37 protein-coding genes and 1 riboswitch are annotated in these 46,994 nt (G+C 39.2%); of the genes, 26 read left to right on the top strand and 11 right to left on the bottom strand.

What is annotated here, in order from left to right; all coding sequences use genetic code 11:
- From ACFQIC_RS08990 to ACFQIC_RS09020, 7 genes are all read left to right on the top strand, one after another.
- On the top strand, positions 1–239 hold a 239-nt coding region (locus ACFQIC_RS08990), incomplete at its 5' end, for a transposase (RefSeq protein WP_390217045.1).
- A gap of 566 nt (positions 240–805) precedes the next feature.
- Positions 806–1,699: a beta-keto acid cleavage family enzyme gene (locus tag ACFQIC_RS08995; protein WP_204709031.1), complete on the top strand. Its 894-nt coding sequence runs from the start codon at positions 806–808 to the stop codon at positions 1,697–1,699.
- Between the two features lie 2 nt (positions 1,700–1,701).
- Positions 1,702–2,658: an L-carnitine dehydrogenase gene (locus ACFQIC_RS09000; RefSeq protein WP_204709029.1), complete on the top strand. Its 957-nt coding sequence runs from the start codon at positions 1,702–1,704 to the stop codon at positions 2,656–2,658.
- An 18-nt stretch (positions 2,659–2,676) separates the two neighbouring features.
- Positions 2,677–3,147: a thioesterase family protein gene (locus ACFQIC_RS09005; RefSeq protein ID WP_204709027.1), complete on the top strand. Its 471-nt coding sequence runs from the start codon at positions 2,677–2,679 to the stop codon at positions 3,145–3,147.
- 36 nt (positions 3,148–3,183) lie between these two features.
- Complete coding sequence (locus ACFQIC_RS09010; RefSeq protein ID WP_204709024.1) at positions 3,184–4,383, top strand: quaternary amine ABC transporter ATP-binding protein; 1,200 nt, start codon at positions 3,184–3,186, stop codon at positions 4,381–4,383.
- Positions 4,380–5,210, top strand: a complete 831-nt coding sequence (locus ACFQIC_RS09015; protein ID WP_204709022.1) for an ABC transporter permease — start codon at positions 4,380–4,382, stop codon at positions 5,208–5,210. Before ACFQIC_RS09010 ends, ACFQIC_RS09015 begins: the two co-directional genes overlap by 4 nt.
- Positions 5,211–5,230: 20 nt before the next feature.
- Entirely contained in the window at positions 5,231–6,106 is an 876-nt protein-coding gene (locus tag ACFQIC_RS09020) for a glycine betaine ABC transporter substrate-binding protein (RefSeq protein ID WP_204709020.1), read from the top strand.
- A 908-nt stretch (positions 6,107–7,014) separates the two neighbouring features.
- Here ACFQIC_RS09020 and ACFQIC_RS09025 read toward each other — a convergent pair.
- From ACFQIC_RS09025 to ACFQIC_RS09040, 4 genes are all read right to left on the bottom strand, one after another.
- Positions 7,015–7,149, bottom strand: a complete 135-nt coding sequence (locus tag ACFQIC_RS09025) for a hypothetical protein (protein WP_390217046.1) — start codon at positions 7,147–7,149, stop codon at positions 7,015–7,017.
- A 17-nt stretch (positions 7,150–7,166) separates the two neighbouring features.
- Positions 7,167–8,186, bottom strand: a complete 1,020-nt coding sequence (locus ACFQIC_RS09030) for an AimR family lysis-lysogeny pheromone receptor (protein ID WP_204709018.1) — start codon at positions 8,184–8,186, stop codon at positions 7,167–7,169.
- 179 nt (positions 8,187–8,365) lie between these two features.
- A complete protein-coding gene (locus tag ACFQIC_RS09035) occupies positions 8,366–10,057 on the bottom strand; it encodes a M4 family metallopeptidase (protein WP_204709010.1) in 1,692 nt (563 codons plus the stop codon).
- 356 nt (positions 10,058–10,413) lie between these two features.
- The gene (locus ACFQIC_RS09040) at positions 10,414–12,594 is read right to left on the bottom strand and encodes an FUSC family protein (RefSeq protein WP_204709008.1); all 2,181 of its coding nucleotides are present in this window, start codon (positions 12,592–12,594) and stop codon (positions 10,414–10,416) included.
- A gap of 165 nt (positions 12,595–12,759) precedes the next feature.
- On the opposite strand from ACFQIC_RS09040, the gene ACFQIC_RS09045 reads away from it, so the two are divergent.
- From ACFQIC_RS09045 to ACFQIC_RS09055, 3 genes are all read left to right on the top strand, one after another.
- The gene (locus ACFQIC_RS09045; RefSeq protein ID WP_390217047.1) at positions 12,760–13,395 is read left to right on the top strand and encodes a DMT family transporter; all 636 of its coding nucleotides are present in this window, start codon (positions 12,760–12,762) and stop codon (positions 13,393–13,395) included.
- A gap of 15 nt (positions 13,396–13,410) precedes the next feature.
- Positions 13,411–13,674: an EamA family transporter gene (locus tag ACFQIC_RS09050; RefSeq protein WP_390217048.1), complete on the top strand. Its 264-nt coding sequence runs from the start codon at positions 13,411–13,413 to the stop codon at positions 13,672–13,674.
- A 1,385-nt stretch (positions 13,675–15,059) separates the two neighbouring features.
- Positions 15,060–16,490 carry an EAL domain-containing protein gene (locus tag ACFQIC_RS09055; RefSeq protein ID WP_204709006.1) on the top strand — a complete coding sequence of 477 codons (1,431 nt, stop codon included), beginning with the start codon at positions 15,060–15,062 and terminating at the stop codon, positions 16,488–16,490.
- Positions 16,491–16,687: 197 nt separating this feature from the next.
- Here the strand turns inward: ACFQIC_RS09055 and ACFQIC_RS09060 are convergent, their stop codons facing one another.
- The 3 genes from ACFQIC_RS09060 to ACFQIC_RS09070 form a co-directional block, all read right to left on the bottom strand.
- A complete protein-coding gene (locus ACFQIC_RS09060) occupies positions 16,688–18,109 on the bottom strand; it encodes a hypothetical protein (protein ID WP_204709004.1) in 1,422 nt (473 codons plus the stop codon).
- A gap of 127 nt (positions 18,110–18,236) precedes the next feature.
- Positions 18,237–20,018, bottom strand: a complete 1,782-nt coding sequence (gene ade / locus ACFQIC_RS09065; RefSeq protein ID WP_204709003.1) for an adenine deaminase — start codon at positions 20,016–20,018, stop codon at positions 18,237–18,239.
- Positions 20,019–20,803: 785 nt separating this feature from the next.
- A riboswitch (purine riboswitch) is annotated at positions 20,804–20,907 on the bottom strand.
- Between the two features lie 83 nt (positions 20,908–20,990).
- The gene (locus ACFQIC_RS09070; protein ID WP_204709001.1) at positions 20,991–21,605 is read right to left on the bottom strand and encodes a class I SAM-dependent methyltransferase; all 615 of its coding nucleotides are present in this window, start codon (positions 21,603–21,605) and stop codon (positions 20,991–20,993) included.
- A 224-nt stretch (positions 21,606–21,829) separates the two neighbouring features.
- Here ACFQIC_RS09070 and ACFQIC_RS09075 point away from each other — a divergent pair, with 224 nt between their 5' ends.
- The 5 genes from ACFQIC_RS09075 to ACFQIC_RS09095 all read left to right on the top strand — a co-directional run bounded on the left by ACFQIC_RS09075 (position 21,830) and on the right by ACFQIC_RS09095 (position 28,031).
- Positions 21,830–22,021 carry a hypothetical protein gene (locus ACFQIC_RS09075; RefSeq protein WP_204708999.1) on the top strand — a complete coding sequence of 64 codons (192 nt, stop codon included), beginning with the start codon at positions 21,830–21,832 and terminating at the stop codon, positions 22,019–22,021.
- A gap of 81 nt (positions 22,022–22,102) precedes the next feature.
- The gene (locus ACFQIC_RS09080; RefSeq protein ID WP_204708997.1) at positions 22,103–23,092 is read left to right on the top strand and encodes a LacI family DNA-binding transcriptional regulator; all 990 of its coding nucleotides are present in this window, start codon (positions 22,103–22,105) and stop codon (positions 23,090–23,092) included.
- Between the two features lie 195 nt (positions 23,093–23,287).
- Positions 23,288–24,688, top strand: a complete 1,401-nt coding sequence (locus ACFQIC_RS09085; RefSeq protein ID WP_204708995.1) for a sucrose-specific PTS transporter subunit IIBC — start codon at positions 23,288–23,290, stop codon at positions 24,686–24,688.
- A gap of 1,037 nt (positions 24,689–25,725) precedes the next feature.
- Positions 25,726–27,150, top strand: a complete 1,425-nt coding sequence (locus ACFQIC_RS09090; RefSeq protein ID WP_204708993.1) for a sucrose-6-phosphate hydrolase — start codon at positions 25,726–25,728, stop codon at positions 27,148–27,150.
- Between the two features lie 17 nt (positions 27,151–27,167).
- On the top strand, positions 27,168–28,031 hold the full coding sequence (locus tag ACFQIC_RS09095) for an ROK family protein (RefSeq protein ID WP_204708991.1): 864 nt from the start codon (positions 27,168–27,170) through the stop codon (positions 28,029–28,031).
- A 122-nt stretch (positions 28,032–28,153) separates the two neighbouring features.
- Here ACFQIC_RS09095 and manA read toward each other — a convergent pair whose 3' ends face one another.
- The gene (gene manA, locus ACFQIC_RS09100) at positions 28,154–29,110 is read right to left on the bottom strand and encodes a mannose-6-phosphate isomerase, class I (RefSeq protein ID WP_204708989.1); all 957 of its coding nucleotides are present in this window, start codon (positions 29,108–29,110) and stop codon (positions 28,154–28,156) included.
- Positions 29,111–29,289: 179 nt separating this feature from the next.
- Here manA and ACFQIC_RS09105 point away from each other — a divergent pair, with 179 nt between their 5' ends.
- Positions 29,290–30,114: an MBL fold metallo-hydrolase gene (locus tag ACFQIC_RS09105; protein ID WP_390217049.1), complete on the top strand. Its 825-nt coding sequence runs from the start codon at positions 29,290–29,292 to the stop codon at positions 30,112–30,114.
- 88 nt (positions 30,115–30,202) lie between these two features.
- On the opposite strand, the gene gntK is transcribed toward ACFQIC_RS09105, so the two are convergent.
- The 3 genes from gntK to ACFQIC_RS09120 form a co-directional block, all read right to left on the bottom strand.
- A complete protein-coding gene (gene gntK / locus ACFQIC_RS09110; protein ID WP_204708988.1) occupies positions 30,203–31,747 on the bottom strand; it encodes a gluconokinase in 1,545 nt (514 codons plus the stop codon).
- 2,160 nt (positions 31,748–33,907) lie between these two features.
- Complete coding sequence (locus tag ACFQIC_RS09115; protein WP_204708987.1) at positions 33,908–34,990, bottom strand: hypothetical protein; 1,083 nt, start codon at positions 34,988–34,990, stop codon at positions 33,908–33,910.
- Between the two features lie 579 nt (positions 34,991–35,569).
- A complete protein-coding gene (locus tag ACFQIC_RS09120) occupies positions 35,570–36,328 on the bottom strand; it encodes a sugar phosphate isomerase/epimerase family protein (protein ID WP_204708986.1) in 759 nt (252 codons plus the stop codon).
- A gap of 515 nt (positions 36,329–36,843) precedes the next feature.
- Between ACFQIC_RS09120 and ACFQIC_RS09125 the strand changes: the two genes are divergently transcribed.
- From ACFQIC_RS09125 to ACFQIC_RS09170, 10 genes are all read left to right on the top strand, one after another.
- The gene (locus ACFQIC_RS09125; protein ID WP_204708985.1) at positions 36,844–38,145 is read left to right on the top strand and encodes an ABC transporter substrate-binding protein; all 1,302 of its coding nucleotides are present in this window, start codon (positions 36,844–36,846) and stop codon (positions 38,143–38,145) included.
- Between the two features lie 193 nt (positions 38,146–38,338).
- The gene (locus ACFQIC_RS09130; protein WP_204708984.1) at positions 38,339–39,199 is read left to right on the top strand and encodes a carbohydrate ABC transporter permease; all 861 of its coding nucleotides are present in this window, start codon (positions 38,339–38,341) and stop codon (positions 39,197–39,199) included.
- A complete protein-coding gene (locus ACFQIC_RS09135; protein WP_204708983.1) occupies positions 39,199–40,023 on the top strand; it encodes a carbohydrate ABC transporter permease in 825 nt (274 codons plus the stop codon). The genes ACFQIC_RS09130 and ACFQIC_RS09135 overlap by 1 nt, the downstream gene beginning before the upstream one ends.
- 27 nt (positions 40,024–40,050) lie before the next feature.
- On the top strand, positions 40,051–41,073 hold the full coding sequence (locus ACFQIC_RS09140) for a LacI family DNA-binding transcriptional regulator (RefSeq protein ID WP_204708982.1): 1,023 nt from the start codon (positions 40,051–40,053) through the stop codon (positions 41,071–41,073).
- A 53-nt stretch (positions 41,074–41,126) separates the two neighbouring features.
- The gene (locus ACFQIC_RS09145) at positions 41,127–41,846 is read left to right on the top strand and encodes a ThuA domain-containing protein (RefSeq protein ID WP_204708981.1); all 720 of its coding nucleotides are present in this window, start codon (positions 41,127–41,129) and stop codon (positions 41,844–41,846) included.
- 21 nt (positions 41,847–41,867) lie between these two features.
- On the top strand, positions 41,868–42,899 hold the full coding sequence (locus tag ACFQIC_RS09150; RefSeq protein ID WP_204708980.1) for a Gfo/Idh/MocA family protein: 1,032 nt from the start codon (positions 41,868–41,870) through the stop codon (positions 42,897–42,899).
- Positions 42,900–42,905: 6 nt separating this feature from the next.
- Positions 42,906–43,946 carry a Gfo/Idh/MocA family protein gene (locus tag ACFQIC_RS09155; RefSeq protein WP_204708979.1) on the top strand — a complete coding sequence of 347 codons (1,041 nt, stop codon included), beginning with the start codon at positions 42,906–42,908 and terminating at the stop codon, positions 43,944–43,946.
- Between the two features lie 21 nt (positions 43,947–43,967).
- Positions 43,968–44,936, top strand: a complete 969-nt coding sequence (locus ACFQIC_RS09160) for a sugar phosphate isomerase/epimerase family protein (RefSeq protein WP_204708978.1) — start codon at positions 43,968–43,970, stop codon at positions 44,934–44,936.
- Positions 44,937–44,963: 27 nt separating this feature from the next.
- The gene (locus ACFQIC_RS09165; RefSeq protein ID WP_204708977.1) at positions 44,964–45,656 is read left to right on the top strand and encodes a YesL family protein; all 693 of its coding nucleotides are present in this window, start codon (positions 44,964–44,966) and stop codon (positions 45,654–45,656) included.
- A gap of 123 nt (positions 45,657–45,779) precedes the next feature.
- A complete protein-coding gene (locus ACFQIC_RS09170) occupies positions 45,780–46,538 on the top strand; it encodes a putative hydro-lyase (RefSeq protein ID WP_204708976.1) in 759 nt (252 codons plus the stop codon).
- The last annotated feature ends 456 nt before the right edge of the window (positions 46,539–46,994 follow it).

Below are 46,994 nucleotides of genomic sequence, written 5' to 3' on the forward strand. Positions count from 1 at the left end.
TCATACGCCGAATGATTTATACAACGAACACTATTGAAAGAGCTATTAAAGAAGTGAAAAAGCGTACCCGTAAAATGAACAGTTTGCCAAGTGAAAAAGCCCTAGAAAAAATTGTTTACTTAGTGACCCAGGACTTCAATGATATGTGGAGTAAAAGGGGGATAACCGAATTCGTTTCTGTTTCCGGCGAGTTAGATGAAATGTTTGATAAAAGGTACGGTCCCCCAGCCAACAACTAAAAAACTTAATGTTTAACATAGGAGAACCTTCCTTGATTTACACAGACTTCTTGACACTACCACGAAGTCCAAGGAGGCTCACCGTACTCCCACGGAAAGCGAGTTATTTCCCCGACCACCTTCTCCTCCTACCGATGACGGAACAGCCGCACAATCTCTAAATCGAGTCTTCAACAATACGCCCGGTTTCTTTAAGACTCAGTTTTTGAATGGCTTTAAGGATATCGGTTGCTTTCACAGTCATCACCCACTTATGTTTGATAACTTTACCACAGAACGATTGTTCGATTTTATCACATATCAACAATCAACTTTAACAGAGCCTTATTATAAGAAATGTACGTTAAAAATAAATCATTCAATTTATTTAGTTATTTCTGTACATCTATTTAATACTGAAATAAGGGGATTTTGAGCATATTAAATAAGCGTGTGACCAATTCTAAAAGAAATATCCCCTTGAAACAAAACCGTCTGGATGGTATATTTTTAATTGCGTTAAAAAAACCGTCCGGATGGTAAACTAATTATCACTTAATATATAGGCAATCAAAGGAGGAAGTAAAATGAACCAAAAAGTATTATTAACAGCAGCTGTTACAGGAGCAGGAGATACTACAGAAAAAAACCCTCATGTTCCAGTCACACCAAAAGAGATTGCGGAATCGGCTATCGAATCGGCAAAGGCTGGGGCTACAGTTGCTCATGTTCATGCTCGCGACCCAAAAACGGGTGGTATAAGTCATAACATTGATCATTATCGTGAAATCGTCGATCGTATTCGTGAGTCAGAAACAGATGTCATTATTAATATTACTTCTGGGGGCGGCGGTGACTTTATTCCAAGCTTAGCTACACCTGCTGCAGGTGGCGATGGCACGGATATGCAAACACCGTCTGAACGTCATCAGCCAGTTGGGGAATTGCTTCCGGAAATGTGTACACTTGATTGTGGAAGTACAAATTTTGGAAATATGATTTATTTAAGCCCAACGGATTGGCTTCGTGAACAGGCAAAGCTCGTTCAAGAAAGCGGAGTGAAACCAGAACTTGAATGTTTTGATACAGGGCATATTCGTTTTGCTAAACAACTTATTAATGAAGGCCTTATTGATGGAGACCCAATGTTCCAATTTTGCCTCGGAATTCCGTGGGGAGCAGAAGCGGATGCAGAAACGATGCTATATATGAAGAATCGTTTGCCAGATAACGCTCACTGGTCAGCTTTTGGAATCGGTCGTATGCAAATGCCAGTAGCCACTCAATCAGCCATTCTCGGGGGAAATGTTCGAGTAGGATTAGAAGATAATATCTATTTGAAAAAAGGGGTTATGGCACGAAATGAGCAGCTTGTCGATAAAGCTGTCACTATGCTACATGGGAATGGGTTAGACATTATGACACCACAAGAAGCACGCGAACAATTTAATCTTCGCAACCCGCATCAAGGAGGAAAATAACAATGAACACAATTAATAAAGTCACGGTGGTTGGTACAGGTGTAATTGGGAATGGGTGGATTGCCCGTTTCTTAGCACAAGGATATGATGTGGTAGCTTTCGATCCGGCTGAAGGAGCAGAAGATCGTACACGTCAAGCTGTAAATCATGCTTGGATATCTCTTGAGCAAAAGGGTCTTGCAGCAGGAGCTTCTAAAGAGCGTCTACGCTTCATTGATACGATCGAAGAAGCGGTAGCTGAAGCAGATTTCATTCAGGAAAACGTTCCAGAACGTGAAGAACTGAAGAAGAGCGTACTTGAAACGATTGATCGTTATGCTAAAACGGACGCAATTATTGGGTCAAGTACATCCGGAATCATTCCGAGTACATTGCAGTCAGGACTACAACACCCGGAACGGTTTATTGTTGCCCACCCATTTAATCCAGTTTACTTGCTTCCTCTTGTAGAAGTTGTAGGTGGAAAATCAACAGATGCAAATGTCGTGAAAAGAGCATGTCAATTCTTTGATTCAATTGCCATGAAGCCGCTCGTTATTCATAAAGAAGTTGATGGTCATGTTGCCGATCGTTTGATGGAAGCTCTTTGGCGTGAAGCATTACATTTAGTCAATGACGGAGTAGCAACAACAGAAGAAATTGATACAGCCATTATTTATGGTGCAGGATTACGCTGGGCTCAAATGGGGCCATTCCTAACTTTCCATTTAGCAGGCGGCGAACAAGGAATGCGTCATATGCTCGAACAATTTGGACCTGCCCTTAAACTTCCGTGGACGAAGCTTGAAGCACCAGAACTAACAGATGAACTAAAAGAGAAGGTTATTGAAGGCTGCGAAAGTTATGCTGGGGACGAATCAGTTGCTGATCTAGAGCATAAGCGAAATGAATTTCTCGTAAAATTACTTGATTTAGTTGAAGAATATTGGCCGGAATCGAAAAGTCTAAATAAAAACTAAACAGGTGGAGTGATAAATATGTTAGAGTCCACGTTTAAATATCAGGATCATGTGCACAGTGAGTGGGTAGATTACAACGGTCATATGAATGATGCGGCTTATGCCACTGTTTTTAGTTATGCGGTCGATCATTTCATGGATTACATTGGATTAGATGAAAAATCTCGAGAGTCTTTTGCTTATACTATCTTTACGTTAGAAACCCACCTTTGCTATTTAAAAGAAGCTCATGAAAATGAAGATATTCACGTATCTTTCCAATTAATAGACAATGACGCCAAGCGTCTTCACATCTTTTTTATCATGGAAAATGAAGCTGGAGATTTATTGGCCACTAGTGAGCAGATGTTAATGGGTATAAACACAGTAGAAGGCAGACCTGCTCCATTTCCTGAGCTAATAACTCATGTAATAGAGAAATTGCGAGAAGCACATGAACAGTTAGAAATGCCTAAACAAGTGGGCAGAAAAATTGGTATTCGGCGATAAGTTAACACTTGAACTGTACAAAGGGGGAGAATGTTTATGAATAAGATTGAAGTCAATAATATGACGAAGATTTTCGGTTCTCATCCTAAACAGGGTTTAAAGCGTTTAAACGACGGAGAACAAAAGGAGCAAATATTAGAAGAAACAGGAATGACCGTAGGGGTTAATCAAGCATCCTTCGATGTTAAACCTGGTGAATTCTTTGTAATTATGGGATTGTCGGGAAGTGGTAAGTCAACATTGATTCGCCTGGTCAATCGTCTAATGGAGCCAACTTCTGGTGAAGTGTACATCGATGGTGATGATATCACAACAATGAACCAATCCTCTCTTATCCAAACACGACGAAAAAAGCTTGGCATGGTCTTTCAAAAATTTGGTTTATTTCCTCATCGTACCGTATTGGATAACGTTGGATATGGATTAGAAATTCAAGGAATACAAAAAGAAGAGCGGAAAGAAAAAGCGCAAAAGTCGATTGAAGATGTAGGACTAAAGGGATATGAAAATAGTTTTCCTGATCAATTAAGTGGAGGCATGCAGCAGCGTGTAGGTCTCGCACGTGCCCTTGCTAATGATACCGATATTTTACTAATGGACGAAGCTTTCAGTGCACTCGATCCTCTCATTCGTAAAGAAATGCAGGACGAACTGCTGCATTTACAAAAAAAATTAGGGAAAACCATCTTGTTTATAACACATGATTTAGACGAAGCGTTAAAGCTTGGGGACCGTGTAGCGATTATGAAGGATGGACGAATTGTACAAGTTGGAACATCTGAAGAAATATTAGAAAATCCTGTTAACAATTATGTTTCTAATTTTGTAAAAGACGTAGATCGATCTAAAGTATTAGAAGCACACCATGTAATGCGAAAGCCTGAAGTATTAACAACATCAAAAGATGGTCCTCGTGCGGCCGTTCGTAAAATGGAGGAAGCAGGTGCTTCTAGTATATTTGTTGTAGATAAACAGGATAACTTTAAAGGATTATTAACAATTGATGATGCGATTGAAGCTTATAAAAATGAGTTCCCCTTGGAGAATGTCCTTCTAGAAGAAGTATACTCAACCGCAATGAATACTCCGCTCAATGACTTACTAGGTATAGCAGCAGAAACGAAGTATCCAATCGTTGTTCTGAATGAGGGCAAGTTAGAAGGGATTATTTCAAGAGTTTCTATTCTTTCAGGACTTGTTCTTGGTAAAGAAAAAGAGGAGGTGGATGTATCATGAATTATTTCTACCTGCCATTAGAAGAATGGACGAATGCTTTCGTAAATAATTGGCTTCTACCTGTTATGGGTGGATTTTTCAATCAAATTAGCATAGCACTAGGATCATTTATTGATGGAGTTACAAATTTGCTTATTTTTATACCTCCAGAAGTCATCACACTTGTACTCATTTTATTATCTTGGAAATTTGCAGGTAGAGGAATCGCATTATTTACGTTAATTGGATGTATTTATTTAGGTTCCGTAAATTTATGGGATGGTGCCATGCAAACGGTAGCCGTAGTGGTTGTATCTACTATTCTATCAATCATTGTTGGTGTGCCTGTAGGTATAGCGAGTGCAACAAATTCGCTGATCGACAAAATTGTACGTCCGATTCTCGATTTCATGCAGACATTACCAAGTTTTGTTTATTTAATACCAGCTATTCTATTATTCGGACTTGGTGGAGTTCCGGCAGTAATTTCAACATTTGTGTTCGCTACTCCTCCCGCAGTTCGTATGACTAGCTTAGGAATTAAACAAGTTCCTGCTGATGTTGTAGAAGCATCAAGAGCTTTTGGTTCTACACCAAAACAATTACTTTTTAAAGTACAGATTCCCATGGCCGTTCCTACAATTATGGCCGGAATCAATCAAACGATTATGTTAGCTTTGTCGATGGCTGTTATTGCATCGATGATCGGTGCACCTGGACTTGGATCAACTGTCCTGTCTGGTATTTCAACCGTAAACGTTGGCCTCGGGTTAACTGGTGGTTTAGGTATCGTAGTTTTAGCAATTGTTCTTGATCGAATTACTCAAGGAATAGGAAGAAAAGTATAAATTTAAAGGGGAAATTTCAAATGAAAAAACTTTTATTACTAGGAATAATGACAACACTATTAGCACTGATTGGCTGTTCAGCTGACGAAGAAGCAAGTAGTAAATCAAATGAAGAAAGTAATAAAGATCAAACGATAAAGTTTGGTGTGACACCATGGACAAGCACGGTACCTCCAACTGAAATTGCTCAGCTGGTTTTAGAGGATATGGGGTATACAGTTGAAGGAACAGAAACAAATGTTGGCGGTGTATTTATGGGATTATCCCGTGGAGATCTTGATGTGTTCATGGATGCTTGGCTTCCAATGCACCAAGTTCACTTGGATAAATTTGAAGATAAACTTGATCAAACAGCAGTCAGTTACCCAGAAGCTCAAACAGGGTGGGTTGTACCAACTTATATGGAAGATATTAATTCCATTTCTGACTTAGAAGGAAAAGAAGATAGGTTTAATAATGAAATGTATGGAATTGAAGAAGGAGCAAGTGCAACAGAAGAGTCTGATGAGATTATTGAAGCTTATGGTTTAGATATGAAGCAGGTAAATTCTTCTGAAGGTGGAATGATTGCCGAGGCTTCCCGTAAAATGGCTCAAGAAGAGCCAGTGGTATTCTACGGTTGGCGTCCACACACAATGTTTAACAAGTACGATCTAAAAGTAATTGAAAATGACCAAGGATTCTTTGGATCTTCTTCTGTAGAAGTCATAACAAACAGTGACTTAAAAGATAAAGCACCAGAAGCTTATGAGTTCCTAAGTAACTGGAGCATTTCTATTGATGATGTTGAGGAAATGATTGTAGAGATTGAAGAAAACGGTAAGGATTCAAAAGAAGTGGCGCGCGAGTGGATAAATGATAACCAGGATAAAGTGGATGAGATGATGGGAGAATAATTACCCGACAAGGTCTGTAGTAAAATACTAACGGGTTCAGTTTCCTATCACAAAACTCGAAATCACACTATAAAATGCACCTGAATTTGTATGACTAATTGTGTAATATGGGTAATGGTTGATGTCCACAATCGCTTACTTTCTATTGAAAAACTCTCGTTCAGGTGGTGTGAAGTATAGAAATTCCCACCATAGTTCCGTAATTACAAGAATGTGAATGGGGGATGGGGAACGACTGAGGCCACTGAAAAAGGCTTTACAAAGTACAAACAAGGGAACCACCTACGAATATCTAGGTGGTTCCCTTGTTTTTTTCTTATTTTGTTTGATCAACGTATTTCTGTGACCGCTTGAAAGAGTTGACACAGTTTTTGCTTATTAAAATACAACACTTTTTTCCAGTTAAGGACTGCCCTTATATTTGTAAGAGTGTGTATGATCGTCTTAACAATCATACAACCATTGTAGTTTAATTGTAATCGTCCACGATTCTTTTATTGAATAATCCGAAGCTTTAAGCGATATGCAAGAAGGCACCTTCCAGCACAATTCTCACTCGTAAGGAATGCTTTTTTAATAGGACCGCCCGCAGCCCCAAAATTCACACAAACATATCGAATTCAAGTCTTCAACAATACGGTTTCGTTACTTGAAGCACCACATCTAACGCCGTCCTTTGTAACGGAAACCACCGTATAAATCAGGACAATGATTAACAAATGTTTTGTTATTAGAGGTGCAATTCACTATAAAATGGGGATAATAATTTCCAGTAAAGTGTGTCAGTTATTTTAGCAGAAACTGTTTCATTTTAAATGACGGTTGTTTTTTATGTTTGTAATAGGTGAAGGAATCCGTTAGTAAAATACAGACCTTTTTTGATGGGATATTTTAAAGGTCTTCGTTGACTAAACTCTTTTTATCACTTCTATAATATATCCGACTCCCCCAGTACCAGGATCTTTAGCAAGAGTATCTTCAGAAGTATTAACATCGACTATTAGTAAAACGAAAAAAAATATAATTAGAAGCAGTCTTTTCATAAATCACTATCCTCCTATTATTTCAATCGCTCCAAGTAATATTTAGGCAGCATAGCAAAGAAGTGATCTCCATATTCATCAATAAATCGTCTTTCTGATTGGTGAAGTAACTTTTTATTTTCAGTAGCCACTCCTAAATAACACTCTTGAAAAGGAGTCAAAGTTTTCAAAGATGATAAAATTTCCACAGCTTTATTTATTTGTTTGTTAGCAATTGCTAAGTGTGCTGTTTCGATCGGATCAGGAGTTGAAATTGCATTTGTTTGATGATGGAATGCACATATGAAAGGGATCGTGTGGTGCTCTAAAGATGAGATCATGGAATGAAAATTATGTTTTTTAGCTATATCCAAAGCTATTTGAGCATTGTCGAACGCAGGAGTAAACCCTTCAAATACGTAGCATAAAGCTAAATTATGATGGACCGCACTTAATTTTCGTGGGGATAGGGACATATTTAAAACTTTGTAAGCGTATTTTTTAGCCAAGATAATGCTATTCGTTTTCCAATAGTGGTGAAAGGTCAATTCATTGAAACGTATCTTCATATAATAATGAAAGAGTGGTTCACGCACATCACTTAATTTAAGATAGCACTGATCGATAAACTTATCTAATCCTGTGTATTTCTTTAAATCGTAGTACAGATAAATAATGGTGTATACATGTAGACATTTAAGGGAGGGATGCTTGAATTCTAGGGATTCTATCGATAGGATATCCTTTATTGAAAAGTGCTTTTCTAATCTATTTAATAGGATTTTATACAAAAACGTAACTTCTTCCAAAAAATCATGAGAGCGTAGAATTTTTTTTAACTCTTTGAAGTGATCATTCATATATAAAAATTCGAGAACGGCAAGCTGTTCATCAACTGTTTTAGGAAAATAATTCATACAGTAGTGTTTCGTTAACTCATTAGCTTTTTCTTTCGGATGATTTTGAAGTAAACTATGATAGGTTTCGTAAATGGTGGAAACGTGATTCATTTGAAGCTGCAAAAGTTGAGCGGGTTCAATAATATTATGTGTCCCCATCAGTGTTCATCTACCCTTCTTACAATTTGTCATAGAACAATATTTTAGCATATCAACTAATGATGTGCAAAAATTCTATCAATTTATTAAGGGATTAATGAATGAAGAATCACTTTTCCAAGCGATAAACCATAAATAAAAAAACCAGTGCGAGCCGCTAGCCCCACACTGGCTTTATTCTACTCTGTAATACCAACTTTATTTAAACCATCCTCAGTAGCTATAGCTTCTTCACTATCTTCACCAAATATATCAATGGCGGATTGAATGAGTACTTTTCTGGCATGATTGAAGTCTGATTCTGGATGCAAGTATTCACTTAAAGCTCGGTAATAAATTTGTCCAAGTTTCTCTTTTCCAATTTGTTCACCCGTAATATAAGCTGCGTGATTAATGATGGAAGAATTGATGTGAACACCGCCGTTATCGAGGTCACGCGGGAGATCGTAATATTCATCCATATGAGAAGGATACATACCGTTACCATCACCATAAGGGATGTAGTCTTCAGCTACAGGATATTTACTAGGGTCACTTAAACTACGAAGAGAGGTTCTGCCAGATTCTTTCGCGGCTTCAGCCATAATATCTTCTCCAACTTCCCAATCGTCCTCGTCTACAAGAACCCCGAAGATATCAGAAAAGGCCTCATTAAGTGCACCCGATTGGTCGCGGTACTTTAAGCCTGCTGTATGGGTTGTAACACCATGGGTCATCTCATGGGCAGCTACGTCAAGCCCAGCTGACAAAGGAATGAAAAATTCTCCGTCTCCGTCTCCGTAAGTCATTTGTTCACCATTCCAAAAGGCATTGTTGTAGTCCTCTCCGAAATGAACCGTCGATTTTATTGCCATTCCTTCACCGTCGATCGAATTACGATCGTGTTCCTCTAGAAAATATTCATACACCTTTTCCGAGTTATAATGTGCATCTACTCCTGGACGGTCGTAGTCTTCTTTAAAAGCTGCTCGATGAGAATTGAAAATTTCACCAGGATAGGATAGACTTCCATCACCCCATTGGTTTTTAAGGTCATACGTATAAATTCCATCTAAATTCTCATGCGATTTATCAAATAAATAAAAATTAGTTCCTTCTTGGTCCTTCTTTTCATTTTGATGGGTAATATGTAATTTACGGTGGTTGCCGAGTACACCTAAGCCGGAACCTATAGAGGACTTATAATCATCTGCATGCATCAGAGCATTATATTGGTCAACTACCTCACCAGACTGAGCGTCTATAAAGATAAACCAATTCCCGGGTTCTTCGCCAAGGAAGTTCATGTTGACTTTATAGGTCAGATAATTTTCATCATTGAATGGATAGATGACAAGTTCCGATGTTGGAGTGGTTTCAAGAGCAGTGGGGGCATCAACGGCTTCTTTCGCAAGGGTGATACTGTCTTCTTTAGAAAGTGTGGCTTCAGTAGAAATATTCCCATCTTCCACGGAATGATTAAATTGTCCGTTAACAGAATGTACACTATTATATTCATCATAATGAACAATAACCTCGTGTCCTTCTACAGGAATATTATTTTTCTTTTGTTGTAGTTTGATGTGCTTCATACCTAAATCATCTTCACTTACCTTTGCAGAACCTAAACTTTGTTCGGGAAGGTCAATTTGATATTTTAGTTTGTTTTTCTTTAAGTATTCAACTGCGTTCTTCGCATTAGCTTCACTCTGTTTCTTCGCTTGTTTTTCTTTTACAAAAAAAGGTTTATTCTCTTCAGACTTTCCGTTATTTCCTGAGATTGCTTCTGAATTAGCATTTGGACTTACAGCGTGTGTTTGTAATGGTGCAACTGTTCCCATTAGTATCGCCGATGAAAGTACGGCTACTGGTATAACGTGTTTCTTCTTCATTTTACTCCTCCTTTAATAAACTAAATCCAATTATAGGAAATTTTGGAAAGTTTTAATAGAGTATTTGTAACTGTTTGTATTTTATGAAAATTATAAAAAATTACTTCTCATATATCTAAAGTACCCTGCAGTATACACCCGAAAATTAACATTATAATGGATGATTACTAGGTTTGAGCCACTATAGAAGTATTTTGTCAGAACGATTAAGAGGAATAGTTCTAAAGTATTATATTTTTTGGGAAAATACTTCATTGTGGTTTCACCGTTGAATAATATACGGATTCAGATTGTCCCGTATTTGTACATAAAAAATCCTTGTGAAAACTAAATTCCACAAGGATTTTCTCTTTACTTTATTCTTCTATTTCCTTGGCACCTAGTTTTTCACCTAACATTACCAAGGATTGATTAAGACGCCAAATATAGTAGACATGATGGACGAGGTCAATATAATGCTGTTGTTCTAACGGTGCTCCTCGTTCAATTTGTTCTCTTTCAGCTTTTAAGTTATATAATGTTGCTGAGTTATGATCTCCGTGTAAAAGTTTTTGAATGGTATGGATGTTATGTTGAATTTTTTCCTCTAAAACCGGGAAGACCTCTTGAACTTTCGCAGGATAGTTTCGATTTTTTTGATAAGATGATGCAACTAAGTGATCGGCGTAATAATTAATTGCTGTAAAGATCGTCACCCAGCGCGGAAGTTCGGAATGGCGTCGCGTTCCTGGATTTTGCAAAATGGGTTCAGATTCATCAAGAATCGTTTGTAGCTTTTCATCTAATATAAAAGCCTGATCTGCTAATTCTTTTATGTTGATCGTTTCTGTGAAGCTGCGAATGTATGGTGTAATGTAAGTTTCGAGTTCATCTAAATATTCATCAAAAGTTTCGTACACTTTATCCCTTGTCTTTGTAGGAAATAAGAAAGAGGAAACAACTAAGGCAATTCCGGCTCCTGCAATGGTATCCACTACACGAGCAGTTAAAAGGGAAAAACTAATACCGCCGAGTAACAAGTCATACATAAATGCAATTAGCATTGTAATGAACAGACTCATCATAGTGTACGAAACAGTTAGTAAATAAAAAGCAAAAAATACAACAATAAATATTAATAGGACCTCTAGCTCAGAGTTCCCTGTAACCATTTTTGCTAAAAAGAATCCGAGCACAGCACCAATAACTGTTCCGATTGATCGTTGTAACCCTTTTAAATAAATACGCCCTACGGATTGGGTTCCTAGCAGAACAATAAAAGCAGTTAAGACCACCCAAAAAGGCTGCACCGGTGAAATGGCATAACCAACGACTATTGCGATAGACCCTGCCACTAAAGCTTGAAAGGCTTTTTTTGTGGTCGGTTCTAGTCCGTAGTACTTCTTTTTTTCGGTTTCCTCTGACGTTTCACTAGATTTAGAATCTTCATATTTTCCATTTGGAGACTCTTCATTCTTAACTTGTTGAATGGAAAGTGCCGCATGTGTTACGTGATTAGCAATGGACTCAATACGACGAAGTAAATATAACCACCCTTCTGGTTCTCCTTTGTTTTGTTGAAACAATTTGTTAATCATTTCTTTTAACTCATGGATAGCCATCTGGGCTTTTGATAAGTTACTTTCATCGTAATCCATAGCTAAAACATCTGCTTTTTGTAACGAAGATATTACACGAATGAGAAGCTTTCGAAGTTCTGTCGTTTCTAAAGCTTCGTCCCTTTTTAATTGTTGGAGCGAATCGGCCAATGTCGCAACAAACATAGCGGTATCAAATACGTATAATTTTATTTGAGACGTAGAAAGTCCTGGCCATAATTCTTTAATATCGTGGGCATTTAAATCCGTGGAGACATGTCCTGCGTATTCGCGAAGCTTTTTAACATTGTAATTCAAACGTTTACTTCGGTTTTCATCTATTTCTGGATCTTGCAGCATTTCAAGCAAGAGTCGAAAGGTAAGGTTAGCCTGCCTATGGAAAGAATTCATGCTTCTTCTAAGTAATTGGACAGATCCTTTTAAAATAATGAAGTTGTATAAATAGGCATAACATATACCGATGAAAATCGACATATAAAACCAGGCAAATTGTTCGGAAGGTAATTGTAAAAAGGATGCAAAATAGACGGTCATAAAGGCAACCATACCTAAAGAGAAGTAGCGGCTTCCGTGTTTGGAAAAATAGAAAGCGCTAAAAATGATTGCGATCATAAGGGTCGACACAAAATAAGCATTCCCAGCTAATAAAGAACCGAAAGTTACTCCGCCCACCGCAGACAAACTGAGTAAAAGCGTGGTCACTTTCTTTTCTTTATTGGTGTCGTCATTAACTACTAATATACCCATCATACCGGAAATCCCAGCCATAATTGCAGGAGTAAGTTCAGGACCGTCTGTAAGATTTATAATGATTAGAACGGTAAATACGGAGGATATTAAGCTAAATGTAGCTTTGGAAGCTTGGTTGAGTCGTTTTCGTCCCGGATCAGATGCGAGTAATCGGCTGAACCAGTATTGTTGTTGAAGTGATTTTTTCAATGTATGACCAACCTTTGCATCCTAATTTTATATGATATGTATCCATATTTTATTATAAATTTCAAATAAGAAGGATTCAACTTTGAAGGTCTAAGAAATTACTGTCAAAATCAGAAATTCATAGTATAGTGAAAGGTAGTATTTATTTAGAGACGTGGTGATTATATGAAAAGAATATACATACTTTTACTGATTGTAATGATGATGTGGGGATTCAATGTTTCCGCTATTAAAGTGTTAGTTACAAATATTGATCCGATTCTACTAACCTCACTTCGCGTGTTCATAGCTGGCGTTGGGGTGCTTGTTATACTGTATTTCATGAAAATTTTACGTCTGCCTACAAAAAAGGAAATCTTGATTATCTTATATATTTCCATTTTTAATGTGATTGCACACCATGCGTTCATGGCAGTAGGTTTAAAGCATACTTCAGGAGTAAATACGGGTTTAATTGTTGGTCTAGGACCACTCCTAACGATGGTGCTTTCTACGATCTTATTGAGTAAACACGTAACCATTTTTAAAGGTTTTGGATTCTTTTTAGGATTTACTGGGGTAATTATTACGACTCTTGTTGGTTCAGGAGGAGTGACGACTGTATCTATTGGGGATGTGCTCGTTTTTCTTTCTATTGTAACCCAAGCGTTTAGTTTTATATTAATTAGTAAAATGAACCCCGACCTAGATCCACGGTTATTAACGGGTTATATGATGGTTATCGGCTCCATATTTATATTTTTAATCAGTTTAGGATTGGAATCGAATCCAGCACAGATCCTCCGATTGTTCGACCTTTAATTAGGAGCTGTATTCTTGTTTAGTTCTTTGATTTGTACAGCATTTGGCCATATGGTTTACAATATTGCTATTAAGCAGGTGGGACCCGCAGAATCAGCGATATTTATCAACTTTAATACCTTTTTTGCCTTGCTAGGTGCATCCCTGTTTTTGGGTGAGTCCATTGAGTGGTACCACTTGTCAGGTCTCGTACTCATTGTGTTTGGGGTATTGATCGGAACGGGTGCAGTTGAGTATATGATTCAGAGGAGGAGACGTTCGGGATCGGTAGAATATTAGAGATTTTCATGGGAAAACCAACGGTAAATGAGAGCTTGGTTTTTAGCTGGTACTAGAAACGTCCGTGTTCACCCTTCCACTAGTGTATATGGAGGCCCGTAATCATTTTAAGTTAAGAAGGTTTTATAATTGAATCACCTGGGATACAACCGCTTTTGTTCTTGTTTAATTTGGCTTTTCACAAGAAATCACAGTTAAAAAGGCTTAGAGATAAAATTTTAAATAGTTGGGTTTTGGAGTACAAAAACATATTTAGAGGGTAATATAGCAACAGAATTATCGAACCAAATAACATTACAATTGGTAAAGAAAAACGCTTGGATATTTTAATATCCAAGCGTTTTTCTTTATATTTTCCTCTTCAAGTAAAGCATTCTTTAGACTCAGCTTCGAGAGATGTGGCTCCGTTATGGTTGAAAGCGTTTGGAGGTCCGGGAAATCACTCGTTTTCCATGGGCATGTGGTGAGCTTCCTCAGGCTACGCCTTGCGGGATCTCACCGATCATGTTCATCCCAGCTCTTACGTCTTATAAGGACGAAGGCTACATCTAGTTCATCAATCCTATCGGGCGTTATCCAGCTCCAGCGCCTAGCGGCTAGTGAGACTTCCCTCGCTTCTGTACGATAAGTCAACATCGAATCACGATGTTCTTCGTGTTTCCTTTATCTTCGACAGCTCAGTCCAGTCCATACGCCGCTGACCAAGGCGCCTCCGCTTTTAAAAGTGGAGTCTCGCGATTTCCCGGCCCTCCTTACAATTGTGAGGCAAACGGAAACCTCAGTAATGGGTTCTTCAAATTGTAGGCTATTCAAAGATGGGAGTGGGTGGCTAGGAAACGGGGAGATTCCCAAGCCCCTACATTCACACAAACATCTCGAATTCAAGTCTTCAACAATACGGTTTCGTTAGTTTAATTGCACGTTGATTATAGCTATTGTCACTATGTTATTTCTGGTGTGATTTTGTATGCTAATTTATATGTTTAATACCGATAATCGTTGATATAACTCTTAATTCGTATGTTATTTCATGTTTTGCACTCGAAAACTGAACCCGTTAATAAAATTTACCTAAGCCTTTTTAACTGTGATTTAGATTGCGAATCGTTCTGTGCTCCCCCGCGATTTAGCATTTTGCACCTCGCAAGTTGGACACGTTAAATGAACAGATGGTTTTGTTCAATGGTAGCACGAGGTACGGCTTTAATTTAAGAATAATCCCGTCATGAGATGCAAGATAATAAATAATTAGATTATAAAACGATGCGAAAATTCGTAATAATGTAAAACCTTAATTAAATTAGTATTATTTCCTTTGAATTTTGGATATTTTTGTCGATAATATAAATAAGAAACCTGCTGTATGAAGGAGAGAAAATTAACTAATGGCTATTCCGTCCCATTTTATTAATGAAAACACAATAAAAGCCGCACTAGAACGCAATGAATTTCAAGTCTACTATCAACCAAAAGTAAACTTAGCTACAGGAGAGGTAATTGGGGCGGAAGCTTTAGTTCGTTGGATTCATCCAGAGTATGGAACCATATCGCCAGGTGAATTTATTCCATTAGCAGAATCATCTGGGTTAATTATACCAATAGGTGAATGGGTATTGATGACAGCATGCCAACAATTGAAAAAATGGCAAGATTTGATTGAATCTCCTTTTACAATGTCTGTTAACCTTTCCGTTCGACAAGTTTATCAGCCTGATCTAATAGAGATGATCCGTAGAATCATAGAAGAAACGGGTATCGACTCAGAGAACCTAGAGTTAGAAATCACTGAAAGTATGATGCTGGATATTGACTTTGCTTATACGATCCTAAGAGAATTTAAAAATATCGGTGTGCAAATTAGCTTAGATGACTTTGGTAAAGGGTACAGTTCCCTTCTTTATTTGAAAAAATTTCCGTTAGATAAGATTAAAATCGATCAATCATTTATAAAAAATTGTTCAGAGGATACGAATGACGCGACTCTTTTGAAAACGATCATTGTCATGGCTCATCAGTTGAACTTCCAAGTTGTAGCAGAGGGGGTGGAAAATCGAGAGCACCTCGTATTTCTTCAAAGAAATCTTTGTGATGAGGCTCAAGGCTTTCTGTTCAGTAAACCTATACCAGGGGAAGAGTTTATGGAAAAGGAAGAGATGATTGGTCAAATTGTTCAGCAAAATGGTCTTCCGTCAGACGTGTTCAATAAGAATTGGATGGAAGAAGAATTACGCATGGCTCGCCAGGAATTATTGGATACTGTTAGACAGCAACAAGGAATGATTTTTAAATTTGTTGAACGAAGTGGACAATTTGTTCACACACTTTGTGATGGTGAATTACTGAATAGGTTGGGGTTAGCTAGCGAAATGGTTGTTGGACGAGCACTACATGACTTTTTACCTGCTGTGATTGCTGATGAGAAAGTTCCTTATTACAAGAGAGCATGGAATGGGGAAGATAGAGTGACATATGAAAGAGAAAGTAACGGAGTTCACTATATTTCATCTTTGCGACCTATACGTCGAAGAGGACAGGTTGTAGAAGTGATCGGATCGTGTATAGATATCACTGACAGGAAAAAAGCGGAAGAAGCTTTAAAGATAAGCGAAGAAAAATATCGTTTTATTGCAGAAAATATATCCGATTTAGTGAAAATAGTTAACGTGGACGGCGTGGTTGAATATGCTTCACCTTCGCATCAAACGATGTTAGGCCATTCACCTGAAAAGTATAAAGGGGAAACACTCTTTAATTATATTCATCCTAATGATCAAGACTATGTCCTATCCGCATTCAACAAACTGCTTGCAACGTGAGAAATTCATCAAGTCACGTATCGTCATAAACACTCAGAAGGCCACTGGGTGCATGTAGAGGCGAAAGGCACTCCTGTAATTGGTGATGATAACCAAATTACACATGCTGTTATTGTAGCAAGAGATTAACTAACTCTTGGGCGTATTTTGACATTCATGAAAAAGCAGCCCAAGACTCCCAAGAGCCCGAGCTGCTTTTAAAAAATAAACACGGCAAAAACCGTTGATAAAATAAGCCCAAGCATGACAGGAAAGAAATTTTTCCTTACAAGCTCCATGACAGGAACTCCACAGAATCCTGCAATTGCAATGAGTGAGGACCAGGCGATAATTGTTCCGCCACCCGTCCAAATGGATCCCATTTGCCCAATGGCAGCGAGTGTTGTTGGGTCGATGCTACTATTTGCTAATGAAGCAGACAAGGCACCAGTTAAAGGCAATCCCGAAAAGCCTGATCCATCGAGACCTGTGATAATACCGATAATTAATAAGCTAAAGGCTGCTAAAAATGCACTTTGTGGTAAGAATCCTTGTGTGGACTGGACCAAGTCGAATAGCAAAGCCGGACTTGCTTCTTCTGATACAGATAAAATATTCCATGCAAAGTCTGGACTTCCAAGAAAAAAGAAACCAGCAATCGGGATTACGGGCCCCATCGCTTTAAAGGCAAAAACAAATCCTTCGGTAATATGATCACTAATGTAGTCAAGAGCACGATACTTGCCGAATGCAATAGTGGATAAAAGGAGGAGAATAACCGCGACACCCCCAATAAAAGCAGCTCCATCACCACCTTCAAACCCTCCCATACGACCAGAAGTAAGCTTTGTTGAGATCATATAAATCATGACAGCAAGCATAGATAAAGGTACAAGTACGGCGAAAATTTTACTCCATTTGTCAATATTCCCATTCTGACTTGTGTGCTGATTTTTTAGTCCTTGCATAGCTTGGATTTCTTGCTCATTACGTGGGTCGGATTTCGTACGGAATGACTTTTTATAAAAAAAGTAAGCCGTACCGATAGCAACAATACCGGTTATAAGTGATAAAACTAGGGCTTGATCCATAACGGCTGCTGTATCCACGCCAGCAGATGTAGCCGATAACCCAGGGGCTACCTGGATGACATAGTCAGAGGACAAAGCCATTCCTTGCCCTGCTAAAGCGACAGCCATAGCTGCGATCATTGCTGGCAGTCCAGCTCTAATTGCTGCAGGAACTAAAAGGGCACAAATGAGAGGAACCGCAGGTGTAGGCCAGAAAAATAGAGAAATAATATAAGTTACGCCTACTAAAACAAAGAAGGAGACGTGACTGTTAATCATCACCTTCTGGATCGGCTCAATCATTCTTCGATCGGCTCCTAAATCTTTTAGCGAATGCAGCAAAGCAACCATAAATGTGATGATCAGAAAGATATTAAATAATTCTTTAGCCGCGACTAAATTTGCATTGAAAATTGCGGTAAATCCCCCAATTAAGCTTCCATTAAATACCCAGGCGATCACAAACGTTCCTAATAATGTAGGGAGAACAACTCCCTTTCGAAAGATCATTGTAATGATTATGATCAATGTGAAAAGCCCATACAACCCATGAGAAATTGTGAGTTCCATTACTCTATTATTGCCCTCCTTGACGCCGACAAAGCATTGGCGTTCTTAGATTAGGCTATGCAATCAATAGAGGATGGGTGTATGACTGAGTATCTGGTCATGATAAATTACATAATAGCTTTAATACTTATAAATTTTTTATTTCTAGATCTATCAATTCAAATGAATCGACATCAGCCAAGCCGCGATTCGTAATCCTTAAGGAGGGGATAACTGGGAGAGCGATTAATGAGAATGTCATAAAAGGTGCATTCATTTTACAGCCCAAATCATTCCAAGCAATCTCTAATTTTTCAACTTGACTCGCTACGGATTCCAAGGGCTGATCAGACATAAGCCCGGCAATTGATAACGGGACCTCCGCTAAGATCTCCTGATTTTCCACGACGATCATTCCACCACCGTGTTCCTTCAATGTGTTCGCAGCAAAAGCCATATCTTCTTCATTAACTCCCATGACAAGAAGGTTATGACTGTCATGAGCAACGGTTGAGGCTACAGCCCCTCTTTTTATGTTAAAACCTTGAACGAAAGCATTAGATATTTGACCTGAACCATGATGGCGGTCGATACATGATAACTTGATAATATCACGTTTTAAATCAGCTTTGATAAAGTCATTATCTACTTTTAGTTGAGCTGAAGACTTTCTTGTTCTGGCATTATTTTCGAAAACCTCAATTACATGTACCTCTGTTTTTTCCTCTTGATCACTTTTAATAAAAAAATCATCAGCTGTTAATGGTTGGGGAAGATGTACAGACTGCTTCGCTTTTTCTGGATAGGAGTAATTTGAAAAGGCCACTTGATATTGCTGATCACTATAAACGATGTCTCCTCCAATTAAGACTGTTGAAGGGTTCATTTCATTTAAATCTTCAATAAAAAGAAGATCAGCATATTTACCTGGGGCAATACTTCCTAGAGAATCTTCATAGTGAAAATAATTAGCAATATTTATAGTTGCGAGTTGAATAGCTGTAATGGGATCGATTCCTTGCTGGATAGCTTTTCGAACTACATGGTTAAGGTGACCTTGGTTTGTTAGGGTTTGTGGATACACATCATCTGTTATGAGAGAGATATTTTCTGTAGGCATATGGTCTTCTGTAATAACAGGTGCTAGCTGTTTGACATCTTGCCAGGCGGAACCTTCTCGAATCATCAGATGCATGCCGAGGCGTAATTTTTCTAAGGCTTGTTCTCGCGTTACTGTTTCGTGGCAGGAAGTCACTCCTGATGATACATAGGCTTGTAACATGGCTGAGTCTTCTGCAGGGATATGGCCGGTAACCGTTTTGCCAGCTTTCATCGTGGCTTCAATCTCTTGAATCATTTTGTCATCACCATGAACGACACCTGGAAAATTCATCACTTCGCCTAAACCGGCTACGTTTTCCCAAGATAATGCAGCTTCGATATCGCTAGGAATGAGTTCAGCCCCAGCATCTTCTAAGTTATCAGTTGCTGGAACGCAAGAGGGAACTGTGGTATACACCCTAAGGGGCAAATTCTGACCTTCCTCGTGCATCCATTTCACCCCTTCTAGCCCGAAAACATTGGCGATTTCGTGTGGGTCCATAAATACAGTGGTCGTCCCTTGTTTAATAGCCGCTTTTGCAAACTCGGTAACGGTAAGCATCGTACTTTCTACATGCATGTGCCCATCAATTAAACCAGGTGTAATAAAGCTTCCATTAGCATCGATTGTATTAGTTTCTTGACCAATCAAGTGTTTACAGTCACCAATATAGGCGATACATCCTGCGGTAATTGCGATATCTTTTCCATTTACACGCTCCTTGGAATGGACATTAATAAGAGTGCCATTGGATATAACCGTGTCTGCATTTCTTTTTCCGAGAGCTGTTGCGGCTAGCAGTTTTCTCTGTTCCATTGTAATGGGCATGTGGATATCTCCTTTTTTGGTAGGCTGTATTTTGTTTTTGATTTATGATTGATATCTTTACTAGATAGGTTTCCTATCTTATTCCGTTAAAGCCTTCGATTATGGAAGACTCAACTTCGAGACATTCCTGTGGTTTCCGTTACAAATAATGGCGCTTGAAGGTCAGGGAAATCACTCACTTTCCGTGGGCATGTGGTGAGCTTCCTCAGGCTACGACCTGTGGGATCTCACCGATTATGTTTATCCCACCTCTTTGTTTTTCCTTTATCTCCGACAGCTCAGTCCAGTCCATACGCCGCTGACCAAGGCGCCTCCGCTTTTAAATGCGGAGTCTCGCAATTTCCCGGACCTTCTTACTTTCGTGAGGAGAAGCATCAGATAAGCTAGTTCACGTGAGCAGAACTCTTCATGAGTGAGCAAAGTGTTGGGTGAGATTTTATTCTACAGCATAAGTAAGCCGCATTCTCCTATGCCGGGGTTTGTTCATTTCCATGTCGAAAGGGGTGGCTTTGAAACGGCGAGACTCCCGCGGGAGAAGGAGCTAGGCAAGACCCCACAGGGAGTGCTAACGACCGAGGAGGCTTGCCAGTTCCCCCGCAGGAAAGCGAGTTGTTTCAAAGCCAACCCTATCCCTTATATGGTAACGAACCCCATGATCTCGGAATCGAGTCTTCAACTTCCGCACTTAACCAACATTAACGTCTAACATAGCCTTTGAATAAAGTTATACAAAAACACCTGAACGGTTCTGTCCAGGTGATACATGGCTTCTTTAGGGTATACATCCCCTTAGAGAACATGTATGTAGTCCGGCAATTAACGGTTGCCTAGGTAGAAACACCTGAGCCATATTCTAAAAGTCTATACATAGTAAGTGAATGCATGATTGTTAATCGATAGTATAAGAGATAGTAAGGAATCCGTCAATTTTAGTGAAATCAACTATAGACGATCAATCCATTCGTTTAGAAGTTAATCACTCAACGATAATCCATTAGCTCGGGCTATAATAGTTAAAAATATTCCCTTATAGTACGAGTCGACATGTTCTACAGTTAAGTTTGATTTCTCAAGTAAATCAAGTGTATTTCTATTTAAATGACATCCACCACACATCCGTTTCCATAGAGGTGTTAATATATCCTGCGTACAGGCTACCCAGTTAGGTTCAGTCCGAACATGTTCAAATAGGATAACTTTTGCTCCAGGCTTACACACTCTCTCTATCTCATTTAACGCCAGAACTGGATCCGAAATCGTGCAAAATACTAAAGTAGCAACAACAGAATCAAACGTCTGATCATTAAAAGGAAGCTGTTCCGCCTTCGCATCGTGTACTCGGATCGGCACTTCAGCATGCTTCCCATTTTTAAATGCGTGATTTACCATTCCAATGTTTGGTTCAACAGCATCTACGGAATACACGTTGCTATAGTAAGGGAAATTCACTCCTGTTCCAGATCCTAGTTCCAGTACTCTTCCTTCCGCCTGTTTAATGAGTCTCTTTCTGATATTTTGAAAATTTCTTCTCTCAAGCGGACGCATGGCAAGATCATAAATAAGTGGAAAAAATTTATTTCCTTCCATATTTAACCCTCCGTTCTAAATCTATCATACCAAAAATTGTCGTAAGAAGTTATTGGATAAAAGGCTAATAGTTACAAGGTTAGCCCATCTACAAATAGAGAATTCAATAGAGAGAATGTTGTTTTTTATAAAAACTTTCTACGTAAAAGCATCTTTTTAGCCGTTAGAAATTATTCTGAGTAATGTTTATAGTAATCTTAAATTAGTTGGAGGAGTGAATTTCAGTGAGTAACTATTTTCACCATATGAACAGGAAAGAATTCGAAGAAGCGACACAAATAAAAGCTACTTGTTGGAAATGTAAGGAATGGGTTGATGAAAGTGAAATGTTTACCGTGACCGATGGCAAAACATCATGGGTAGAGCTATGTGGAGATTGTTATGAATTTCATCAATCAAAGTTCGGTGGAAAGTAAATAGATCGAGTCGTGATAGACATTTCCGTGCATATCACCTAAAATTAACGGTAGATGAAGTGAACGGATGGAGGCGCAGATATGACGACGATTAATGATATAGCAAAAATGGCCAATGTTTCTCGAACAACTGTATCTCGAGTACTTAATAATAGTGGGTATGCGAGTGATGAAGTAAGAAAACGCATTATGCAAATTGTCGAAGAAACAGGGTACATTCCAAGTCTATCTGCAAAATCACTCCGGACGAAAAAGTCCGGAGTAATCGGTGTGATATTACCAAAAATTAGTACGGAAACTGCGAGTCGCGTGGTAGGCGGCATTAATGAAATCGTCGCCAAAGAGAATTTTCAAATTTTACTAACCGATACTGAGCTTGATAAGGAAAAAGAAATTGAATATATACGACTATTACAAAGCCGTCATGTTGATGGGATCATTTTGCTCGCTACAAATATTAATGATCAGTTGATTTCAACAATACAAGATGCCGATTTGCCATTCATTTCTCTCGGTCAAGATCTTCCAGGTGTCACCTCTATCGTATATGATGACTACCATGCAGCTGTTGATATGACAAACATGCTTATGAGTAAAGGTCACAAGAAAATTGGCTTTATCGGTGTGGGGGAAGAAGATCCCTCTGTAGGCATTCTTCGAAAAAATGGCTACTTGGATACGATGAAAAAAAACAACTTACTAGTGAATGATTTATGGATTCAAAGAGGAGACTTTAGTATCGATTCTGGATATGAATGCATGAAAAGAATTGTGAGAGGTGGAGAAGGAGAGCTTCCGACCGCTGTATTTGTCGTGACTGACCGTATGGCTATTGGAGCGATGGAATATTTACATGAACAAGGTTATCAAATACCACAAGACATAGCTGTGGCAGGAATAGGAGCATCTACGATGTCTCGATACGTTACCCCAGCATTAACGACTATTGATTATTTTAATAAAGAAGCAGGTCAAAAAGCTGCCAAACTACTACTTGAAAGGTTGAAGCAAAGTAAAGAAAAAGAAAAATTTATTCAAACCTATAGACTTATAAAAAGAGATAGTGTATAGTACAAATTATTAAGCGGTGTGTAATCGATTACACAAATTTGGTCATTTTTTTGAAATCATCTACAAGCGCTTACATTTTATTTTTAATTATATGTAATCGATTCCCTATAATATCAAAAAAATGAGTATTATTTATTTTTTTACCAGTGTGTAATCGATTCCACATATTCAATATTTATTAAGGAGGAGTAAACCATGGCAAGTAATACGGAGATTGCAAAACAAGTGATTGAGGCTGTTGGTGGTGAAGAAAATGTTCAGTCTATTGCTCACTGTGCTACACGGCTGAGAATTATGGTTCATGAACGTGAGAAGGTAGATGTTGAATCACTTGAAAATATTGATAAGGTAAAAGGTGCTTTCTATAACTCAGGGCAGTATCAAGTTATTTTTGGTACAGGAACAGTTAACCGCATTTACGAGGAGGTAACAAACCAGGGCGTTGAGGGCTCCTCTAAATCTGAAATGAAAGAAGAAGCCGCCAAGCAAGGGACGATGTTCCAGCGAGCCATTCGAACGTTTGGTGATGTGTTCGTACCAATTATTCCAGTATTAGTAGCTACAGGACTGTTCATGGGACTGCGCGGCTTATTAATTCAAGAAAAGTTCCTTGCAATGTTTGGATTAACTCCTGATAGTGTTCCGGAAAACTTTTTACTATTTACCGAAGTTTTAACTGATACAGCGTTTATATTCTTACCCGCGCTCGTTGCCTGGTCAACGTTTAGAGTGTTTGGTGGAACCCCGGTTATAGGGATGGTCCTAGGTTTGATGCTTGTATCACCTTCTCTTCCAAATGCGTGGGCAGTAGCTGCTGGCAACGCCGAACCGATTTATATTCTAGACTTTATTCCAATCGTTGGTTATCAAGGATCAGTATTACCTGCATTCTTTGCGGGACTTGTTGGGGCTAAATTGGAAAAGTGGTGTCGCAAAAGAATTCCTGAAGCACTTGATTTAATTTTAACGCCATTTATCGTTCTGTTAGTCATGATTACTTTATCACTGTTTTTAATTGGTCCAATTCTTCATACAGCTGAGGATGGAATTTTTCAAGGGATGCTATTCTTATTAGAACTTCCATTTGGAGTTAGTGGATTAGTTATTGGCTCACTACACCAAGTGATTGTTATCACTGGGGTACATCACATCTTTAACTTCTTAGAAATTCAACTGTTTGAAAATTTGGGCTACAATCCGTTTAATCCTGTAATTACTGGAGCAATTGCTGCTCAAGGTGGAGCTGCACTAGCTGTTGGAGTGAAGACGAGTTCGAATAAACTTAAAGCTTTGTCTTACCCTTCTGCATTATCAGCATTCTTAGGAATTACTGAGCCAGCTATATTTGGAGTGAACTTACGTTATATGAAACCATTTCTCATGGGACTGATTGGAGGAGGAGTGTCCGGTTTCCTTGCTTCCATTCTCAATTTGCAAGCGACTGGCCTAGCCATCACAGTAATACCAGGGTCCTTGCTTTACTTAAACGAGCAAATCATAGGTTATATCATTGTGAATGTCGTAGCAGTTGCCGTTGCCTTTATCCTAACGTACATGTTTGGTTTTAATGATAAAATGCTTGACCAGAAGAAATAAATTTAATTATTGTTCTTGGTGTGGAGAAAGGGGCGGTGGGGAAGGAGTTGCTTTCCGTGGGCGTGCGCTGAGTCTCCCCCTTCCCATCCTTTTGAGCGACTTAGATAAGTTGTTTAAAAAAGGGTGTGATAGTCTTGTAATACTACCATCTAAATTTATATTACAGATCAATAGTACTGGATCTATTAATGGCAGATGTGGATCAATTTCATGGCACAAGTAGATCATTTCAATGGCAATATTCACACAGCACCCCAGATTTTCATAAAAAAGGTTCCGTTCCACTCTTCATAGTCATGGGGGATGGGAAACCATGAGACTACTGCGGGAAAGGATAGACTGGCGAGACCCCGCAGAGCTTTAGGAGGCCACTGAAAAACTCCGGTAAATTTTAAGAAAAGCAAATCCCTAAAAATTCCATCCCCACTTTCGGTTTATAAATTAGGGGTAAATTGGACTTAATACTCCACTATTACTAGAAAAACAACGTGATTTTGGGATAGTGTTTTTCCAAAAAGTTCATTATTAATAGAAAAGGACTTTTTCAGTGGCCTCAGCTTTAGCTCAAGGAGGCTTGCCGTCTTCCCCGCGGAAAGCGAGTGGTTTCCCATCCCCCATGCTCCAATGAAAAGCAACGGAACCGCGATTCTTTTATTGAATAATCCGAGGCTTTAAGCGATATGCAAGAAGGCACCTTCTAGCACAATTATCACTCATAGGGAGTGCTTTCACTTGAAGCACCAAATCTGATGTTTCCGTTCTCCTTACGAAAGCAAGAAGGTCCGGGAAATTATGAGACTCCTGTGGGATGCACATGATCGGTGAGATCCCGCAAGGCGTAGCCTGAGGAAGTTCACCTCATGCCCACGGAAAGCGAGTGATTTCCCGGACCTTCAAGCGCCATCCTTTGTAATGGAAACCACTTCCTTAATAAAGAAATTAATATTTTTTGAAACAAAAAGATTTAACACAGACTAATAAAAGGGGACCTGGGAACGTACTAGGTCTTCTTTTGTTAAATGAGGGGTTATTTGTCTATGACATATGATGAGAAATTACGAAAACAAGCTTATGATGCAATAGAAAACCATCAAGGAATGGTGAAGAAGGACCTCTACTATCCAACCTATCATATTGCACCACCAGTGGGATTATTAAATGATCCGAACGGTTGGATTCAATGGAAAGGAACCTACCATCTATTTTTTCAATGGATGCCTTTTCACTCAGGACATGGTGCGAAGTTTTGGGGCCATTTTAGTTCTGAAGATTTAGTGAATTGGACCTTGGAACCGATCGCTCTGACTCCTAGCCAATGGTTTGATAAAAGTGGCTGTTATTCCGGAAGTGCGGTGTCTGTTGATGAAAAATTAAAGCTGTTTTATACGGGAAATGTGAAAAATGAATTAGGGCAGCGTGAAACGTATCAATGCACTGCTGAATCTGTTGATGGTATTACTTTTACAAAAACAGGCGTTAAAATAGACCTTCCTGAAGGTTACACCCCTCACTTCCGCGATCCAAAAGTTTGGGCTTACAAGGGTCGATGGTATATGGTCGTAGGCGCTCAAACTGACAATGAAGTAGGAGCCGTTGCTTTTTTTGAATCTAATGATTTAGATAGCTGGACTCATAGAGGAATACTGACAAAAGCAGATCAAGATCCTTTAAATAATTTAGGGTATATGTGGGAATGTCCAGACCTACTTGAATTAAATGGCCAAAATGTCCTTCTTTTCTCCCCGCAAGGTTTGCAGGCGGATGGGATCGATTTCAATAACCAGTACCAGTCCGGATATGTAGTGGGAAAACTTGATTATGAAAAAGCAGAACTATCGCATGGTGGATTCATAGAGTTAGACCGTGGATTTGAATTCTACGCTCCACAAACAACATTAGATGACTATGGCCGGAGAATTTTAGTGGCGTGGATGGGAGTTCCAGATCAAAATGAGTCAGCTCAGCCCACGATAGCAAATGGATGGGTGCATCAGATGACGTTACCACGAGAGTTGACATTGGTCGATGGCAAGATTTATCAAACTCCTTTAAATGAGATGGAGCAGCTACGTGCTTGTGAAAGCATTGAACAGTCCGTTTCTAAAGAGTTAGCTACATCAATTTCAAGAGGGTCAGAAATTCAAATAGAAGGTGAAATTTCCACAATAGAACTTTTTAATTATACAACCTTGAGCTATGATAAAAACACTGAACTTTTGACGATGGAAAGACCGAGTTATGTTGATGGATCATTGGAAACACGCAGTTGCCGTCTTCCTCAGGGTCTTTATCACCTTCGAATATTTGTGGACCATTCGTCTTTGGAGATTTTCGTTAATTACGGTGAAGAGGTTTTTACTTCCCGTATTTTTGCGGATGTATTTGAGGATTCTATAAGAGTTCAGGGACGTGTGAATGTACAAGCATGGGACTTAAAAAATGACACAATACAAGTAGGATAATGGGAGGGGATGTTGAAATGAAATTAGGAGCAATTGAAGCAGGAGGCACGAAATTTGTTTGTGCAGTTGGTGACGAGCATGGTGAAATTTTTGAAAAAGTTGTCATTCCAACTGAAGCGCCGACAATAACCATGCCGAAAGTTTATGAGTTTTTTGAAAACAAAGGTATTGAACGTATGGGAGTCGGGAGTTTTGGACCGATTGATCTTAATGAAAAAGGCGGAACATATGGTCGGATTCAAAAAACGCCAAAAATTGATTGGGTCGATTTTCCACTAGCTGAGGACATCGCGAAGAATTTAAACGTGCCTGTTGTTGTTGATACAGATGTGAACGTTGCCGCACTTTCAGAATCGCGTTGGGGAAATGCAACAGATGTAGATGCTTGCTTATACATTACCGTTGGAACTGGTATTGGGGCCGGAGCTGTCGTTAATGGACAAACGTTAAAAGGATTATCTCATCCAGAAATGGGACATATCGGGGTGCGCCGACATGAAAAGGACTCATTTGCAGGTGCTTGTCCGTATCATGGAGACTGTTTAGAAGGTATGGCAGCAGGTCCTGCGCTTGAAGCGAGATGGGGGAAGGCTGGTGTTGAACTTACAGAAGACCCACTTGTGTGGGAAGTAGAAGCACATTACTTAGCTCAAGCGCTCGTGAATTATATATACATCTTATCGCCTGAACGTATTATTATGGGCGGTGGAGTTATGCAACAAGCTCACTTATTCGACTTAATCCGCAAAAATGTCGTTGATATGCTTAATGGTTATGTGAGCTCACCAAGACTGACGCCGGAGAATATTAATGAATATATTGTAGCGCCAGGGTTAACCGATGAAGCTGGAGTTAAAGGTGCTCTAGGGTTAGTCATTTAATGCTTTGGGTTTCGACTATGGTCGAAACCTTTTTTGTCAGACAATGGCTACAATAAGTATCATCCCCTAAACATAATAAAAACACGAACAGCTGTAAGCGCTGCACGTGCTCTCCTCACACCTTACTTATTTGAACGTGAGGTAATCATTTTGGCATTTCCACTAACGGTATAAGTATCTACGGTTGCTGGAATGATAAAGTGATCGCCTTGTTTAAAAGAATATTCACCTGAACGGGTTTTTACAATTCCTTCTCCTGTCAATACACTCATTAACGTATATCTCTCTGGTGTTAATTCAACACTTTTACCGTCCAGATCCCAGTAATAGACTGTAAAGTACTCTTCTTCGACTAACTTTTCAAAACGTAAACCAGCTTCTAAATTAGATTCTCTAGTAAGGGATGGGTCTTTATGAGGAACGGTTGTCACATCTAGTGAACGGTCTAAATGTAACTCTCGCTTTTGACCATCCTGTCCTACGCGGTCATAGTCGTACACTCTATAAGTAATATCAGAACTTTGCTGTGTCTCTAAGATTTGAATGCCTGATCCAATCGCATGAATGGTTCCACTAGGGACATAGAAGAAATCACCTGGACTCACCTTGATTTTGCGGAGTAAGCTGTCCCATTGACCACTTTCTACCATTGATGTGAGTTCATCTTTACTTTTCGCATGATGGCCGAAAATAATTTCCGAGCCTTCCTCACAATCGATCACATACCAGCATTCGGTTTTTCCGTAGTTTTCATCTTCGATATCTCGTGCATATTCATCATTAGGATGGACCTGAACCGATAGATCCTTTTTTGAATCGAGAATTTTAACGAGTAACGGAAATTCATCACCTGGTTCGTTATTGAATAATTCACGGTGGTCGCTCCAAGCATCTGCCAATGATTTACCTGCAAGAGGGCCATTTATGATAGTGTTTGGACCATTTGCATGACCAGAAATCCCCCAACATTCTCCAGTTAGATCGGAAGGGATGTCATAGTTAAAGATATCTTTTAATTGTGTGCCACCCCAAATTCGTTCTTTAAATTCAGGACGTAGAAAAATAGGTTCTTGATACATAGTTGCTCCACACCTTTAGGATAGTAGTAAATCTCTATCGGTCATTGTACCATAAGTAGACCTTAGAAATGGTGGCGTTTTAGTCAAAGAATGTGAATGTTTTTAAGGGGATCTACTAGAAAAAATATGTGTACTAAGTTGATTACAGGGAGAAACTGAAATCCAGGAGGAGTGATAATGTGGATGATAAATTGATTCCTGTAGCCTCAATTTCTAGTGGGATAGATCAGTACGTTGCTAATGATATTCATTGTCTGCCGATCCAAATAGTGAATATCTGTTTTGTAGGAAGCCCAGAGCGCCCAAAGAATTGGGTGCTAGTTGATGCGGGTATGCCCAAATCCTCCGATAAGATAATTGAGGCAGCAAAAGAATTATATGGTGAAGAGAACAAACCAAAAGCGATTATCTTAACACATGGACACTTTGATCATGTAGGAGCTGTTGAAGAACTTGTAGACCATTGGAATGTACCAGTATATGCACATGAGCTGGAAATGCCTTACTTAACTGGTGAAAAAAATTACCCGGAACCCGATACGAGCGTTGAAGGGGGATTTGTGGCAAAAATGTCGCGTATGTTTCCGAATGAAGGAATTGATTTAGGAGAACATGTTCAATCATTGCCAGCTGATGGAACGGTACCTCATATGGAGGAATGGAATTGGATCCACACTCCTGGTCACATTTCTCTTTTTCGGGATAATGATCGTACTTTACTTGCTGGGGACGCTTTTATAACGGTGAAACAGGAGTACTTATTTAAGGTGTTAACACAGGAACAAGAAATTAGCGGACCTCCACGGTATTTAACAACGGATTGGAAAGCAGCCTGGAATTCTGTGGACAAACTTGATTCACTTAAGCCGAATGTAGTTGTGACAGGCCATGGATTTCCGATGGCAGGAGAAGAATTGCAGGAAAACTTAACGAAACTCAACAAAGAATTTGACACAATTGCTATACCTGATTATGGAAAGTATGTAAATAAAGAGGATTCATAAAGTGGGACCCCAGTGAAGATAGTCTACCATTTAATAGCAAGTTTTTTACAAAATAAAGTCCCTTCACAGCCTGTGAAGGGACTTTATACTATTTAATATGTTTGCGTTGAAACTCTGAGATAGAATCATATTCACTTTCAAACAATTTAGACAAACGTATATAAATGGGAAGCAGTTCACGGTAGACAGCTGATGTACTTGGATCAGGTTGATGGGTATGAGTGTGGCCGATCATTTCTGATACAATACTAAAATCATCAATCTCACCAGTTGCGTACATACCTAGTACAACAGCCCCGAGACAAGAACTTTCGTACGTTTCAGGAACTACTACAGGTTTATCAAAAATATCAGTCATCATTTGGCGCCAGACTTCTGAACGGGCAAACCCACCAGTGGCCTGGATGCGGCTAGGCTCTCCTGTTAATTCTTCAAGCGCTAATAAAACGGTATATAGGTTATAAACAATGCCTTCTAATACGGCACGAACCATATGTTGTTTTTCATGATGAATGCTTAAACCGAAAAACGAACCACGCGCGCTTGAATTCCATAGTGGGGCGCGTTCCCCAGTAAGGAAAGGGTGGAAGATAAGGCCATCAGACCCTGGATTCACATTCGTGGCGATTTTTGTTAGTACATCATAAGGATCGATACCTAGTCGCTTGGCTGTTTCAACTTCGGAAGCTGCAAATTCATCACGAAGCCAGCGTAGAACCATTCCTCCGTTATTGACGGGTCCGCCAATCACCCAGTGGTCCTCAGTGAGGGCATAACAAAAAATTCTCCCTTTAGGATCGGTTTTTGGCTCGTTCGTTACGCTACGAATAGCTCCACTCGTTCCGATAGTAACTGCAATAACTCCGGGATCAATGGCATTAACTCCAAGGTTAGAGAGGACTCCGTCACTTGCCCCGATAATTAATGGAGTATTTTCAGAAAGACCAAGAATTTGCTGATATTCTTCTTTCATACCTATCATTGAATGAGTAGTAGGTACAAGGGTGGATAGTTGATCAGGTTTTATCCCGGCCAAATCTAATGCTTCCTTGTCCCAATCGAGTTCTTGTAAATTGAACAATCCAGTAGCTGAAGCAATGGAGTGGTCGATTACGTACTCACCGAATAATTTATAAAAAACATATTCTTTAATAGAGATGAATTTATCCGCTTGGTTGAAAATATCCTGCTGTTCAGCCTGTAGCCAAACTAATTTTGCTAGGGGGGACATAGCGTGGATCGGTGTGCCCGTCCTCAGATAAATTTCATGGCCGTTATGGTTGTCTTTTATGTCTTTAGCATATTCAGCACTTCTTGTGTCGGCCCATGTGATACTATTTGTTAATAATTCACCTTGGTTATTAACTGCAATCAAGCTGTGCATCGCGGAGCTAAATGATAGAAATTGAATATTATTTGCTGAAATGTTGCTTTTTCTGATCGCTTCTCGAATGGTACCGAGCACGGATTCGAAAATTTCTTCAGGATTTTGTTCGGCTATTAATGGACTTGGTGTGTGTAATGGATAGTTGATTGTATGCTGGGTAATGACCTCACCCTTTTTATTAAAAAGTACTGATTTTGTACTAGTTGTTCCGATGTCGACTCCCAAGTAGTAAGATTGATTCTTCATCGCTGTTCCTCCAATACGTTAAAATTTCAGACACTAGTAAGTATAATTAAGTTTCTTTATGTTCGAGAATAACTGACAACTAGAGTGCCTTTTCACTTCAAGAGAATAACGCAACCTGTTTCGCTTGTATGGAAACGCATTCAAAGATAGGTGCAGTAAGTCGGGGTATTTAGATGATTGTTCTTCCTAACACAGTTAACTAAGAAGTCCCTATCCTACTGAAAAATATTTTTCATCTACGGGTTATTATATCAAAAAAAATTCCATCTACAAGACAATTTAATAATGTTTCTTCTTTATCTATTGGAACTAATACCCTGTCGATAATTATAAATTAGGGGGATTTTCCAACGTCTACTGCGATCAAAATAAGTTTATAGAGGTTTTTGGTGAAAATATCATGAGCCTAAATAAACAATTGGTATTAACAAAATAGCCGTTAGTTATGGCTATTATTGGAAACGTCAAAAGCAAGATTAAAGAAGAACGAGAAAATTAACAATGGATAAATAATTCAGTCTTGTGGTACAAACATTAAAAGTGTATATGTAAATGGAGCATTCAAGGTTTCCTTTATAAATGGTGTTGTTGACTGGGTGGGATTCTACTCGCTTTCTGCGGAACGAACCTGCGAGTCTCCTCGTTCCTCCTTCGAGGCCACTGAAAAAGTCCTTTTCTATTAATAATGAACTTTTTGAAAAACACGATCCCAAAATCTAACGGGTTCAGTTTTCGAGTACAAAACATGAAATAACATACGAATGAAGAGACCAAATTGCATATGATTTGGTCTCTTATTATTCCTTGTTATATCAACGATTATCGGTATTTAACATATAAATTAGCATACAAAATCAGAGATTGTGCTTGAATTCGAGATGTTTGTGTGAATTTTGGGGCTGCGGGAAACGGTTCGCTTTCCATGGGGCGGGCGCTGAGCCTCCTCGGACTTCGTCCTGTGGGGTCTCAGCTGTCCCGCACATCGAGGCCACTGAAAAAGTCCGGTAAATTTTAAGAAAAGCAAACCCCTAAAAATTCCATCCCCACTTTCGGTTTATAAATTAGGGATAAATTGGACTTAATACTCCACTATTACTAGAAAAACAACGTGATTTTGGGATAGTGTTTTTCCAAAAAGTTCATTATTAATAGAAAAGGACTTTTTCAGTGGCCTCCCCGCACATCCCATAGGAGTCTCCCCGTTTCCCTCCGCCCCTGTACCATATAAGTGTCTCGATACCCCTTCAAGAAAAGGCAGCCATTCCTAAGTTTGCATGCAAATCCTGATAGAAGGCGGTCCTATTAAAATCCTTGATATAGAGAGGTTCATTGCCATAGAACACGGATAGTGGAAGATAGGTCCTTCTGGGAAAGGGATTCGTTTCTCACACATCGAATGGGGGGGCTTGGGAATCTCCCCGTTTCCTAGCCACCCATCCTTTCGGCCCTACCGCCATGAGTCGTCTTCTGTGTTCACTACACCATATGGAACAAGTGTGCAGTTGCAAACTCTCTTCTATGAATAGCCTACAATTTGAAGAACCAATTACTGAGGTTTCCGTCTGCCTCACAATGGCAAGTTTGTACTCCAAAACCGAACTATTTACCCAAAATCACATTGTTTTTTTCCTGTCAAAGTGGAGGGTTAAGTCCAATTTACCCCTAATGTATAAACTAAAAATGGGGATAGAATTTTTAGGGTTTTGCTTTTCTTAAAATTTACCGGACTTTTTCAGTGGCCTCCCTCCTTCACTGCGGGGCCTTTCTGGCACGATTTTGCGCAGGATTCTGACAGATTCTCATCCAATCAACATCCCGAGAGAAAGGTAGCAATATAACGGCTTATACGGCGTTTCACCTTTGACAAAATGAAATGCAGTGTGGTGAAAACAATGGAATTCCGCTGTCTACACTTTCACATCCTACCAATTACAACTTTCCCTATTAGTGAAAGTTTCGTTCATCTGGAACGATAGTAAAGGGGAACGATGATGCTTCTGTGGAAGAAACGAAAGAGTCAAGACACCGCAGTGAGGAGGCTTGATCTTCGTCCACGGAAAGCGAATCGTGCCCCAGAGCTTATTCTCTGTTTCAAGCTTATTCCAGATAACTGTTATTCAAATTGCTTTTTCACACTAAACTATTTATTTGAGTTACCTCTCACATATAACTTTCGATTTCTTTGCAAACCGCCTCGTGTAATTCATCTAAAAGAGTATCAGGTGTTGCTTCTTCATACACTTTGCTTAGTTCATCGAGGCAAGACTTGGCTTGTTGCAAAAAGACAATGCCATCTTTCATATGTGATTTGTACCCTTTGGTGAGAGCAGAAATTTCTGGTGCATATTTTTCATCTGTACCAGCTGTCACCGTTTCTGCATAAAGGTCAATGATTCGGTCGCCTTCTCGTTCAGGAAAATACTCATGTGGATCTGTACTATCAAACACACAGAAGCCTAACTCTCTTACGACAATCATATCAATACTGTCAGGATCGAACCCACAATGGTACATTTCTACATCATACTTGTTTTCTTCAGCCGCCAGGGCAACCTTTTTTAAAAATGTTGATTTCCCAGTACCTGCTCTACCCTTAACGAAATAGCGATTTGCCAAATCTGCTGTTACATTCGGAATAAAGTCAATGACGCCTTCAGGGGTAGAAGCACCGAAGAAGCGATGTTTTGTTAATGGCTTTTTATCTTCTGTCTTTTTGGGGATCTCTAATCTTTGTATGAAATCTTGGGTGAGCTCATCAGCTTTTGTGAAATCCATTTTTGAAATATATATGCTTTCTAAATCATCATGAACATCTAGACCTGCTTTAAAGGATTGGTAGGCCTTCGATTGTGCATCCATTATTTGATTTCTGTGCGAAGTTATTACTTCTTTCTTACTATTTAACTTGTCAAAAATCATACCACTATCCACATCTACTAATTTTTCCGTCCAATCGCCAAATCCTCGTGTATGAATGGGCTGCCCGTGAATGGCAACGTTCAATTGAGGGAAAATTACACTGTCCAAAGCTTTGCTGTCTGAAGAACTGTGTACAACTTCTACTTCATATCCCTTTTCCTTCCATTCCTTTGCAACTCTTTGTAAAATCCCTGATTTTAAATGAGAGTGTCCTCCAAGTAACTGAATTATATGTTCGAGACCTTGAAAGTTGGAAGCATATAAAGGGTGAAAACCTTTAGCTGTGTGGTCTCCCGCAAAATAGTGTAATTCTTTTCCTGACATATTATCATGCTCCTTCACCTTGATCTTAATAAGTTATGTGAAAACCTTACATTAGGTGAATGCCCAATATTAATGGGAAAAAACGTTACCACACAATTTAAGGTTATGCGGCTGTTCCGTCATCGGTAGGAGGAGAGGTGGTCGGGGAAATAACTCGCTTTCCGTGGGAGTACGGTGAGCCTCCTCGCTTCGCTGCGGGGTCTCACTATGTCCTCTAATCCCACAGTAGTCTCGTCATTTCCCCGACAACCTTGCTGTGAAGAAGAGGTGCGGAACATGAACGGTTAACGAATCTTAGAAGTCGGCACGTGCCCATTGATATAACAACATGTTTATCCTCTGTTTTCATGATGGAGGAAGACCCACTATTCGGGCACGTTTGTGAAAAAAATTGTGTGGTACCAGGTACCACACAATTTGGCGTCTGCCCACGGAAAGCGAGCTGTTTTCCCTGCCCTCCCAAACTCCATACGGGTCTTCTTGCTATTTATACTGTTATTTATCGTGCTAAACGTACTGTGTTTTAAAGTTTTCTCCACGGTATCGGAACTACTTACTCATAGAACACGGACCTTCTTTTTAAAATAGGTAAGGAAGTTTTGTTTTTAAATAATTCATGCTGATTTCGAGGCTTTTTATAGGTGTGATTCGGCTGGCATCTTGTTCAACAACCCACCACTGGATTCCAGTTTCCTCGCCTTTAGCTAAAACTGAATCAATATCTACTCCACCTGTCCCCAATTCAGCAAAAAACTTTTCTTCGTCCGTTGTCATATCCTTTAAATGTAAAAGTGGAGATCGTCCTTGATAGCGGTCCATCCATTCAATAGGATTTTTACCAGCCTTTTGTAACCAATAAATATCAAGTTCGGTTTGAAGCTGAGTAGAATCGGTGTCACCAAAAATTGTATCAAGGGCTGTTCGTCCGTCAGAAAGTTTCTCTAATTCAAAGTCATGGTTGTGATAGCACAAAGTTATTCCTTTAAGGTGACACTCTTCTCCTGCATGTTTCAATTTAGCAATAAGGTTTTTATAGTCAGCCTCACTTTCATGTTCAAAATAAGGACATACTACATACCTGCTACCTAAAATCTTCTGTTCCTCGATCACTTGAGTTAAGTTATTTTCGATTTGCTCCAGAGGCACATGGCTAGAGACGGCCTGTAGCCCAAGTTCATCTAATAGTTTTCGCATTTCTTTTGCACTATAATCGCCAAGTCCTGCAAATTCAACGCCATCGAATCCTAACTCAGCAACTTTTCTAAGTGTTCCTTCAAAATCTTGCTCGGTTTCGTCACGCAACGTATACAATTGAACGGCTACTGGAATTGCTTTCATTCAACACCCTCATTTCTTATTTGCTAGATTATTACGTTTAAAATGACTTTGTAACTAAGTGAATTCGTTTTCCTATTGATCATACCTAATTATATCTATTAATCCAAACTTACAGATTATTTATGATGATGACAAATGAAATTTTGGGAAAACGTTTGTCCTGAAATGTTGCTGTAATCACTAGTGTTCTTATTTTAGAGAGAAAGGGGAAGTAAAATCTACTAAATATCTGAAAATTCCTGTTGTTTTTCTGAAAGGGCCATGGTATAGTTTAGTCAATGAAGTTGTGCAAACGTATTCACGAAAACGCAATCATTACTATCATCATTACTAATTAAACGCGTTCATAGCTATTTATCTAAGTTTGTTTTTATCCAAATGCAAACGAATGCACGTAGGAGACAAGCCATGATCAAACGTTTAATAAACTAGTAACCTTGCATCCTGGCATTATATTTTTTTGTGGATATTGGAAGCGCATTCATTTAAAACAAAAAATTTAAGGAGTGTATTACATGAAGAGTAAGAGATTTTATACCGGAATAGCTTCAGCGTTGCTTGCTTCAACAGTTTTAGCTGGTTGTTCTTTTTCATCAGATGGCGGTTCTGATTCAGAGGGAGCTTCTGAGGATCAGGTAACTGTAGATGTTTTCCAATTTAAAGTTGAGTTTAAAGATCAGTTTGAAGAATTGGTAGATATGTATGAAGAAGAAAACCCAGATGTTAATTTAAATGTTAAAACAGTCGGTGGTGGTAACGACTACGGACAAGCCCTGAAAACTTCTTTCTCTTCAGGTGAAGAACCAGATATTTTCAACATTGGCGGTCCTACCGATGTAGACGAATATGAGAAATACTTAGCGGATTTATCTGATACGAAAGCGGCCGATGCTGCACTAGAAGGTACTCTCTCTTCAGTAGATAGAAATGATCAAATTTTAGGATTACCGTTTAACCAAGAAGGATACGGAGTTCTTTATAATAAAGAATTATTTGAACAGGCTGGAATCGATGCTGATTCTATTCAATCACATGAGGATTTGGAAGCCGCTGTTGAAACATTAGATAGTCAAAAGGAAGAATTAGGTATCGAAGCGCCATTTGCTCTTCCGGCTAAGGAACAGTGGGTACTAGGAAATCACTTAGCGAATGCTTTCATAGCGGACGAGTTCAATCATAGCGTAACGGAAGCGTATGAAGCTGATTCAATAGAACTGACTATGGGCGATCAAATGAAGCGTTTCCTTGATTTGCAAGCTGATTATTCTATCCAACCGGTTCTAAGCCTTGACTACTCCCAACAAGTGGAGGAGCATTTCTCCCTTGGTAATGTAGCGATGATTCAACAAGGAAACTGGGTATATAACACAATCGAAAGTATGGACCCAGAATTTGCTGAAAACAATGTTGGAATTCTACCAATTCCGGTAGAAGGCTATGAAGGAAAAATTCCTGTAGGTGTACCAAACTACTGGGTAGTAAACAAAGAATCTGAAGATGAAGTAGTACAAGCTGGTAAAGACTTCTTAGATTGGATGTATACTTCTGAAGAAGGGAAGAAATTTGTAACAGAAGAATTCAAATTCATCCCTGCATACGAAGGCTATGAAGATCAAGAAATCGCTGATCCTATTTCTCAAGAAATCTATGAATACGCATCTAACGGAAATACATTAGGGTGGGTATTCCTAGGAGCACCAACTGGATGGACTGAAGACTCAATAGGTTCTGCTATGCAAGAATACTTGGGTGGAGACATCGAGTGGGAAGAAGTTGAAGAAAAAGCCCGCGAAGATTGGGAAAGTGCTAGACAATAATAAAATAATGGGTGACAAGAGCATGTCAGACATGCTCTTGTCGTTACCATTTGAATATCTCATCTATTAAGGTGTTTAACAGGCAAATAGCTTAATAAATGAGATGTTCTCATTAATAATCTGAAATCGATACCATACAAAATTCGGTATAACTTTACATAAGTTATCGTAATCAGCATAGGAGGTCGTTTGAATGAGAAACCGAAGTCTTGCTTTTTGGCTCTTTCTTACACCAGTTATATTAGGGCTGGGTGTTGTTGTAGTCATCCCGTTTATTTACGGATTCATCTATTCTTTCACCGACTGGAATGGTCTAACAACTACAGAATTTCTTGGATTCGAAAACTATATTAATTTGTTCCAGGAAGCAGAGTTTATGAATTCCATTTGGTTTACCATCAAGTTCGCGTTCGTATCAGTTATTTTATTAAACATTTTTGGACTAGGGCTCGCACTGCTAGTCACGCGAAAACTAAAAACGAGCAATCTTTTAAGAACAATTTTCTTTATGCCTAACCTTATCGGCGGATTGATTTTAGGTTTTATCTGGCAGTTTATTTTCATTAGTGTGTTTGGTGACATTGGTGATCTAACAGGAATTGAAGGATTACAAGGGTGGTTAGCTACTGCAAATACAGGTTTCTGGGGTCTTGTAATTTTAACAGCTTGGCAAATGGCTGGTTATATTATGATTATTTACATTGCGTACTTGGAAAATATTCCGAAAGATTTAATTGAGGCAGCGAAGATCGATGGGGCTAGCGGCTTTCAACGGTTTAAGAACATTACCTTTCCTTTAGTTGCGCCAGCATTTACGATCAGTATGTTTTTAACATTGTCCATGGCATTCAAAATTTATGACCAAAACTTATCACTTACCGGTGGTGGACCTGCCAATCAAACACAAATGGTAGCGATGGAAATTGTTAACACAGCATTTTCCGATAATGATATGGCTTATGCTCAAGCAAAAGCTGTAATCTTCTTCTTAATCGTATCCGTTGTTGCACTTACGCAAGTTTATTACAACAAGAAGCGGGAGGTTGAGATGTAATGAAAAAAAATAATGAAAAAAGAAATTTATTCTCAATCGAAGTACTAGGTATTGTCTTAGGTTTAATATGGATTGCACCCTTTTATCTAATGCTTGTCAATGCATTTAAAACGAAGCGTGAAATTTTTTCAGGGGTTCTAGGCCTTCCTGAAGAGTGGGTAACAAAAAACTTTGTTGAAGCGTTTATAGATCTTGAGTTTCTACAATCACTGTTCAATTCGGTGTTGATTACAGGAATGAGTGTAGCTGTAATCATTATTTTCTCTTCTATGGCAGGATACGCACTTGCACGAAACAAAAGTAAAATCAGTGGTTTTATGTTCTTTACCTTTGTTGCGGCCATGCTCATTCCTTTCCAATCCGTTATGATCCCACTCGTTGCAATTTTCGGTCAGGCGGATATGTTGAACGCTGGCGGTTTAATCTTCATGTACTTAGGTTTTGGATGTAGCTTGTCCATATTCTTATACCATGGAGCAATGACTGGTGTTTCACAATCTATGGATGAAGCGGCTATTATCGATGGTGCCAATCGTTTTCAACTATTCTGGCACATTATATTCCCGTTATTGAAGCCGATATCGGTAACGGTTGGAATTTTAAACGTGATTTGGATTTGGAATGATTACTTACTTCCTTCCCTTGTTTTAAGTGAATCTAATGCAACTATTCCGTTGAAAATGTTCTACTTCTTCGGTCAGTATACGAAGCAATGGCATTTAGCATTAGCAGGATTAACAATTGCGATTATTCCAGTTATCATCGGTTACTTCTTTGCACAGAAACAAATTATTGAAGGTGTATCAGAAGGTGCAGTTAAATAAAAATGGACATTTAAGGAGTGGATGAGCGTGTCGGTTACAATTAAAGATGTTGCCAAACAAGCCAATGTGGCACCATCCACTGTTTCACGAGTAATATCTGATAGTCCAAGAATTAGTATGAAAACGAAGCGCAAAGTGCGTAAAGTCATGGATGAAATGGGCTATCATTTAAATTTAAATGCGCGTGTGTTGGTAAGACAATCTACACAAACCATTGGAATTGTAATGAAAAACTCGGCAACTCACTCATTTGAAAATCCGTTTTTTGCAGAAATTCTAAAAGGAATAAGTGGATCATGCCATGCCAATGAATATAGTTTAAATTTAACGACGGGTGAATCAGAGGATGCGATTTTTCAAGATGTAGTTAAGATGGTACAAGGAAAGCGTGTAGATGGGATAATTGTACTTTATTCAAAAGAAGATGATAAAGTAGTTCCTTATTTAATGGAGTGTGATTTTCCTTTTGTTGTGGTAGGAAAACCGCTTTATGGAGCCAATCAATTTATGTATGTAGATAATGACAACGTGCAAGCCAGTCGGGAAGCTGCAAACTATTTAATAGAATTAGGTCATAAGCGACTGGGATTCGTAGGTGGAGATTTACAGTTTGAAGTGACTCGAGATCGATTGGAAGGTTTTCAACAAGCTCTTCAGGAGCATAATATAGAAATCCCTGAAAGTTACACGAGAAATATTGAATTAGATAACTCTGCCAAAGGGAAAGAAGTAGTTTCAGATTTAATGAATTTATCAGAGCCACCAACAGCATTAGTAGTGACAGATGACTACAATGGTTTAACTGTGATGTCAGCTCTTCAAGCGCAACATATTAATGTTCCTGATGATGTTAGTATTATAGGTTTTAATAATACGATGATTTCTAAGCTTGCCAACCCACCTTTAACAACAGTGGATACAAACCCTTACCAGCTTGGATTTCAATCATCGAATGGCTTGATCGATACGCTGCAGACTCCTTCGATGCTAAAAAGAGGGGTCATTATTCCAACGAGCATAATTGAGAGAGAATCTTGTAAAGCAATTTAGTTATTATTGAACTAGGCTGGTGGCCTACTAAAATAAATGAAGGAGAGAATTTTATGAATATTACAGTGTGGAATGAATTTAGACATGAGAAAGAAAACAAAGTGGTTTCTGATATCTATCCTGAAGGAATTCACGGCACGATTGCTGAATTTCTTGAGAGTGATGAACATTTCGTTCGGACGGCTACCCTTGATGAAGAAGAACATGGCTTAACGGATGAAGTACTTGAAGATACGGACGTGTTAGTCTGGTGGGGGCATAAAGCTCATGACGAGGTAAAAGATGAAGTCGCTGAAAAAGTGAAACAACGCGTCTTAGACGGTATGGGTCTAGTTGTGCTGCACTCTGCTCATTTTTCCAAAGTGTTCCAAAAGTTAATGGGTACGTCTTGTGACTTGAAATGGCGTGAAGCTGACGATAAGGAACGTATTTGGGTGGTTGATCCGACGCATCCGATTACAGAGGGTTTAGGCGAATATATTGATATTGAAAAGGAAGAAATGTATGGGGAACACTTTGATATACCGGCACCTGATGAGCTTGTGTTTGTTAGCTGGTTTGAAGGTGGAGAAGTATTTAGAAGTGGGGCTACTTTTAAGCGTGGCCGCGGGAAGATTTTCTACTTCCGTCCTGGACATGAGACGTATCCAACGTACTATCACAGTGAGGTACAAAAGGTTATTCAAAATGGTGTGAAGTGGGCTAATAATGGCGGAACACCGAAGAATGTCTATGGTAATTCACAACCTTTAGAAAACATTTCAGAAAAGTAATTCACAAAGGAGGAGTTTATTATGTCTAATTTAAAAGTTGCAATTATTGGATGCGGAAGTATTGCGCAAAATCGTCATTTACTTGAGTATGAAGCTAATGAAGAGGTAGATATTGTTGCTGTTTGTGACATTGTGGAAGAACGAGCTATGGTAACTGCTGAAGCATTCGGTGCGAGAGCTTATACGGATTATGAAGATCTTTTCAGTAAAGAGAATGTTGATGCAGTTAGTGTTTGTCTTCCGAACTATTTACATGCTCCTGTCTCGATTGCTGGACTCAATGCTGGAGCACATGTGCTTTGTGAGAAACCAATGGCAACTTCTCGTGAAGAAGCTAATGAAATGATTGAGGCTGCAGAACGTAATGGTAAAAAGCTAATGATTGCTCATAACCAACGTTTTGTTTCTTCCCATGAAAAGGCTCGTAAGCTCATTGAATCTGGTGATCTAGGAAAAGTTTACAGTTTCCGTACGACTTTTGGCCATGGTGGTCCTGAAGGTTGGAGTGCTGAAGGAGAGGACAGTTGGTTCTTTAAGAAGGATCAAGCTTTTATCGGTGCAATGGGAGATCTTGGTGTACATAAAGCCGACCTTCTTCGTCATGTGCTTGGTGAAGAGTTCGTCGATGTAGCAGGGTTTATCGAAAACAACGCCAAAGAGGGAATTACTGTTGACGATAATGCGGTCTGTATTTTGCGTTCCGAAAGTGGTGTTGTTGGTACACTAACGGCGAGCTGGGCATACAATCCGCAAGAGGATAATTCAACTGTTATTTACGGGGAAAAGGGAATGCTACGTCTTGAAGATGATTCTACTTATTCCCTTATTGCACAGTATGCAAATGGTGATACCGTTAACTATGAACTTGGACAAATACAGTCCAATGACGAAGGTGGTCAAACGAATACTGGAGTCATTGATCACTTTGTGGAATGTATCGTTCAAGATAAAAAGCCATTAATTGATGGGGAAGAAGGTAAGCGCTCGTTAGAAGTCATTTTAGCAGCAATTGAGTCAGGTGAAACACGTAAAATTACACAGTTAGAGAAGTGATAAATGATGAGTAAATTAAAAATGGGAATGATCGGAGTAGGAGGGATTGCCCAGCAGAGGCATATTCCTGCTTTCTCGGAAATGGGTGAACAGGTCGAACTAACAGCTGTTCAAGATGTGAATCACGATCGCGCTAGTTCAGTAGCCGAAACGTTTAATATCCCAAATGTTTTTGAAGATTATCATAAACTTTTTAAAGTTGTCGATGCCGTGACGATTTGCACGCCGAATAAGTTCCACGCAGAAATTGCCATTGCCGCTCTTGAAGCAGGCGTTCATGTTTTATGTGAAAAACCGATGGCCATTACAACGCAAGAATGTGAGGATATGTTGGCGGCAGCTGAAAAGAATAACCGGTTACTATCGATTGCCTACCATTATCGATATACACCAGAGGCTAAGCTTGCTAAAGAAGCGATTCTTAATGGAGAAATCGGTGACCCACTTGTTACACGTGTTCAAGCTATGCGTCGACGTAAAGTTCCTGGCTGGGGAGTTTTTACTAATAAAGACCTTCAAGGTGGAGGAAGTTTAATTGACTTTGGTTGCCATTTATTAGATTTAGCTCTTTGGTTGCTTGATGATCCTAAACCTGTTGAAGTAATGGGGAAAACTTATGACCGTTTAAGCAAAACCCCGGATCAAGTCAATGACTGGGGAGCCTTTGATCATGAAACGTTTAATGTTGATGATCACGTAACGAGTTACATTACTTTTGAAAATGGACTTTCTATGCAGTTTGAATGTTCCTGGGCTGCGAATATTAAAGAAGACCACACCACTCTAAGTATTTCAGGGGTTGATGGGGGTATGGACGTGTACCCAGTACAGCTTTATCAAACAAAGCATGGAGCTGTTTGGAATAGCCAGCCTAACGTACTAGAAGAGAACCTTAGTCCAGGATTTCTGCAGGCGAAAAACTTTGTAGACAGTTGTTTGGGAGAGTCCGAACTTGTCGTTAAACCTGATCAAGCATTGAAAGTGACGAAATTAATGGAAGCTATTTATAAAAGTAATAAAATAGGATCTAGTGTAAAATTATCTTAACTTAGAACGGAGGAATTACAAATGAAATTAGGTGTATTCGCCGTGCTTTTTTCTGATTTATCCTTTGAAGACATGCTGGATAAAGCCAAAGAATCTGGATTGAAAGCTGTTGAAATCGGCACAGGGGGCTACCCTGGAAACGCACATTGTAATGTTGATGAGCTCTTGGAAAATGAATCAAAACGTGTTGAATATCTGGACAAAGTCCATTCCCGAGGCCTAGTTATCAGTGCTTTTAGCTGTCATGGAAACCCAATTTCCCCTGATGAAAAGTTCGCTAAGGAATCGCATGATGCCTTTGTTAAAACAGTCAAGTTAGCGAGCCTGCTGAATGTTCCCGTTGTGAATACGTTCTCCGGAACACCAGGAGGATCTGAAGCAGACACTTCACCAAATTGGCCAGTAACACCTTGGCCAGCAGAGTATTCAGACATACTCGAGTGGCAATGGAATGAAAAGTTAATTCCATATTGGAAAGAACAGGGCAAATTTGCAGAAGAGCATGGTGTCAAAATTGGACTAGAATTGCACGCTGGATTTCTAGTACATACCCCTCATACAATGTTAAAGTTACGAGAAGCAACAAATGATGCCGTGGGTGCGAATCTTGATCCGAGTCACCTCTGGTGGCAGGGGATTGATCCAGTCGCAGCAATTAAAATATTAGGTAACGCTAATGCCATTCATCATTTTCATGCGAAAGATACGTACATTGATCAAGATAATGTAAACATGTATGGGCTTACGGATATGCAACCGTACTCTGAAGTGAAAACTCGTGCATGGAGTTTTCGATCAGTTGGGTATGGACATGGTATTCAAGAATGGTCTAATATTGTAAGTGCCTTACGTACGTATGGATATGATCACGTGATTAGTATTGAGCATGAAGATCCAATCATGTCGATTAGTGAAGGCTTTAATCAGGCCGTGAAAAATTTACAAGCAGTGAATATCGAAGAACCACCAGCTGAGATGTGGTGGGCATAGATTGATTATGAGAAGGAGGACTTGATTATGGCGGATCGAACAGGTTTTATGGGCGGATTTTATGTGATTAGTGAGTGGATTATGAGATTCTCGCTTGGAAATCTTCTATGGGCTCTGTTTAATTTGCCTGTCGGGCTCCTTCTTCTTAGCTTATTATACATAGAAAACAGCGAATTGTTGATTTACTTAATAGCTCCGTTAGTCGTATTGGTTCCCTTTATTTTCTTCCCGGCAACGACGGCTCTGTTTGCTAAGGCACGTGAATGGGTCAGAAAAGAGGAAATGGAGACTACTGAACGCTCATTTATACGTTATTATAAGGAAAACTATTTGAAAAGCATGCTTGCTGGAATGGTGTTCGTTTTACTTTGGGGCGTTTTAGTCGCTGACGTTTATTACTTTTCTGATCGAAATGTATTTTTAATGAATGCATTTTTAGTGATGGGGATTCTATTGTTCGTTTACACTCTTAATTTTTTCTCCGTAGTCGTTCATTATGATATGAAATTAAGAGCACTCTTCAAACAAGCATTTCTTATAACGATTGGAAGTCCCCTTTTGTTTTTAGCACTTGTTATTAGTTCGGGAATGATCTTGTATATTAGCCTTTATATATTCCCGTTGTTAATCCCGATTGTAACTGGATCACTCATCTCATTTTTAGCATTTTCTGCATTTTACCGCTTGCATTTGAAAGTGTCTTCTCAAATAGAATCATAACCGTAATTTCCACGATCAGGCTTTAAAAACTTGGTCGTGGAAATTTTTGCTTTATAATGGGGTTATCTTATTGAAATGCAAATGCAGTGTAGCAAAAGATAATAGAAAGGGAGTTTTAAGTAAATGAAACCTTCCGAACAACGACAACAGTTTCGATTAAGAAAGGAAAATGGTACTACATCAGGAATGTGTGACAACTACTTACAGGCTAATATGATCATACTACCTAAGGATTATGCCTTTGAGTTTTTACTATTTTGCCAACGTAACCCGAAGTCTTGTCCGATTGTAGATGTATTAGAATCAGGTGTGGTTGAGCCTGGTGTCGCTGGAGCTGATATTCGAACGGATTTACCGAAATATCGTATTTATCGAGATGGAAAATTCACTGAGGAAGTGCATGATATACAAGAGGAATGGCGAGATGACTTTGTAACTTTTCTTATAGGATGTAGCTTCACATTTGAAAAAGCACTGCTGAAAGAAGGGATAGCTCTTCTTCATCAGGATCAAAACCGAGTCGTTCCTATGTATAAAACGAATATTTCCTGTGAAAAGGCAGGTCGTTTTGAAGGAGAAATGGTTGTTAGTATGCGTGCATTAAAACCCAATGAAATTGAAAAAGCTGTTCAAATCACAGAACAGTTCCAAACCTCTCATGGAGGACCTATTCATATCGGTAACCCTGAAGAGATTGGGATATATGATATCCATCAGCCAGATTATGGGGAGAGCATTTCTTTTGATAGCACAGAACGCACCCCTGTATTTTGGGCCTGTGGCGTTACCCCTCAAAATGTATGTGTACATGCGAAGCCGGAAATTATGATTTCACATGCCCCGGGTCATATGCTCATAACAGATCAATTAGAGGAAAAATAAAGTATATGCAGGAATCTATTGTGACCGTCATTTAAAATGGAACAGTTTCTGCTAAAATAACTGACACACTTTACTGGAAATGATCATCCCCATTTTATAGTGAGTTGCAGCCTCTAATAACAAAACATCTGTTAATCATTGTCCTGATTCATACGGTGAAGGTGAATAACAAAGAACCAAAACATACATTTTAATGAATAAAATAATGTATGTTTTGGTTCTTCTTAGATATTAGAGTTATTGAACTAACGCCCCAGATTGTGGAAAACTCAACTTAGAGACATTCCGGTGGTTTCCGTTACAAAGTATGGTGTTTGAAGGTCCGGGAAATCACTCGCTTTCCGTGGGCATGTGGTGAGCTTCCTCAGGCTACGCCTTGCGGGACCTCACCGATCATGTTCATCCCAGCTCTTACGTTTTATAAGGACGAAGGCTAAATCTAGTTCATCAATCACA

The organism is Halobacillus seohaensis (assembly GCF_042663045.1).
Lineage (GTDB): Bacteria > Bacillota > Bacilli > Bacillales > Halobacillaceae > Halobacillus_A > Halobacillus_A seohaensis.

Coding starts and splice junctions, on each gene's coding strand:
- ACFQIC_RS08995 (WP_204709031.1), top strand. CDS start 806: ATGAACCAAAAAGTATTATTAACAGCAGCTGTTACAGGAGCAGGAGAT.
- ACFQIC_RS09000 (WP_204709029.1), top strand. CDS start 1,702: ATGAACACAATTAATAAAGTCACGGTGGTTGGTACAGGTGTAATTGGG.
- ACFQIC_RS09005 (WP_204709027.1), top strand. CDS start 2,677: ATGTTAGAGTCCACGTTTAAATATCAGGATCATGTGCACAGTGAGTGG.
- ACFQIC_RS09010 (WP_204709024.1), top strand. CDS start 3,184: ATGAATAAGATTGAAGTCAATAATATGACGAAGATTTTCGGTTCTCAT.
- ACFQIC_RS09015 (WP_204709022.1), top strand. CDS start 4,380: ATGAATTATTTCTACCTGCCATTAGAAGAATGGACGAATGCTTTCGTA.
- ACFQIC_RS09020 (WP_204709020.1), top strand. CDS start 5,231: ATGAAAAAACTTTTATTACTAGGAATAATGACAACACTATTAGCACTG.
- ACFQIC_RS09025 (WP_390217046.1), bottom strand. CDS start 7,149: ATGAAAAGACTGCTTCTAATTATATTTTTTTTCGTTTTACTAATAGTC.
- ACFQIC_RS09030 (WP_204709018.1), bottom strand. CDS start 8,186: ATGGGGACACATAATATTATTGAACCCGCTCAACTTTTGCAGCTTCAA.
- ACFQIC_RS09035 (WP_204709010.1), bottom strand. CDS start 10,057: ATGAAGAAGAAACACGTTATACCAGTAGCCGTACTTTCATCGGCGATA.
- ACFQIC_RS09045 (WP_390217047.1), top strand. CDS start 12,760: ATGAAAAGAATATACATACTTTTACTGATTGTAATGATGATGTGGGGA.
- ACFQIC_RS09055 (WP_204709006.1), top strand. CDS start 15,060: ATGGCTATTCCGTCCCATTTTATTAATGAAAACACAATAAAAGCCGCA.
- ACFQIC_RS09060 (WP_204709004.1), bottom strand. CDS start 18,109: ATGGAACTCACAATTTCTCATGGGTTGTATGGGCTTTTCACATTGATC.
- ade (WP_204709003.1), bottom strand. CDS start 20,018: ATGCCCATTACAATGGAACAGAGAAAACTGCTAGCCGCAACAGCTCTC.
- ACFQIC_RS09070 (WP_204709001.1), bottom strand. CDS start 21,605: ATGGAAGGAAATAAATTTTTTCCACTTATTTATGATCTTGCCATGCGT.
- ACFQIC_RS09080 (WP_204708997.1), top strand. CDS start 22,103: ATGACGACGATTAATGATATAGCAAAAATGGCCAATGTTTCTCGAACA.
- ACFQIC_RS09085 (WP_204708995.1), top strand. CDS start 23,288: ATGGCAAGTAATACGGAGATTGCAAAACAAGTGATTGAGGCTGTTGGT.
- ACFQIC_RS09090 (WP_204708993.1), top strand. CDS start 25,726: ATGACATATGATGAGAAATTACGAAAACAAGCTTATGATGCAATAGAA.
- ACFQIC_RS09095 (WP_204708991.1), top strand. CDS start 27,168: ATGAAATTAGGAGCAATTGAAGCAGGAGGCACGAAATTTGTTTGTGCA.
- manA (WP_204708989.1), bottom strand. CDS start 29,110: ATGTATCAAGAACCTATTTTTCTACGTCCTGAATTTAAAGAACGAATT.
- gntK (WP_204708988.1), bottom strand. CDS start 31,747: ATGAAGAATCAATCTTACTACTTGGGAGTCGACATCGGAACAACTAGT.
- ACFQIC_RS09115 (WP_204708987.1), bottom strand. CDS start 34,990: ATGTCAGGAAAAGAATTACACTATTTTGCGGGAGACCACACAGCTAAA.
- ACFQIC_RS09120 (WP_204708986.1), bottom strand. CDS start 36,328: ATGAAAGCAATTCCAGTAGCCGTTCAATTGTATACGTTGCGTGACGAA.
- ACFQIC_RS09125 (WP_204708985.1), top strand. CDS start 36,844: ATGAAGAGTAAGAGATTTTATACCGGAATAGCTTCAGCGTTGCTTGCT.
- ACFQIC_RS09130 (WP_204708984.1), top strand. CDS start 38,339: ATGAGAAACCGAAGTCTTGCTTTTTGGCTCTTTCTTACACCAGTTATA.
- ACFQIC_RS09135 (WP_204708983.1), top strand. CDS start 39,199: ATGAAAAAAAATAATGAAAAAAGAAATTTATTCTCAATCGAAGTACTA.
- ACFQIC_RS09145 (WP_204708981.1), top strand. CDS start 41,127: ATGAATATTACAGTGTGGAATGAATTTAGACATGAGAAAGAAAACAAA.
- ACFQIC_RS09150 (WP_204708980.1), top strand. CDS start 41,868: ATGTCTAATTTAAAAGTTGCAATTATTGGATGCGGAAGTATTGCGCAA.
- ACFQIC_RS09155 (WP_204708979.1), top strand. CDS start 42,906: ATGAGTAAATTAAAAATGGGAATGATCGGAGTAGGAGGGATTGCCCAG.
- ACFQIC_RS09160 (WP_204708978.1), top strand. CDS start 43,968: ATGAAATTAGGTGTATTCGCCGTGCTTTTTTCTGATTTATCCTTTGAA.
- ACFQIC_RS09165 (WP_204708977.1), top strand. CDS start 44,964: ATGGCGGATCGAACAGGTTTTATGGGCGGATTTTATGTGATTAGTGAG.
- ACFQIC_RS09170 (WP_204708976.1), top strand. CDS start 45,780: ATGAAACCTTCCGAACAACGACAACAGTTTCGATTAAGAAAGGAAAAT.